This is a genomic window from Mycobacterium sp. E3247 (assembly GCF_001667785.1).
Lineage (GTDB): Bacteria > Actinomycetota > Actinomycetes > Mycobacteriales > Mycobacteriaceae > Mycobacterium.
On the sequence record NZ_LZJG01000115.1, the window covers coordinates 1 to 46775 of the forward strand.

The 46775-nt window shown below is 69.1% G+C and carries 45 protein-coding genes and 2 pseudogenes; 15 read left to right on the plus strand and 32 right to left on the minus strand.

Annotation, left to right across the window (positions count from 1 at the left end; genetic code table 11):
• The 3 genes and pseudogenes from A9X04_RS05770 to A9X04_RS05780 form a co-directional block, all read left to right on the plus strand.
• A pseudogene (locus A9X04_RS05770) lies at positions 1–730 on the plus strand (spermidine synthase); the annotation flags it as partial.
• A 170-nt stretch (positions 731–900) separates the two neighbouring features.
• Positions 901–1299, plus strand: a complete 399-nt coding sequence (locus A9X04_RS05775) for a hypothetical protein (RefSeq protein ID WP_067918587.1) — start codon at positions 901–903, stop codon at positions 1297–1299.
• Between the two features lie 28 nt (positions 1300–1327).
• On the plus strand, positions 1328–2362 hold the full coding sequence (locus tag A9X04_RS05780; RefSeq protein WP_067918589.1) for a hypothetical protein: 1035 nt from the start codon (positions 1328–1330) through the stop codon (positions 2360–2362).
• Positions 2363–2382: 20 nt separating this feature from the next.
• On the opposite strand, the gene A9X04_RS05785 is transcribed toward A9X04_RS05780, so the two are convergent.
• The 4 genes from A9X04_RS05785 to pdxS all read right to left on the minus strand — a co-directional run bounded on the left by A9X04_RS05785 (position 2383) and on the right by pdxS (position 5588).
• Positions 2383–3138 carry a YebC/PmpR family DNA-binding transcriptional regulator gene (locus A9X04_RS05785; RefSeq protein WP_067751758.1) on the minus strand — a complete coding sequence of 252 codons (756 nt, stop codon included), beginning with the start codon at positions 3136–3138 and terminating at the stop codon, positions 2383–2385.
• A gap of 162 nt (positions 3139–3300) precedes the next feature.
• Positions 3301–3897: a pyridoxal 5'-phosphate synthase glutaminase subunit PdxT gene (gene pdxT, locus A9X04_RS05790; protein ID WP_067918591.1), complete on the minus strand. Its 597-nt coding sequence runs from the start codon at positions 3895–3897 to the stop codon at positions 3301–3303.
• Entirely contained in the window at positions 3894–4730 is an 837-nt protein-coding gene (tesB, locus tag A9X04_RS05795; protein ID WP_067918593.1) for an acyl-CoA thioesterase II, read from the minus strand. Before tesB ends, pdxT begins: the two co-directional genes overlap by 4 nt.
• Positions 4731–4739: 9 nt before the next feature.
• Positions 4740–5588: a pyridoxal 5'-phosphate synthase lyase subunit PdxS gene (gene pdxS / locus A9X04_RS05800; RefSeq protein ID WP_231980461.1), complete on the minus strand. Its 849-nt coding sequence runs from the start codon at positions 5586–5588 to the stop codon at positions 4740–4742.
• A gap of 285 nt (positions 5589–5873) precedes the next feature.
• Here pdxS and A9X04_RS05805 point away from each other — a divergent pair, with 285 nt between their 5' ends.
• On the plus strand, positions 5874–7013 hold the full coding sequence (locus A9X04_RS05805) for a PPE family protein (protein ID WP_067918597.1): 1140 nt from the start codon (positions 5874–5876) through the stop codon (positions 7011–7013).
• A 15-nt stretch (positions 7014–7028) separates the two neighbouring features.
• A complete protein-coding gene (locus A9X04_RS05810; RefSeq protein WP_067918599.1) occupies positions 7029–8348 on the plus strand; it encodes a PE-PPE domain-containing protein in 1320 nt (439 codons plus the stop codon).
• 3 nt (positions 8349–8351) lie between these two features.
• Here A9X04_RS05810 and A9X04_RS05815 read toward each other — a convergent pair whose 3' ends face one another.
• The 6 genes from A9X04_RS05815 to thrS are packed head-to-tail and all read right to left on the minus strand — an operon-like array spanning position 8352 to position 14753.
• A complete protein-coding gene (locus tag A9X04_RS05815; protein WP_067918601.1) occupies positions 8352–9386 on the minus strand; it encodes an NUDIX domain-containing protein in 1035 nt (344 codons plus the stop codon).
• Complete coding sequence (locus A9X04_RS05820) at positions 9386–10510, minus strand: glycosyltransferase family 4 protein (protein WP_067918602.1); 1125 nt, start codon at positions 10508–10510, stop codon at positions 9386–9388. Before A9X04_RS05820 ends, A9X04_RS05815 begins: the two co-directional genes overlap by 1 nt.
• Positions 10510–11424, minus strand: coding sequence for a phosphatidylinositol mannoside acyltransferase (locus A9X04_RS05825; protein WP_067918668.1), 915 nt, complete (start codon positions 11422–11424; stop codon positions 10510–10512). The genes A9X04_RS05820 and A9X04_RS05825 overlap by 1 nt, the downstream gene beginning before the upstream one ends.
• Positions 11421–12068, minus strand: a complete 648-nt coding sequence (gene pgsA / locus A9X04_RS05830; RefSeq protein ID WP_067918604.1) for a phosphatidylinositol phosphate synthase — start codon at positions 12066–12068, stop codon at positions 11421–11423. Before pgsA ends, A9X04_RS05825 begins: the two co-directional genes overlap by 4 nt.
• A complete protein-coding gene (locus A9X04_RS05835; RefSeq protein ID WP_067918606.1) occupies positions 12065–12631 on the minus strand; it encodes an HIT domain-containing protein in 567 nt (188 codons plus the stop codon). Before A9X04_RS05835 ends, pgsA begins: the two co-directional genes overlap by 4 nt.
• Positions 12624–14753, minus strand: coding sequence for a threonine--tRNA ligase (gene thrS / locus A9X04_RS05840; RefSeq protein WP_067918608.1), 2130 nt, complete (start codon positions 14751–14753; stop codon positions 12624–12626). The genes A9X04_RS05835 and thrS overlap by 8 nt, the downstream gene beginning before the upstream one ends.
• 130 nt (positions 14754–14883) lie before the next feature.
• On the opposite strand from thrS, the gene A9X04_RS05845 reads away from it, so the two are divergent.
• The gene (locus tag A9X04_RS05845; protein WP_067918610.1) at positions 14884–16464 is read left to right on the plus strand and encodes an MmgE/PrpD family protein; all 1581 of its coding nucleotides are present in this window, start codon (positions 14884–14886) and stop codon (positions 16462–16464) included.
• Here A9X04_RS05845 and A9X04_RS05850 read toward each other — a convergent pair.
• Together A9X04_RS05850 and A9X04_RS05855 are read right to left on the minus strand one after the other, a co-directional pair.
• Positions 16455–17078, minus strand: coding sequence for a PaaI family thioesterase (locus tag A9X04_RS05850; RefSeq protein WP_067918612.1), 624 nt, complete (start codon positions 17076–17078; stop codon positions 16455–16457). The two genes, A9X04_RS05845 and A9X04_RS05850, sit on opposite strands and share 10 nt — an antisense overlap.
• Positions 17079–17172: 94 nt before the next feature.
• Positions 17173–18057, minus strand: a complete 885-nt coding sequence (locus A9X04_RS05855) for an aldo/keto reductase (protein WP_067918614.1) — start codon at positions 18055–18057, stop codon at positions 17173–17175.
• Positions 18058–18114: 57 nt separating this feature from the next.
• On the opposite strand from A9X04_RS05855, the gene A9X04_RS05860 reads away from it, so the two are divergent.
• Together A9X04_RS05860 and A9X04_RS30260 are read left to right on the plus strand one after the other, a co-directional pair.
• Positions 18115–18615, plus strand: a complete 501-nt coding sequence (locus tag A9X04_RS05860; RefSeq protein ID WP_067918616.1) for a DUF1990 family protein — start codon at positions 18115–18117, stop codon at positions 18613–18615.
• A gap of 4 nt (positions 18616–18619) precedes the next feature.
• A pseudogene (locus A9X04_RS30260) lies at positions 18620–18721 on the plus strand (transcriptional regulator); the annotation flags it as partial.
• Positions 18722–18728: 7 nt separating this feature from the next.
• On the opposite strand, the gene A9X04_RS05865 reads toward A9X04_RS30260, so the two are convergent.
• From A9X04_RS05865 to A9X04_RS05895, 7 genes are all read right to left on the minus strand, one after another.
• Positions 18729–19670: a nitronate monooxygenase family protein gene (locus A9X04_RS05865; protein ID WP_067918618.1), complete on the minus strand. Its 942-nt coding sequence runs from the start codon at positions 19668–19670 to the stop codon at positions 18729–18731.
• Positions 19671–19673: 3 nt separating this feature from the next.
• Positions 19674–20018: a cupin domain-containing protein gene (locus A9X04_RS05870; protein WP_067918620.1), complete on the minus strand. Its 345-nt coding sequence runs from the start codon at positions 20016–20018 to the stop codon at positions 19674–19676.
• 31 nt (positions 20019–20049) lie between these two features.
• Positions 20050–20475, minus strand: coding sequence for a hypothetical protein (locus tag A9X04_RS05875; RefSeq protein ID WP_067918621.1), 426 nt, complete (start codon positions 20473–20475; stop codon positions 20050–20052).
• A complete protein-coding gene (locus A9X04_RS05880) occupies positions 20472–21152 on the minus strand; it encodes a metalloregulator ArsR/SmtB family transcription factor (protein ID WP_067918623.1) in 681 nt (226 codons plus the stop codon). The genes A9X04_RS05875 and A9X04_RS05880 overlap by 4 nt, the downstream gene beginning before the upstream one ends.
• A gap of 7 nt (positions 21153–21159) precedes the next feature.
• Positions 21160–21516, minus strand: coding sequence for a ferredoxin (gene fdxA, locus A9X04_RS05885; RefSeq protein ID WP_067918625.1), 357 nt, complete (start codon positions 21514–21516; stop codon positions 21160–21162).
• 76 nt (positions 21517–21592) lie between these two features.
• Positions 21593–22753, minus strand: a complete 1161-nt coding sequence (locus A9X04_RS05890) for a site-2 protease family protein (protein WP_067918627.1) — start codon at positions 22751–22753, stop codon at positions 21593–21595.
• Between the two features lie 132 nt (positions 22754–22885).
• Positions 22886–24991, minus strand: a complete 2106-nt coding sequence (locus tag A9X04_RS05895; protein WP_067918670.1) for an adenosylcobalamin-dependent ribonucleoside-diphosphate reductase — start codon at positions 24989–24991, stop codon at positions 22886–22888.
• Positions 24992–25141: 150 nt separating this feature from the next.
• On the opposite strand from A9X04_RS05895, the gene A9X04_RS05900 reads away from it, so the two are divergent.
• Positions 25142–25564, plus strand: a complete 423-nt coding sequence (locus A9X04_RS05900; protein ID WP_067918629.1) for an Hsp20/alpha crystallin family protein — start codon at positions 25142–25144, stop codon at positions 25562–25564.
• 198 nt (positions 25565–25762) lie between these two features.
• Positions 25763–25978 (plus strand): hypothetical protein, encoded by a 216-nt coding sequence (locus A9X04_RS05905; protein ID WP_197509063.1) that lies wholly within the window; start codon positions 25763–25765, stop codon positions 25976–25978.
• Positions 25979–26018: 40 nt separating this feature from the next.
• On the opposite strand, the gene A9X04_RS05910 is transcribed toward A9X04_RS05905, so the two are convergent.
• From A9X04_RS05910 to A9X04_RS05930, 5 genes are all read right to left on the minus strand, one after another.
• Positions 26019–27689, minus strand: a complete 1671-nt coding sequence (locus A9X04_RS05910; protein ID WP_231985666.1) for an HAD family hydrolase — start codon at positions 27687–27689, stop codon at positions 26019–26021.
• Between the two features lie 154 nt (positions 27690–27843).
• Positions 27844–29244, minus strand: a complete 1401-nt coding sequence (locus tag A9X04_RS05915) for a wax ester/triacylglycerol synthase family O-acyltransferase (RefSeq protein ID WP_067918634.1) — start codon at positions 29242–29244, stop codon at positions 27844–27846.
• Between the two features lie 16 nt (positions 29245–29260).
• On the minus strand, positions 29261–30514 hold the full coding sequence (locus A9X04_RS05920) for a S9 family peptidase (RefSeq protein ID WP_067918636.1): 1254 nt from the start codon (positions 30512–30514) through the stop codon (positions 29261–29263).
• A gap of 276 nt (positions 30515–30790) precedes the next feature.
• Positions 30791–33592, minus strand: coding sequence for an AMP-binding protein (locus tag A9X04_RS05925; RefSeq protein ID WP_067918638.1), 2802 nt, complete (start codon positions 33590–33592; stop codon positions 30791–30793).
• 172 nt (positions 33593–33764) lie between these two features.
• Positions 33765–34745 carry a GNAT family N-acetyltransferase gene (locus tag A9X04_RS05930; protein WP_067918640.1) on the minus strand — a complete coding sequence of 327 codons (981 nt, stop codon included), beginning with the start codon at positions 34743–34745 and terminating at the stop codon, positions 33765–33767.
• Positions 34746–35076: 331 nt separating this feature from the next.
• Here A9X04_RS05930 and A9X04_RS05935 point away from each other — a divergent pair, with 331 nt between their 5' ends.
• Positions 35077–35340: a hypothetical protein gene (locus tag A9X04_RS05935; protein ID WP_067918642.1), complete on the plus strand. Its 264-nt coding sequence runs from the start codon at positions 35077–35079 to the stop codon at positions 35338–35340.
• Between the two features lie 154 nt (positions 35341–35494).
• Positions 35495–37333 (plus strand): long-chain fatty acid--CoA ligase, encoded by a 1839-nt coding sequence (locus A9X04_RS05940; RefSeq protein WP_067918644.1) that lies wholly within the window; start codon positions 35495–35497, stop codon positions 37331–37333.
• Positions 37334–37361: 28 nt separating this feature from the next.
• Here the strand turns inward: A9X04_RS05940 and A9X04_RS30265 are convergent, their stop codons facing one another.
• Positions 37362–38390, minus strand: a complete 1029-nt coding sequence (locus A9X04_RS30265) for a YncE family protein (RefSeq protein WP_156764235.1) — start codon at positions 38388–38390, stop codon at positions 37362–37364.
• Positions 38391–38604: 214 nt separating this feature from the next.
• On the opposite strand from A9X04_RS30265, the gene A9X04_RS05950 reads away from it, so the two are divergent.
• Together A9X04_RS05950 and A9X04_RS05955 are read left to right on the plus strand one after the other, a co-directional pair.
• The gene (locus A9X04_RS05950; protein ID WP_067918648.1) at positions 38605–39729 is read left to right on the plus strand and encodes a hypothetical protein; all 1125 of its coding nucleotides are present in this window, start codon (positions 38605–38607) and stop codon (positions 39727–39729) included.
• A gap of 10 nt (positions 39730–39739) precedes the next feature.
• The gene (locus tag A9X04_RS05955; protein WP_067918650.1) at positions 39740–41059 is read left to right on the plus strand and encodes a phosphoribosyltransferase; all 1320 of its coding nucleotides are present in this window, start codon (positions 39740–39742) and stop codon (positions 41057–41059) included.
• A 130-nt stretch (positions 41060–41189) separates the two neighbouring features.
• Here A9X04_RS05955 and A9X04_RS05960 read toward each other — a convergent pair whose 3' ends face one another.
• Together A9X04_RS05960 and A9X04_RS05965 are read right to left on the minus strand one after the other, a co-directional pair.
• The gene (locus A9X04_RS05960; protein ID WP_067918652.1) at positions 41190–41990 is read right to left on the minus strand and encodes an HPF/RaiA family ribosome-associated protein; all 801 of its coding nucleotides are present in this window, start codon (positions 41988–41990) and stop codon (positions 41190–41192) included.
• 27 nt (positions 41991–42017) lie between these two features.
• Positions 42018–42299, minus strand: coding sequence for a DUF1876 domain-containing protein (locus A9X04_RS05965; RefSeq protein ID WP_067918654.1), 282 nt, complete (start codon positions 42297–42299; stop codon positions 42018–42020).
• Positions 42300–42554: 255 nt separating this feature from the next.
• On the opposite strand from A9X04_RS05965, the gene A9X04_RS05970 reads away from it, so the two are divergent.
• Positions 42555–43202, plus strand: a complete 648-nt coding sequence (locus A9X04_RS05970; RefSeq protein ID WP_067918657.1) for a TetR/AcrR family transcriptional regulator — start codon at positions 42555–42557, stop codon at positions 43200–43202.
• Here A9X04_RS05970 and A9X04_RS05975 read toward each other — a convergent pair.
• The 5 genes from A9X04_RS05975 to A9X04_RS05995 all read right to left on the minus strand — a co-directional run.
• On the minus strand, positions 43190–44419 hold the full coding sequence (locus A9X04_RS05975; protein WP_067918660.1) for a lyase family protein: 1230 nt from the start codon (positions 44417–44419) through the stop codon (positions 43190–43192). The two genes, A9X04_RS05970 and A9X04_RS05975, sit on opposite strands and share 13 nt — an antisense overlap.
• A complete protein-coding gene (gene pcaG, locus A9X04_RS05980; protein WP_067918662.1) occupies positions 44416–44979 on the minus strand; it encodes a protocatechuate 3,4-dioxygenase subunit alpha in 564 nt (187 codons plus the stop codon). The genes A9X04_RS05975 and pcaG overlap by 4 nt, the downstream gene beginning before the upstream one ends.
• A complete protein-coding gene (pcaH, locus tag A9X04_RS05985; protein WP_067918664.1) occupies positions 44972–45727 on the minus strand; it encodes a protocatechuate 3,4-dioxygenase subunit beta in 756 nt (251 codons plus the stop codon). The genes pcaG and pcaH overlap by 8 nt, the downstream gene beginning before the upstream one ends.
• A 60-nt stretch (positions 45728–45787) precedes the next feature.
• Positions 45788–46273, minus strand: a complete 486-nt coding sequence (locus tag A9X04_RS05990) for a hemerythrin domain-containing protein (RefSeq protein WP_067918666.1) — start codon at positions 46271–46273, stop codon at positions 45788–45790.
• A partial coding sequence (locus A9X04_RS05995) for a Rieske (2Fe-2S) protein (RefSeq protein WP_156764236.1) occupies positions 46270–46775 on the minus strand: 506 nt, incomplete at its 5' end. The genes A9X04_RS05995 and A9X04_RS05990, both read right to left, overlap by 4 nt.

Genomic DNA, 46775 nt, shown 5'->3' on the forward strand with positions numbered 1-46775 from the left:
CCGCGACGAGTACCGCTACACCGAAAGCCTGGTCTACCCCGCGCTCGGGGCCGGCGCCCGATCCGTCCTCGTGCTGGGTGGCGGCGACGGCCTGGTGGCCCGCGAACTGCTGCGGCAGCCGGGCATCACCGACATCGTGCAGGTGGAGCTCGACCCCGCGGTGATCCAGCTGGCGCGCACCACCATGCGCGCGGCCAACGGCGGTTCGCTGGACAGCCCGCGGGTCAAGGTGGTGATCGACGACGCGATGCGCTGGCTGCGCGCACCGCACCCGGACGTCATCCCGGCCGGGGGCTTCGACGCCGTCATCGTCGACCTTCCCGACCCCGACACCCCGGTCCTGGGCCGGCTCTATTCGACCGAGTTCTACGCGCTCATCGGGCACGCGCTGGCCGCCGACGGCCTCATGGTGGTGCAGTCGGGCAGCCCGTTCTCGACGCAGACGGCGTTCTGGCGCACCGCCTCCTCGATCCGGGCGGCCGGCTACACGGTGACGCCGTACCACGTGTACGTGCCGACGTTCGGCGACTGGGGTTTCGTCCTGGCGCGCCGCGGGGGCAGCGCCCCCACGCCCGTCGTGCCGCCCAACGCGCCGCCGCTGCGCTTCCTCAACCAGCACGTGCTCGACGCCGCCACAGTGTTTCCCGACGACACCCGGCCCCGCGCTTTGGACCCGTCGACGCTGGACAATCCGCGCATCGTCGACGACATGCGGCACGGGTACGACTAGGGCGTTTCGAACTTCGCCGGCGCTTTTTCGCGTCCCGCGGCGCACACTGAGCAGCGAGCGCCGGACATCTCGCGGTTTCTGGTGTTGGGATCGGTAGCCCACCGCTACCGGTGTACTTGCAAAGCGACGCCACCTAGGCGACCCGCCGGACGCAAGCCGAAGGAACGCACATGGACATCGCCAGAAAAATGTTGCGGGCCGCGGCCGGCCTGCTTCTCTCAGCCGGCCTTGCAATCGCAGGCATCGGACTGACCCAGGGCATCGCGTATGCCAATAAGGGCCCGTTCACGTGGTGTCCAGGGCAGTCCATGGAGTGGCCGAGCGGGCCGAATTCGTCCCGCGGTGTCGCACAGAACTACGTCTGGGATATGTCTGTGTGCCACACGTGGTACATCGTCGCCGACGGGTGGGGCAACGTTCCGCGGATCGCGCTCAACGGACAGCCGACGCTGCAAAGTTCACACACCTGGGACGGCGACAATCCGCCGCCCGACAATCCCTCGGGCGTGAATTGCGGCCCGGGTTGGTGCCCCGTGCCGCCGCACTATGACCCGGGGTTCCACGGATAAGCCGGTGACGGGAGAGCAAGGAGTCGACATGAGCATCAACGAACAGTCTCCCGCGTCGCGCCCGTTCGTGGCGTCCTGCTCGATCTACTCGCCCAATTGGGCCAAACTGACCGGCAAGCGCGCGACGATCTACATCCAGATCGGCTTTTGGGCGATCGTTTTGAGTGTGGTGCTGATGATGGTTGGACGCACCTTTGGCAACTCACGCGGCTCCCACCGGTCCTTCCCGAACGTTCCCGGCCCGGTGATCGCCTACGGCTGGCTGGCGTTGTTGGCCGTTTTGGGGTTCGCCCTCGGCGCCCTGTTCCTTTGGCGATGGCGCCGCAAGTACCACCTGGACGTCACACCCGAGGGGCTCACGATCGACGGGGGTCGGGGCGATTTCTACTCATTCGCTGACGCCCAGCTAGGCCTGTGGGCGAGTACGGGGCTGGCGCTTCATCTGCGACGGGGCCGCCACCGATTCATTCTCGGCGGACGCGACTGTCGCGTTGGCCCGACGACACCGCTCAGTGCCCCGCCGGCGCCGCTCGTCGACGCCTGGTTGTCCCAGCCGGAGTTCGTCGCGATGTTGTCCCTGAGCGGCCGCTGGCGCGGCTTGGCTGTGGGCGAACCCGCACCGGGGGATCCGGTTCGCTGTGTGCTGTTTCCGAACCCTTTGTTGATCCAGCAGATGGGGCCGTTCGCGCTGATGAAGAAACAGCGATTGACGCAATCCCTGTCACAGCCGCAGCTGTTCATCGACGTCGATGACGACACGATCCGGGTGATCGACGCGGACAGCAACGCGCTTACCGCCTCGGCATCGCTCTCGCAGGTGACCGCGACCAGGGCCACCTACCGGCTCGACGATGTTGCCGGCCAGTACTTTTCCACGATGCCCGCTGTGACCCTTGGCGTTCCCGGTTCCCAACCACTGACCATCGGATGCCGGGACTTCAGCGGGCTGAAGCAGCGATTCCTATGGGGCGAAAACGTGGCCATGATCAACGACCCTCCGGCTTATGCCGTCTCGGGCGCCGACTGGATGACGCTGACAGCAAAGCTCCACTTGGCCTCGTAATGCCGACGACCGGCCGACCCTCAGTCCTCGTCGAGGGCGGCCAGAACCTCGTCGGACAGGTCGACGTTGGTCCAGACGTTCTGCACGTCGTCGCTGTCTTCCAGGGCGTCGACGAGCTTGAACACCTTCCGGGCGCCGTCGACGTCCACCGGCACGCTGACCGAGGGCTGGAAGCTGGCCTCCGCGGACTCGTAGTCGATGCCGGCGTCCTGCAGGGCGGTCCGCACGGCGACCAAGTCCGTTGGCTCCGAGATGATCTCGAAGCTTTCGCCCAGGTCGTTGACGTCCTCGGCGCCCGCGTCCAGCACGGCGGCCAGCAGGTCGTCCTCCGTCAGCCCGTTCTTCTCCAGGGTCACCACGCCCTTGCGGGTGAACAGATACGACACCGAGCCCGGATCGGCCATGGTTCCGCCGTTGCGGGTCACCGCCACCCGAACCTCACCGGCCGCGCGGTTGCGGTTGTCGGTCAGGCACTCGATCAGCACCGCCACGCCGTTGGGCCCGTAACCCTCGTACATGATCGTCTGGTAGTCGGCGCCGCCGGCTTCCTCGCCGGCACCGCGCTTGCGGGCGCGCTCGATGTTGTCGTTGGGCACCGAGGTCTTCTTCGCCTTCTGGATGGCGTCGTAGAGGGTCGGGTTGCCCGCCGGGTCCCCGCCCCCGGTACGGGCGGCGACCTCGATGTTCTTGATCAGCCGGGCAAACTCCTTGCCCCGGCGCGCGTCCTTGACGGCCTTCTGGTGCTTGGTGGTGGCCCACTTGGAATGGCCGCTCATCGGTGTCTCTTACCTCTTCTGTCTTCGAATTCTGTCTTCGAAAGTTCTGTCTTCGAAAGTTCGCCAGACGAGTCTACGTGCACGTCGAGCGTGGGCTTTATGTACGTGATCGGCCCCGAATTCGTCCATAGGCCCCACACTCGATGCAGCGGGCGTCAGCGTTCAGGCGACGCCGTTGACGATGTCCACGAAGAGCTGGTGGACGCGGCGATCGCCCGTCATCTCGGGGTGAAACGCCGTCGCCAACTTGGCGCCCTGCCGCACCGCGACCGTGTGCCCCGACGCCTCGGCCAGCACCTGCACCTCGGCACCGGCGCGCTCGACCCACGGGGCGCGGATGAACACCGCGCGCACCGGGCCGTCCAGACCGGCGAACGGTATGTCGCCCTCGAACGAATCGACCTGACGCCCAAAGGCGTTGCGGCGCACCGTCATATCGATCGCACGCAGCGGCAGCGCCTCCCGGCCGCCCGCGCCAGCGTCGAGGATCTCGCTGGCCAGCAGGATCATGCCCGCGCACGCACCGTAGGCGGGCAGCCCGTCGGCGAGCAGCCCGCGCAGCGGCTCCAGCAGGTCGAGGTCGAGCAGCAGGTGGCTCATGGTGGTGGACTCGCCACCGGGAATGACCAGCCCGTCGACCTTCTCCAGCTCGTCGCGGCGCCGCACCGGCATCGCCTCGGCCCCGGCTTCGTCCAGCGCGGCCAGGTGTTCGCGGGTATCCCCCTGCAGCGCCAGCACCCCGATTCGGGGACCGCTCACGGCTGGAATCCGAGCTGGAAGCGGGTCAGCCCCTCCTGCATGACCGCCGCCACCATCTCGCCGGACTGGGTGAAGATCTTGCCCTGGCACAGCGAGCGGCCGCCGCTGGCCGACGGCGACGACTGGTCGTAGAGCAGCCACTCGTCGGCCCGGAACGCGCGCATGAACCACATCGCGTGGTCCAGCGACGCCACCTGCAGGTGCTCGCGCACGTCGAGGTGGTTGACCTGCGCCGATCCCAGCAGCGTGAGGTCGCTCATGTAGGCCAGGGCGCAGATGTGCAACACCGGATCGTCCGGCAGCGGGTCACGGTGGCGAAACCACACCTGCTGCTGGGAGGCCTTGCCGGGCGACAGCTGCAGCTGGTCGCGCGGCACGATGCAGACGTCCCACTCCTCGAACTGCTTGAATCCGGCGTCGTCGAACACCTTGATCGAGTCCAGGCCGGGCAGCCCCTCGGGCGGGGGCGCGGCCGGCATCACGTCCTGGTGGTGGATGCCCTCCTGGTCGGTCTGGAAGGACGCCCCCATGCTGAAGATGATTTCCCCGTGCTGGATCGCGTTGACGCGCCGGGTGGCGAACGACCCGCCGTCGCGGGTGCGCTCGACGATGAAGACCGTGGGCTCGCTGGCGTCCCCGGGCCGCAGGAAGTAGCCGTGCAGCGAGTGCACCTGGTAGCGCGGGTCGACGGTGCGCACCGCCGAGACGAGCGACTGGCCGGCGACGTGGCCGCCGAACGTGCGCTGGAAATATCCCGACTCCGGGCTGAACACCCGACCGCGATAGATGTTGACCTCAAGTTGCTCGAGATCAAGGATCTCTTCGATCGCCACTGACTGTTCTTACCAGCCGCGTTCGGCCAGCCGATGGGGCTGCGCGATCTGCTCGACATTGATGCCCACCATCGGCTCGCCCAGGCCGCGCGACACCTTGGCCAGCACGTCCGGGTCGTCGTAGAACGTGGTGGCCTTGACGATGGCGGCGGCGCGCTGCGCGGGATCCCCCGACTTGAAGATGCCGGAGCCGACGAAGACGCCCTCGGCGCCCAGTTGCATCATCATGGCCGCGTCGGCCGGGGTGGCGATGCCGCCGGCGGTGAACAGCGTGACGGGCAGCTTGCCGGCGCGGGCCACCTCGACGACGAGCTCGTACGGCGCGCGCAATTCCTTTGCGGCGACGTATAATTCGTCCTCCGACATCGAGGTCAGCCGCCGGATTTCACCGCTGATCGCCCGCATGTGCGTGGTCGCGTTGGAGACGTCTCCGGTGCCGGCCTCGCCCTTGGACCGGATCATCGCCGCGCCCTCGCTGATGCGGCGCAGTGCCTCGCCCAGGTTGGTCGCCCCGCACACGAACGGCACGGTGAACTTCCACTTGTCGATGTGATGGGTGTAGTCGGCCGGGGTCAGCACCTCGGACTCGTCGACGTAGTCGACGCCGAGGCTCTGCAGGATCTGCGCCTCGACGAAATGCCCGATGCGCGCCTTGGCCATCACCGGGATGGTGACCGCGGCGATGATGCCCTCGATCATGTCCGGGTCGCTCATCCGCGACACGCCGCCCTGGGCGCGGATGTCGGCGGGCACCCGTTCCAGCGCCATCACCGCGACGGCGCCGGCGCCCTCGGCGATGCGGGCCTGCTCGGGGGTGACGACGTCCATGATGACGCCGCCCTTGAGCATCTCGGCCATGCCGCGCTTGACCCGCGCGGTTCCGGTGCGTCCGCTGCCGTTCGGTGACGCGGCGGTATCCACTGCTGATCTCCTTCAACCGTTGTCGCCCCAGTCTAGTGGGGGGCGCGACACGGATTTGCCAACCGCCGAGCGACAAAGGGCCGATTGGCCCTAGGCCCCGAAATCGAGCCCTTGCTACACACGTCTTCGTTAGCTTGCTCACACCGTTGCTGCGAGGCGACGGATAGCGGGGCCACGTAGTTGCGGGACGGCGGCCGTCGACCGGGCTGAGGAGGGGTCGGGATGGTGCCGGATTTTGGGCTGCTGCCGCCCGAGATCAATTCCGGTCTGATCTATGCCGGTCCGGGCTCGGGGTCCGTGCTGGCCGCCGCGTCCGCGTGGGCGGGGTTGGCCGCCGAACTGGGCTGGGCGGCGTCGTCGTATGCGACGGTGGTCGCGGCGTTGACGGGCGGCCCGTGGCTGGGTCCGTCGGCCGTCGCGATGGCGGCCGCGGCCAGCCCCTTCGTCACCTGGTTGGCGGCCACCGCGATCGAGGCCGAGCAGGTGTCGACCCAGGCGATGGCGGCGGCGGCCGCGTACGAGGCGGCGTTCGCGATGACCGTGCCGCCGCCCGTGATCGCCGCCAACCGCGCCCAGTTGATGACGTTGGTCGCGACGAACTTCTTCGGTCAGAACACCCCCGCGATCATGGCCACCGAGGCGCAATACACGGAGATGTGGGCCCAGGACGCCGCCGCGATGTCCGCCTACGACGCCGCCACGCTGGCGGCGGCCGCCCAGTTGACGGCCTTCACCGAACCGCCCGACGGCCTGGGCGCCGCCCCTCAGGCCGTCGACAGCCTCGCGACCGCCGCGGATTCGGCGGCGACCCAGACGCAATCGGTCACATCGGACGCCCAGCTGATGTCGTCGCTGTTCGACTCGTTCGGGCTCTCGCCGTCGTCGGCCTCGGGGCTGTCGCCGCTGGAGATGCTCTCGATGAGCGGCGAATTCGCGCTGCAACCCATGAGCGTGCTGATGAGCCAGCTCGTCGGCCAGTTCATGGGTGGCGCCGACCCGTTGATGAGCGGCGCCGTCGGCGGCATGCCGTCGATGGGTTCGGTATTGGCGTCCGCCGGTTCGGCCATGGGGACCACGAGCCCGTCCCAACTCGGCGCCCCCGCGGTGCTGGCGGACGTCGGACGGGCGGGTTCCGTTGGGGCGCTGTCGGTTCCGCCGAGCTGGACCACCGAGGTGCAGGCGACGTCGCCGGCTGGGCCGGTTGCCGGGTTACCGGCCACCGGTGTTAGCCAGGTGACGCCCAACCTGCCGAGGGTGCCGTTCAAGCCCGCGGTCAGCACGGGTGGGCGCGGGGTGGCCGGGGTTGCCCCGGCGGCCGAGGCGTCGCGCTCCGGCGTGGTGGCGCGCCCGGTGGTCGGCTAGGCGGGCGGCGATGCGATGTCGTATGTGATCACGGCCCCGGAGACGTTGACGGCGGCCGCCGGCGATTTGCAGGGAATCGGTTCGGCGATCGCCGCCGCCGACGGCGCGGCGGCCACCCCGACGACCATGGTGTTCCCCCCGGCCGCGGACGCGGTGTCCCTGCGCACCGCGGCTCTGTTCGCCACGTACGGCCAGCGCTACCAGGAGCTAGCGACGCGCGCGGAAGCCTTCCATCAGCGGCTCGTGCAGACACTGCTCGGCAGCAGCGATTCGTATGCCCAGGCCGAAGCCTCCAACGCGGCCGCCACGCAACTGACGCCGGCGCTGCCCTCGCAACAGACGGTGAGTGGAGGCTTGAGCTTGGCCAGCCAAGCGCCAAGCACCCCGACGACGACGTCGTCGACCAACGTGGCGTTGATCATGGGCGGCACCGGGAACCCGCAACCCACCCCCTCCTACGTGACCTCGGTCTACAACACCTACATCGCGCCGCATTACCCCGGCTATACGCCGGAGGGCCTGACCACGCCGGAGGACTTCTGGCCCGTCACCGGCCTCACGAGCGAAACGTTCGGCCAGTCGGTCCGACAGGGCGTGACGATTCTGAACAACGCGATCCTGACCGAAACCGGCGCAGGCAATCATGTTGTCGTCCTGGGCTATTCGCAAAGCGCCACCATCGCCACCCTGGAAATGCGCTATCTGGACGCCCTGCCCGCAGCCATCCGGCCGAGTTCGGACCTGCTGTCGTTCGTGTTGCTCTCCGACCCAAACGTTCCGGGCACCGGCATCCTGACGCACTTCATCCCCGGCTTCGGGGCGTTTCACGTGGTGACCCCGGTGGACACCCTCTACCAGACCGCCATCTACACGCTGCAATACGACCCCGTCGCCTACTTCCCGCGGTCGATCTTCAACATTGCGGCCGACCTCAACGCCCTGTTGGGCTTCCCCTACCTGCACGGGACCTACCCGACTCTGAGCGCGGCGCAGGTCGCCACGGCCATCCAGACGCACATCGGGATGACCACCTACTACCTGATTCCCACACAAAACCTGCCCCTCCTGGACCCGCTGCGCCTGATCCCCGTCTTCGGCAACCCGCTGGCCGACCTGCTCCAGCCCTTCCTGCGCCCGTTCGTCGACTTCGGTTACGCCACCGGCCTTCCCGGACCGTTCCAGACCCTCTCGGTCACCGTTGCCGGTGGCCTGAGCCCGGTTGGCGCGCAGGCGATTCCGGAATCACTGTCCGCGGGGTTGAGCCTGCCACCGGAGTCGCTCGCCGCGGGGTTGAGCCTGCCGCCCGACCTCCATGTCGCGATCGACGGGTTCTAGCGGTCAGCGGATGGATTGCAGCGGGCCCGGGACCCGGCCGCCGGCCAGCGCGGCCGCGTCGTTGAGCAGTTCAACGAGCTGCATCGGGTACACCGTCTCGCCGGCCGCCGCCAGCCGGAGGATGTCCGCGGCATCGCACCAGCGGTGACCGTGGATGTAGCTGTGTTCCAAATTCGTTCGGCCCGCATCGGAGGGCTCGAACCGGCGGGTGCGGTAGACGAAATAGAACTCTTCACTGTCGATCAGGGAGCCGTTGAACTCGAACACCTCGTCGCGCCGCCAGACGGGGCCGACCATCTCGCCGGGTGCGACCCGCAGCCCGGTCTCTTCGGCCAGTTCCCGGGCGGCGGCCTCGGCCAGCCGCTCCCCCTTGTGCACCTCGCCGCCGACGGTGATCCACCATTTCGGCGCTTCGTTCTTGAGTGGGTCGCGGCCGATCGCCGGATCCGATCCGCGCAGCAGCAGCACCGCGCCCGTCTCGTCGAGCAGGACGACGCGCGCCGACGTGCGGTGGTTGAGCACCCCGTGGTCGCCGTGGGCCAACGCGTGCGGCCGCTCGACGATTTCGAAATAGCTGGGTAGCGCGGCGGTCCCGCCGAGGCGAAGGGTTCGGACCAGGAACCGCTCGCGCAGTGCAAGGGTGTCGCGGACCGCGTCGTTGTGGAAGCGGCGGGCCAGCAGCACCCGGGCCTCGGCGTCGGCCAGCTCGGCGATCAGCCCGGCCGGCAGCGATGCCGGGTCGACGATCGCGAGCGCGGCCGACAGCTGGTTCTCGCAAGCCTCGCGGTCCTGCCGCGGCGCGGCCTCGGCGGCGTCGGCCAGCGCGGCCAGCCGCCTGCCCTCGGAGGCGCCGCCGTACGCGTCGATGGCGACCGCCCGGGCGACCACCGCGCGCCGCGCCAACGCTCCGTCGAGCGCCTGCCACGACAGGTCGTAGCGGACGTGCAGCCGGTCCAGCCGGTTCGCCGTCTGATAGGCCCAGGCGCCCAAGATGGCCAGCAGCCCGACCAGCACCGCGATGGCGACCATCCACGTCATCAGCCGGCCACCTCGACCTTGGCGCCGGACGCGGCGACCGTCTCGTAGACCCGCATGATCTGGCTGGCCACCACCGACCAGTCGTAGCGCTGGACGGCCGCCGAACCGGCGGCCACAAACCGTTCGCGCAGCACATCGTTTTCTAGCACCGAAACCAGGGCGTCCGCGAGCGCAGCGCCGTCACCGACGGGCACCAGGCACCCCACCTCGCCGTCGAGCAGCACCCGCCGAAAGGCGTCCAGGTCGCTGGCCACCACCGCGGTGTCGGCGGCCATGGCCTCGACCAGAACGATGCCGAAGCTCTCGCCACCGACGTGCGGAGCGCAGTACACGTCGGCGCTGCGCATCGCCGACGCCTTCCCGGCATCGTCGACCTGACCCAAGAAGCGCATGTGCTTCACCAGTTCGCCTGCCTGGCCACGCAATTCGTCCTCATCGCCGCGGCCGACGATGAGCAGTTGCACGTCCGGAAACCGCTGAACCACCCTGGGCAGCGCATCGAGCAGGACCGACATCCCCTTGCGCGGCTCGTCGTAGCGGCCCAAGAACAGCACCGTCTTGCCGGGCCGCGGGTAGCCGTCCAGCGGCGGCGCGGAGGCGAACGAGTCGACGTCCACCCCGTTGGGGATCTCGACCGCGTCGGTGCCCAGGGCCTCCATCTGCCAGCGGCGGGCCAGATCGGAGACCGCGATCCGCCCGACGATCTTTTCGTGCATCGGCCGCAGGATGCCCTGGAAGACGGTCAGCGTCAGCGACTTGGTGGTCGAGGTGTGAAACGTCGCGACGATGGGCCCCTCGGCGATGTTGAGCGCCAGCATCGACAGGCTGGGCGCGTTGGGCTCGTGCAGGTGCAGGACATCGAAATCACCCAGCATGAGCCACCTCTTCACCTTGCGGTGCGTCGCCGGGCCGAACCGCAGCCGGGCCACCGAGCCGTTGTACGGAATCGGAACGGCCTTGCCGGCCGAGACGACGTAGTCGGGTAAGACCGCTTGCGGCGACGCCGGCGCCAGCACGCTCACCTCGTGCCCGCGGCGGCGCATCACCTCGGCCAGCTGCAGGACGTGCGACTGCACCCCGCCCGGTACGTCGAACGAGTAGGGGCACACCATCCCGATTCGCATCAGGTCTCCCGGAGGCGCGCCCGTTTAGCGTCGGACAGGTCGGCCAGCCACTGGGGTTGCAGCATGTGCCAATCCTCGGGGTACGCGGCGATGTTCTTGGCGAACTGGTCCGCCAAGGCCTGGGTGATCGCGCCGACGTCGCCGCTGCTGCAATCCAGCGGCGGCTGCATCCACACCCTTGAGCGGTCGTCCTCGAACCAGCAGTGCGACGGCAGCAGCGCCGCCCCGGTCTCGATCGCGAGCTTCGCCGGGCCCGCAGGCATCCGGGTGGGTTCGCCGAAGAAGTCGACCTGAACCCCGGTGCGGGTGAGGTCTCGCTCGGCCATCAGGCACACCACCCGGTTGGCCCGCAGCCGCTCGCACAACACCTCGAAGGGGGGCCGTTCGCCCCCGGACAGCGGCAGCACCTCGAAGCCGAGGCGTTCGCGGAAGGCAATGAAACGCCGGTACAGCGACTCGGGTTTGAGCCGCTCGGCAACCGTGGTGAAAGTGCCGTGTGTCTGCGCGAGCCACACCCCGGCCATGTCCCAATTGCCACTGTGCGGCAACGCACATATCGCGCCGCGGCCCGTGGCCAGCGCCGCCGCCAGATTGTCTTGCCCGTCGACCGAATCGTGGAGCTGGCTCGCCAGCTTGCGGTGGTCCATCGTCGGCAGCCGGAACGCCTCCCGCCAGTAGCGGGCGTAGGAGGCCAGCGAGGCCCGCATCAGCTCGTCGGGCACCTCGGCGGGCGGCACGCCGATGACACGGGCCAGGTTCTTGCGCAACTGCTCGGGGCCGCCGCCGCGGGCGGCGTAGCGCGCTCCCGTGTCAAACGCGGTGCGCGCCGCGAATTCCGGCATCGCCCGCACAGCCATCCAGCCGGCCGCGTATGTCCAGTCGGTCGCGGTGCGAGTCACCAGGCCGCCGATCATGGCTGACCCGTTCTCGGCATGCGCTCCGTCGCGCCGGGCGAGGTCCACACCGTGCGCATCCGCTGCAGGCAGGTGACCACGCTGGCCGCCGCCAGCAGCCACATCGCCACCGGCAGCGCCGGCGGCCAGGCCACAAACGGGAAGTCCGACACCCCGGCGCCGACCAGCACGATGATCAAGCGTTCCGGGCGTTCGATGAGGCCGCCGTCGCCGCGCAGCCCGCTGGCCTCGGCCCGCGCCTTGATGTAGGAGATCACCTGCGACGTGACGAGGCAGATCAACGTCGCCACCGCCAGCAGCTTGTCGTGCAGCCCGAAGGCCGCCCACCACAGCAGCCCGCAGAACACCGCCCCGTCGCTGACCCGGTCGCACGTGGCGTCCAGCACGGCGCCGAACCGGGTGCCGCCCCCGCGCTCGCGGGCCATGGCGCCGTCGAGCATGTCGAACAGCACGAAGAACCAGACGACCAGCGTGCCGATGAACAGCTTGCCCATCGGGAACAGCGTCAGCGCCCCGGCCACCGCCACGATGGTGCCCAGAACGGTGACCGCGTCCGGTGTCAGCCCGATCCGCAGGCACGCCCGGGCGGTCGGTGTGGTGAGCCGCGCGAACGCCGCTCGCGACAGGAACGGCACCTTACTCATGACTGGTTAGCCCACTCCGTGGCCAGCAGCCGGCGGGTTTCGCGCAGCAACTGCGGGATCACCTTGGACCCGCCGATGATGGTGATGAAGTTGGCGTCGCCGCCCCAGCGCGGCACGACGTGCACGTGCAGGTGTTCAGCCAGCGACCCGCCCGCCGAGGTGCCCAGATTGAGGCCGACGTTGAAGCCGTGCGGCCGCGACACGTTCTTGATGACGCGAATAGCCTTCTGTATGAAGGCCATCAGCTCCGCGCTCTCCTCGACGGTGAGGTCCTCCAACTCGGACACCCGCCGATACGGCACCACCATCAGGTGCCCCGGGTTGTAGGGGTAGAGGTTGAGGACGGCGTAGACCAGTTCGCCGCGGGCGACCACCAGGCCTTCCTCGTCGGACAGTTGCGGGATGTCGGTGAACGGTTGCTCGGTCTTGCCGTTATCGCGCTTCATCGGCGCTTCGGCGAGATACGTCATCCGGTAGGGCGTCCACAACCGTTGCAGGTGGTCGCTCTGGCCGACACCGGTGTCCAGGATGGTGTCATCGACGCGGTCGTCGGGATCACTCACCGCCGGTTACCTTCACGAGTTCGGCTGTGGGGACGGCATTTTCGCGATCCGCGATCCAAGCCACGATGGCGTCGACGGCGCTGTCGCGGGGCACGCCGTTGATCTGGGTGCGGTCGCCGAAGCGGAAACTCACCGCCTCCGCCTGGACGTCGCGGTCACCGGCCAGCAGCATGAACGGCACCTTCTGGCCGGTGTGGTGGACGATCTTCTTGGCCATCCTATCGTCGCTGCCGTCCACCTCGACCCGCACTCCGTGCGATTTCAGCTGCGCGGCAACGCTGTTCAGGTAGGGCAGGTGTTCGTCGGCGACCGGGATGCCGACCACCTGCACGGGCGCCAGCCACGCCGGGAAGGCCCCCGCGTAGTGCTCGGTGAGGATGCCGAAGAACCGCTCGATCGACCCGAACAGCGCGCGATGGATCATCACGGGCCGCTGCCGGGTTCCGTCCGGGGCGGTGTACTCCAGCTCGAAGCGTTCCGGGAAGTTGAAGTCCACCTGGATGGTCGACATCTGCCAACTACGGCCCAGCGCATCGCGGGCCTGCACGGAAATCTTCGGGCCGTAGAACGCGGCGCCGCCGGGGTCGGGAACCAGTTCCAGGCCCGACTCGGCCGCCACCTCGGCAAGCGAGTTGGTGGCCTGCTCCCACATCTCGTCGGTGCCGACGAACTTCTCCGGGTCCTTGGTGGAGAGCTCCAGATAGAAGTCCTCCAGGCCGTAGTCGCCCAGCAGTTCGAGCACGAACCGCAGCAGCGACGCCAATTCGCCGTGCAGCTGCTCGCGGGTGCAGAAGATGTGCGAATCGTCCATCGTGAACCCGCGCGCCCGGGTGAGCCCGTGCACCACACCGGACTTCTCGTAACGGTAGACGGTCCCGAACTCGAAGAGCCGCAACGGAAGTTCGCGATAGGAACGCCCTCGCGACCGGAAGATCAGCGTGTGCATCGGGCAGTTCATCGGCTTGAGGTAGTAGTCCTGCCCCGGCTTGCGCACGGTGCCGTCCTCGCCCAGTTCGGCGTCCAGGTGCATCGGCGGGAACATCCCGTCGGCGTACCAGTCCAGGTGGCCCGAGGTGTGGAAGAGCTGCGCCTTGGTGATGTGCGGGGTGTTGACGAATTCGTAGCCGGCCTCGATGTGCTTGCGCCGCGAATACTCCTCGAGCTCCCTGCGCACCACGCCGCCCTTGGGGTGGAAAACGGCCAGCCCGGAACCGATCTCGTCGGGGAAGCTGAACAGGTCCAGCTCGGTGCCCAGCTTGCGGTGGTCGCGGCGCTGCGCTTCCGCGAGCATCTCGAGGTGGCGGTCCAGCGCCTCCTGCGACTCCCACGCCGTGCCGTAGATGCGTTGCAGGCTGGCGTTCTTCTGGTCGCCCCGCCAGTAGGCGGCGGAGCTTCGGGTCAGCTTGAACGCCGGGATGTGCTTGGTGGTCGGGATGTGCGGTCCGCGGCACAGGTCGCCCCAAACCCGTTCGCGGCTGCGGGGATTGAGGTTGTCGTAGGCGGTGAGCTCGTCGCCGCCCACCTCCATGATGTCTGGGTCACCGGACTTGTCGTCGACGAGTTCGAGCTTGTAGGGCTCGTTCGCCAACTCCGCGCGCGCCTGGTCCTTGGACTCGTAGACCCGGCGCTCGAACAGCTGTCCGTCTTTGACGATCTGGCGCATCCGCTTCTCCAGCGCCGCCAGATCCTCGGGGGTGAACGGCTCCGCCACGTCGAAGTCGTAGTAGAAGCCATCGGTGATGGGCGGCCCGATCCCCAACTTGGCGTGGGGGAACATTCCCTGGACGGCCTGGGCCAACACGTGCGCGGCCGAATGCCGGATGACGCTGCGGCCCTCGTCTGTGTTGGCGGCGACGGGGACGACCTCGACGTCGGCGTCGGGCACCCAGCTCAGGTCGCGCAGCTTGCCGTCGGCGTCGCGCACCACCACGATCGCGTCCGGCGCCCCCCGGCCCGGCAGCCCAGCCTCGCGGACCGCGGCGGCCGCCGTAGTGCCGGCGGGAACCCGGATGGGGGCCTGCGGGTCGCCGCCATCGGCCTGCGGCGATCGCAAGCCCGGCTCGGCCGGGCGCTGCGGGTCGCCGCCATCGGCCTGCGGGGTGGGCTGTGCGGCGGCACTCATCGGGTCAATTCTCCAGGCTTGGGCATGTCGGAACGATCGCGACCATGCTATCCGTGTGGCCGACCGCGGCCCCACACCGCCGGGCCGCCACTGATTGACCCCTCGATCGAAGTGCGCCTACCGTGCCAGCGTGGTTACCACCATCGAACGGTTGGCCGGGTGGGCCGCTGACCTTCGTCTCGACGATGTCCCCGACGCGGTGGTCGACCTCTGCCGTACCCAACGCCGATCCGTGTTCGCGGCCACGGCCGCATCGGCCGGCGACGTCGCGTCACGGCGCGTGCTCGCCGGCGTCGAAACTTGGGCCGGCGACGGGCCTGCGGTGGTGCCGGGATTGCACCGTTCCGTCGCCGTCGACGACGCCCTCTACGCCGCGGCCGCGTTGTCGATCGCGCTCGACTTCGACGACTACATGTGCTTCGCGCACGCCGGCCACTCCGCCGTCTGGGTACCGGTACTCCTGGCCGCCGAGACCGGCGCCTCGGCGGCCGAGCAACTCACCGCCCAGGTGGCGGCCAACGAGCTCGAGGCCCGCTTGGGGGGCGCCTGCCTGCTCGGGCCGCTCAATGGCCAGCTGTGGTCGTTCGTGCATGCCGCCGGAGCCGCCGTCGGCGCTGGGCTGCTGCTCGGACTCGATGCGGGACGGTTGGCCCATGCCCTGGCCCTTGCCCTCTACCAGGCTCCGCGCGCCACCGTGCCGGGCTTCATGGCTCCCGATTCGAAGCTGCTGACGGCCGCGGAACCGACTGTGGCCGGCGTCCGGGCCGCCCGACTCGCCGGCAGCGGCGTCACCGGTCCGCTGGACGCCCTCGACCACCCGCAGGGCTTCTTCGATGCGTTCTCCTACGCGCCGCTGCCCGCACTTCTGGGTGGTCTCGGCTCCGGTTGGGCGACACGGACTCTGAGCGTCAAGCGGTATCCGGGCTGCGCTTATGTCGACACGGCCGTCGACGCGCTGCACAAACTCGGGCCGCCGCCGCCCGACGAGGTCGCGTCCGTGGTCGTCGATGCGGGCGTGCTGACGTGCGGGATGGATGCCATGTCGCACGGGTACACGGCCGGCCGCGTGCCCACACCGGTGACCATCAACTTCTCGATCCCGTGGACCGTGGCCGCCACTCTTGTTGCCGGGCGGCTCACACCGGACGAAGTCAACGAGGAATGGCTGGCCGGCCACCACCGCGAGCTCGCCGAGGTCGCCGCCCGGGTGTCGTTGCGGCACGACTGGTCGCTCACCCTGCGAACGGCCGAAGCGATGGCACCGCTTCTTCCGGTTCGCGCCATGACGGCCGGCACGCCGACGCGCCGGCTGCTCGGCGCCGTCCGGCGAACTCGCCGGGAACACAAGGGCGTTCGCTTCGCCCTCGGCGACGGCATCGCTCTACTCCGCGCCCTGCGGGACGGCGGACTCGGCGCGGCCGGGCGAGCGGCGACAGGACAGTTGTGGGCGCCGGCAGCACTCGACGCATTCACCATGACGTTCCCGGCCCGGGTGCGGGTCAGGCTGCGCGGCGGCCGGGAGTTGGCGGCCGAATGCGATGTTCCCCACGGCGGAGCCGGCAACGTGAAGACCAGTCCCGACGCGGTCAGCCGCGAAAAGCTTTTGGGCAGTGGACCTGCGGTGTGGGGCCAAAAGCGGTCCGACGACATCTTCGCGGCGATCGATGCCGACGCCGACGACCTGTGGCGCCTGCTCGCTCGTCAGGGCTGACCGGGCTTGAGCCGGACGAACAGGGCCTCGGCTTCGGTCAGCAGCGTGTCGCCGTCGGTCAAACGGCCGGACACGAAGATCTTGCGACCGTCGACCCGGTCGACGCCGGCGTCGAAGTGCAATTCCTTCTCGATCGGCACGATGTGGCGGTAGTCGATCTTGAGGTAGGCGGTGCGCTGGTAGGGACCCCCGGTCAGCACCGAGGACGTCAACCCAAGCACGCTGTCGAACAACATTCCCAGGCATCCGCCGTGCACGGCGCCGTTGCGGCCGAGATGGAACCGGGCGAACCGGGCGGAGCCCTGGATGCGGCCGTCGTCGGTCTTGCGGGCCTTCATGGGCACGCTCAGGATGTTGCCGCGCATCGGCAGGTCCATCCGGCGCCCCGACGGAGAGTTCCATTCGTCGGCGTCGAACGGGCTCAGCAGCGCCGACAGCTTGTCCAGCAGGTCGGCGGCCTCGGTGATCACCGCGTCGGGGGCGTCCACGGCGCGGGCGTGGTCCTGCAGGGTGCGCACGGCGTCGATGAACCTGCCGTAGTCGGGGCCGCCCTTGGTCGTCGGCTCCGGCGGATTGAACCCACCGCCGGGATGCCCGGCCTGTCCGCTGGTCACCCGGACACCGTATCCGGGCCACGAGACTGCAACTACGGACGGGCCGACCCGCGAAACGCGTCGTGGAATACAGTTTCGCGGGCCAAACTGAGAGTCAGACCGTCTGTTGAGCCCCGGCCGCCGAGAGGGTGTCGAACTCCTCGTCGGACAGCGTGATCTCGGCGGCGGCGACGTTCTCCTCCAAATGCGCCACCTTCGACGTGCCCGGAATGGGCAGCATCACCGGCGACCGCTTCAGCAACCAGGCCAGCGCGAGTTGCGACGGGCTCGCGTGGTGCTCGGCGGCGATGCGCTGCAGCGGGCCGTCGGCGGCTGCCAGCGGCCCGGCCGCCAGCGGGAACCACGGGATGAACGCGATGCCCTGCTCGGTCGCGGCGTCCAGCAGCGGTTCGGCGCCCCGGGCGGACAGGTTGTACATGTTCTGCACCGAGACGATCTCGGTGATCTTCTCGGCCTCCGCCAGTTGGTCGACGTTGACCTCCGACAGGCCGATGTGGCGGATCTTGCCTTCGTTCTTCAGCGTCAGCAGCTCGCCCACCTGGTCGGCCAGCGGGAAGTCGCGGTCGATGCGGTGCAGCTGGAACAGGTCGATGGTGTCGACGCCGAGGCGGCGCAGGCTCATCTCGCATTCCTGGCGCAGATAGCTCGGGTTGCCCAGCGGGATCCAGACGTCCGGTCCGGTGCGCAGCAGGCCCGCCTTGGTCGCGATGACCAGCCCGTCGTACGGGTGCAGCGCCTCGCGAATGATCTCCTCGGCGATGTAGGGACCGTAGGAGTCGGCGGTGTCGATGAAGTTCACGCCGAGTTCGACGGCGCGCCGCAACACCCTGACGGCCTCGTCGCGGTCAGCCGGCGGCCCCCAGACGCCCTTCCCGGTCAGGCGCATGGCGCCGAAGCCGAGCCGGTTGACGGTCAGGTCGCCGCCGAGGGTGATCGTTCCGGATGCTTCTGCAACGGTTTTCGAGTTCTGTGCGGTCACTTTTACGACCGTACGCCGGAAATGTCGGCGCGCATCCCGGCGTGGCAAGCTGGGCGGGTGGACTTAGCAGCGCTCGAGGGGCTCCCGCTGACCTACACCGAGGTGGGCGCGACGGCCTCCGGCACGCTGCCCGCGGGTTACGGCCACCTGCACACCGAGACCCAGATCGGCACGGGCCGGCAGCGCTTCGAGCAAGCCGCCCACGCCGTCATGCGCTGGGGCATGCAGCACGGGGCCGGCCTGCGGGTGAAGGCCAGCTCCGAGGTCGCCGAGCTCGACACGGTGGTGGTGGTGCGCATGGGTTTCCTGCCCGCGCCGTGCCGGGTCGTCTATGTCGTCGACGAACCCGACATCCGCGGATTCGCCTACGGCACCCTGCCCGGACACCCGGAATCCGGCGAGGAACGCTTCGTGGTCCGGCATGACCCTGTCACCTCCGCGGTGTTCGCGGAGGTGACGGCGTTCTCGCGGCCGGCCACCTGGTGGAGCAAGGCGGCGAGGCCGGTCGTGTCGGTGGCCCAGCGCGTCATCGCCAAGCGCTATCTGCGCGGCGTCTGAGCCGATCACCGGCGTGGCCGACGCCCTGGCGCCGCACGGGCCCGACGCCCGGCTATGCCCCGGGCAGGACCGCTGTTGCGTCGTCCTGACCCCGGGCGACGGGTAGCCCGCCGCTACTTACCCCAGCCGGACAGCAAACGCTCTGCGCCCGAACACATTTCGTCGATCACCTCGGCGACCGGTGCGTCGTCGCGGATCATCCCGACGCCCTGACCGGCGTCCACCGGGGCGACCCGGCGGTCGTCGGCCGCGATGGACGCCGCGAGTTGGTCGCAGGCCTGCGGGTCGAGCGCGTCCTCCTTGCCGGTCCAGCGCTCGACGAAGTCGTTGGTCAACACCCGGGACGGGAATCGCGCGGGCCACGGCCGGGCCTGGGCGACGTCGAAGGCCCGGGTGACCGCGGTGTCGGTGGCCCGGGCCGCGATCAGTGCGCGGCGGCTGCCGTCGCCGGAGAGCGCCTCGGGACAGGCGGCCAGGCGGGTGCCCACCCACGCGCCGCTCGCCCCGGCGGCCAGCACGGCGGCCAGGCTGCGCGCCGACGCGACCCCGCCGCCGGCGAGCACCGGCACCGAGACGGCATCCAGCACACTGTCGAGCAACGGCAGGGTCGCGAGCTTCGTCTCCCCGTGCCCGCCGCCCTCCGAGCCCCGGGCCACCAGAATGTCGACGCCGGCATCGGCCGCCGCTCGCGCCCCGAGGCCGTCGTACACCTGGGTGGCGGTCGGGATCCCGGCGTCGTGGGCTTTGGCGACCCATGACCAGTCGGTGCCGAAACTGACCGACAGCAGCGCCGGCCGCGCGGCCAGGGCGTCGTCCAGCAGACCCGCCTCGGTGCGCATCACCCAATCGACCAGGCCGATGCCGAACCTGCCCCGCACGTGCTCCAGCTGGGTCCGGAGCAGTTCCCTCGTCGCGACGCTGCCCATGCCGACCATGCCCAGACCGCCCGCGGCCGTGACCGCCGCGGCCAGCCGGCCACCGGCGACCCCGCCCATCGGCGCGTTGACGATCGGTACCCGCAGCCCGAAGTCCCGTGACCAGGGCGTGGAAAGCATCGGCTAGTGAGCCGAGGGGATGGTCTTGAGGACGGTCAGCATGACCACCGAATCCTCGACCGCCTGCAGGGCGTGCCGTTCCCGCGGGATCGCGACATAGTCGCCGGCCTTGCCGTCCCACGCGTCGGCGCCGGTGGTCAGGCGGACGTGACCCTGCAGCACCTGCAGCGTCGACTCACCCGGGTTGTCGTGCTCGGAAAGTTCGTGGCCGCCAAGCAAAGCCAGCACCGTCTGCCGGAGCTCGTGGGTGTGGCCACCGTGGATGGTGTGGGCAGCCCGCCCGCTGTGCGATTCCTTGGCCTCGGCCAGCTTTTCGGATGCGAGGCCGGTCAACGAGATCGATTCCATAGCTGAGTCCTTTGCGGTTGAGCGGAGGCGATCAGGCCGTCAGTAGCAGTATCCCCGCCACGACGAGCGCGCCAACCTTGACCACCTCCAAGGCCACATACACGTAGTGGGCTCGGGAACGCGGCCCCTCCGACCCGGCGAGCACACTGTCGGATCGCCGCGTCAATCGCGGGCGCACCGCGATCAACTGCAGGGCCAGCGCGCCGACGGCGACGAAGATCGCCGCGGCGGTGCCCGCCCGCGTCGGGCCGGCGACCACGATCGCCAGGACGACAAGGGCGAAGCAGACCTCGACGGTGTTGAGAGCGCGAAACACCAGGCGCCCGATGCCGAGCCCGATCTGCAAGGTCACGTTGGGCGCGCGGAACTTCAGCGGCGCTTCCAGGAAGGAAATGGCCAGCACCATGCCGAGCCACACGAAGGTGACAGCGACGGCGATCGCCGGGCCGGTGCTCATGTGGCCGCGTTCTGCAACGCCAGGTGCGCCACACACAGATCCGGTTCGACGAACGCGTCGAGCCGCTCGACTGACACCGGCGCCCCCCAGGCCTCCATGGCGCCCTGCATGAGGCCCAGGTGCACGGGACAGACGACGGTGGTCCGGTTTTCGGCCAACTCCAGGAACGGGCAGTGCCGCAGGCCGACCTGTTGGTCCCCGTCGGCCGCCCGGCGCTCGGGCGCGAAGCCGAGTTCGTCGAGCATGTTGACCAGATGGTCGATGGCGTCGTCGGCGCTGGCGGGCCGCGTGGGCACCGCTTCCAGGCTGGATTCCAGTTTGTGCCCCCAGGCCCGGCCCGCGGCCTGGGCCTTGGCGCCCGCATCACGTTCTCCGGCGAACGCCGTGGCCAGGATCTCGGCGAGCAGGCGGTAGTGCCGCGTGCCGCCGCGGTCCATCTGCCGGACGGCGCGGAACATCAGCGGAGGGCGGCCCGGCCCCTTGCGGCCCGGTTCGACATGCTCCACTTGCCCGTCGCCGACCAGGCTGTCGAGGTGAAAGCGAACGGTGTTCGGGTGCACGCCCAGCATTTCGGCGATCGCGGCGATGCTCATGGGGTCGGGTGATCTGCGCAAGACCCGCAGCACCTCGCGGCGCCGGCTGGCGGATTCCCCGATCGACGGGGGCGGCAACTTCACGGGACCCTCACGCTCCTTCCGCTTGGTCGGCCCTCGGCTGAGCGGCCACCAAAGGCGTGTCTACACCGAGCGGCCCCAGCTTGGCCGCCCCACCTGGAGATCCCAAGGGGGCGTCGCGGCCCGGCAGCGTCTCGGCGAAGAACGCCTCATTGTCGGCCAGGTACGGTCTGAGCTCCTCGGGCAGGTCGTCTTCGTAGTAGATGGCGTCGACCGGGCACACCGGTTCGCACGCGCCGCAGTCCACGCATTCGTCGGGATGGATGTAGAGCGCCCGGCCGCCCTCGTAGATGCAGTCGACGGGGCACTCCTCCACACAGGCACGGTCCATCACGTCGATGCACGGCTTTCCGATCACGTACGTCATGCGGCTGAGTTTACACAATGACTCTTGTAAAAACGAGGGCCTAGGGAGAACATCCGCCGGCATCGCGGTCGACGGCCTAAACGCTTTGGGCCGATGCCGGTTTCGCGTCTTCGGGATGGGCGAGCCGGTATACCTCGATCAGCCGCGCCACATCGGTGGGGGTGACGATGCCGACCACCTGGTCGCCCTCGAACACCAGGGCGCGGCTGCGCGGACCGGCGGGCGCCATGCGCTCCAGCAGGGCGGTCAGCGGCTCCTGGGGAGCACCGGAAGGCACCTCGTGCAGCGGTTGCGCGACGTCGCCGACGGTGGTGGTGGTGCGCCGCCCGGGCGCGACGTCCCGCAACTGCCGCAGCGTGATCAGCCCCGAGACCGCGCCACTCTGGTCGACGACCGGGTACGCCGAGTGGCGGTCGCCGAGCACGTAGCGCTGGACGAAGTCGTCGACGGTGATCCACCCGGGAGCGGTATGGGGCCGGGCCGTCATGGCGTCGGCGACGCGCACCCCCAAAAACATCTGCTGGGTCGATATCCGCATCTCCTCTTCGCGACTGGCCGCGAAGATGAACCAGCCGATGAAGGCCAACCAGACGCCGCCGACGAGCCCGCCCAACAGAAATTCGGCCAAGCCCAACGCGATCAGGATGAACGCGACCACCCGGCCGGCGTGCGCGGCCCCGATGCTGGCGCGCACGCTGTCGCCGTGGCGGCGCCACAGGAAGGCGCGCAGCACCCGGCCACCGTCCAAGGGCGCGCCCGGAAGCAGGTTGAACAGGCCCAGCAGCAGGTTGATGCCCGCCAGCCAGGAGGCGACGCCGACCACGATGGGGGCGGCGTCGGCCATCGGCAGCACCACAACGAGGCCGCCGAAGAGGGCCGCCAGCGCAAGGCTGGTGGCCGGGCCGGCAATCGCGATCCGCAACGCCGCCCGGGGTGTCTTCGCCTCGCCGCCCAGGGTCGTCACACCGCCGAACAGCCAGAGCGTCACGCTCCCCACGGCCACCCCGGCGCGGCGGGCGACCACGGCGTGCGCCAGTTCGTGCGCCACCAGCGAGGCCAGCAGCACCAGCGCGCCACACGCTCCGGCCGCCCAGTAGGCGACCGGCGAATACCCCTTGACGCTGCCGGGAAGGGTGCTTGCCAGGCTCCAGGTGAACAACCACAGAATGACCAGCACGCTCCAGTGGACATTCACCGGAAAGCCGGCGATCCGCCCCAGCGGGATCGCATCGCGCACCTCAAACCTCCAAAGTCGTTGCGGCCGGGCGATTAGACCGCCGTCTCCTCTCCGAAAGTAGGGCGGCGCCGGGGTCGTCACTAGGGCCGTTGGACCTCGCTGGCGCCGCCGATCGGCCTACTTTGGACACGGTCAAAACTCGCACCTCCGTCCCAGGCAACCGCCGCTGAACGTGGCGTCGGCGGCGAGCAGCGCCTGGTCGGAACCGACGTAACTGAGCACCTGTCCTTCCCGGGTGCCGTAGCGGTAGACGGTGATGCCTTTCACTTTGGCCTTCCACGCGGCCAGGTAGATCGCGCGGACGTCCTCGACCGTCGACTCCGCCGGCAGATTGACGGTCTTGGAGACCGCGGCGTCGACGTGCCGCTGCACGGCGGCCTGCATCCGCAGGTGCCATTCCGGGGCGATTTCCGCCGCGGTGGGGAACGCCGCGCGCACCTCGGGGGGCACGTGCGGGTCTCCGCGCACGCCGCCGCACCGGGCGATCTCGGCGATGAGGTCGGGATGGTAGAAGCCTCGGTCGCGGGCGAGGCGGTCGAAGCACGGGTTCACTTCGAGCAGCCGTCGCCCGATGACGGCACGCACGTAGGCGATCGCGAACATCGGCTCGATCCCCGCGCTCGTGCCGGCGATCAGGGAAATCGTGCCGGTCGGTGCGATCGAGGTGAGCTGGGCGTTGCGCCGTGGCGCCGACCCCGCAAACCGGCTGTCGCCGAAGGCCGGAAACGGTCCGCGTTCCTCGGCCAGTCGCTCCGAGGCGGCGTGCGCAACCCGGCCGATGGTGCGGGCGATCCGCCCGGCCAGTCGAACGCCCCGTTCGCTGTCGTACGGAATGCCCAGGCCGGCCAGCATCTCGGCCAGGCCCATCACGCCCAGCCCGACCTTGCGTGTGGCCGTGGTGGCCGCCTCGATCTCGGGGAACGGGAAGCGGCTGACGTCGATGACGTCGTCCAGGAAGCGCACGGCGAGATCGGCCACCGCCGCGAGGCGGTCCCAGTCGACGCCACCGCCGCTGACCATCCGGGCCAGGTTGATGGACCCCAAGTTGCACGATTCGTAGGGCAACAGCGGGACTTCGCCGCACGGGTTGGTCGCCTCGATCCGGCCCAGCGCCGGCGTGGGATTGGCGCGGTTGATCGTGTCGAGGAACACCAGCCCCGGATCCCCACACCGGTGCGCCGCCTCGCAGATCGCGGTGAACAGGTCGGCAGCGGAGACGGTCGCGACCGTCGCGCCGGTCCTCGGGTTGACCAGGCGGTGGCTGCGGCCTGCCCCGACGGCGCGCAAGAACTCGTCCGTCACCCCGACCGAGAGGTTGAACTGGTTGAGCTCGCTCGGCGAGCCGGATTTGGCGGTGACGAAGTCGTAGATGTCGGGGTGCGACACGTCCAGCACGGCCATGGACGCGCCGCGCCGGCGACCACCCATCGAGATGACCGCGGCGGCGTAGTCGAAAAGCCGCAGAAACGACAGCGGCCCGCTGGCCGTGCCCCCGGTGCGGGCCACCAGGTCACCGGCGGGCCGCAGGTGGCTGAACGCGTAGCCGGTCCCTCCCCCGGCCTGGTGGATGTCCGCGCCTTGGGCGAGCGCGGAGAAGATCGAGTGCAGCGAATCCTGCACCGGGAGAACGAAACAGCCGGAGAGCATGCCCAGCTCGGTACCGGCGTTCATGAGCGTCGGCGAGTTGGGCAGGAACTCGAGGCCGCGTAGCATCGCCGAAAATCGTTGGGACCACATGGCCGAGGACCCGCGACGGTACCGCTCCTCGGCTGCCGCGACATGGTTCGCGACGCGGTCCATCATTTCGCCGGTCGACTCCACGGGCCTGCCACGGTCGTCTCGCCGCAGATAGCGTTCGCCCAGCACCGTCACGGCCGCCACACTCAATTTCAGTTCATCGCGCACGCCTATCAGCTCTTTGGTCGCGCGCAGCTCGGCATGCTGCTGGCGGTAGACGACGTAGGCGCGGGCCACGTCGTCCAAGGCGGCCGCCCCCAGCTGCGCCTCGACCAGATCCTGGATGTCCTCGACCGTGGGAATACCGCTGCGGGACCGACCCACCAGGGCGTCGGCTACCGACCTGGCGAGCGCACCGGCCAGGTCGGGGCCGCGATGCCCGGCCTCGCGCGCTGCCCGGGCGATCGCCGTTTCGATGCGGCCCAGGTCGAACGGCACCAGGCGCCCGTCCCGGCGCCGGACGCTCGACGGCCACCGTGCGGACCGCGCTGTCCCGACCATCATCCGAGTATCCCCGTCGCGCCAAAAGTCGTCGCCCGAAACGGGATAAGGACTTCCGTCCCTACCCTGGCGCCGGCTCGCGTGGTCGGATCGAAGGTGTCCGTTTCAGGCAAGTGACAACACAAGTGACAACATCTGTAGGAGAAGACAATGACCACCAGCCTGCCCGCGGCCCAAAAACCGCACCCGCTGTTCCCCGAGTTCTTTTCGGCGTTCCCGTCCTTTGCCGGACTCCGTTCGATGTTCGACACCCGGCTCATGCGGTTGGAAGACGAAATGGTCGACGGCCGCTACGAGGTGCGCGCCGAGATCCCCGGCATCGACCCGGCCAAGGACATCGATATCACGGTCCGCGACGGTCAGCTGACCATCAAGGCCGAGCGCAGCGAGAAGAAGGAATTCGACGGCCGATCGGAATTCTCCTACGGCTCGTTCGTCCGCACCGTGTCGCTGCCGTCCAACGCCAACGAGGACGACATCAAGGCCACCTACGACAAGGGCATTTTGACTGTTTCCGTGCCGGTTTCGCAGCCCGCACCCGAGGAGAAGCACGTCAAAGTCGCCGCCAAATAGCCGGCTGAAGTGCGGGCCCGGGCAGCGTCGCCCGGGCCCGACCTGCTGGTTACGCGGGCGGATTCCGGTGATGACTTTGGGCCCTATCCGCAATCTTCGCGTGACGCAATAATGGCGACGTCTGACGTAATTTTGCTGGTGCGATTTGCGGCCGAACAAAGGAGCATCACGGCTATGGGCAATAGCCCGACGATGTTGTTGACCGACTCTGACGTGGACGCCCTGGCTTCGGAATTCCTGCAGTCGCGGTATCTCGGCCCGATTTATGCCGACTGGTCCCCCGATCGACGCCTGGACACATTCCTGCGGCGCCGTGGCCTGTCTCGCGTTGCCGACGACGGCGACCTGGCCAACAGCGTCCTGGAACGAATCATGGTCCACGTGGGCCGTACCTCGCGGTTGGCGCGAGGCTGATCGTTTCCCGCGGGTCGCGCCACGCGAGGCCCTGCCGGGCTCAGTGGCGTTGTTCCGAAGGCAGGTAACGTTTCTCGACGGCGTCCACCAGTTGCTGGCGGATGCGTTCCAGATCGGCGGCGCGACGGGCTTCCAGGTCGTCCTCCCAGGCCGCCACCCGCGTCGCGAGCTCCTTGTCGGCGATGGTGCCTTCCAGCCAGTGGGAGAAGTCGCCCCGTTCGAGATGGTATTCGAGCGCTTGCTGGTCGAGATGCCGCAACGCGACCGTGAAGTCATGCATCGTCGCGGCCGGGGCGATGGGCAGGCCGTCAGGGTTGTGGAAGTAGAACCGCCGCTCCGGCGGAAGGTGGATGTCGGCGTATTTGTGGCGGTGCCGGACGTGCCTGGTGTGGCGTTCCCCGATGGTGAACTCGCGGGGCAGACCCGAACCGAACCGGATGGTGGCGCGGCGCCGGGAGGCGAGGTCCGTGTCCGTGTCGGACCGGGTGAGCGCCAGCACGACGTCGCTGCTGTCGGCCTCGTGGGCGGGCAACGATGCCGGGACAAACGAGCACAGGACGTAGCCGCCTCGGCGTGCCCAGTGAGCCTCCTCTCCCATGCCGAGGAGGTGGGCCTCGTCGTACACCACCCAGTGCGGGTAGCCGTATTGTTCGCGGTGCGCCTCGGCGGTCGATCGGAGCCGATGCACGTAGTCGGTCTTGCTCGGCTCGGCGAGTCCCGACAGATCGACCACCATGCCGGAGTTGGGACGCAACGCGTTGACCAGCTCGGCGGGTTCCGGGAGGTGGTGGCCGCCTTCGACGACCTGCACGTGGCCGAGCTGCTGCAGCTGCAGGTGATCACCCTCGGGGTCGATGACCAGAACGCAGTAGCCGGCCGAGACCCATCGCTCCGCCATCAGGCCGACGAGATAGCTCTTGCCCGACGCGGCCGGGCCGGTGACGAGGATCCGCGCCTGGCTCCCCGGCAACCTGGTGGGGGTCCCGTCCTCGAACGTTCCGATCTCGAGCCAGTGGCGCGACGGGCAGAATCGTTCCGCCCCAGAAAGATACGGGCTGTTCAGCAGTCCAGCGACACCGCCTCCATCCGGCTCGTCCAGGACCACGTCGGCGAATCGCCGCACCGACGAGACGGCGTTGGCCACCGCCGCACCGACCTCGGCGACGCCGAGCAACGACAGATCGTTCTCCGCGTCGCCCACGGCCACGGTGTTGTGGGGCGACAGGTTCATCGCCTCCAGGAGCGCGGTCAAGCCGGTGCCCTTGGTGATGCCCGCCGGCAGCACCATCAGGGCGGCCCGGTTACGGACCAGCTGGTAGTCCATTCCCAGCTCACCGATCACCTCGGCGACGTCCGCGACGTGCTCACCGTCGACGGCCACCAGCACCTCGCCACGCCGGAACGGGATCCCCCGATCGTTGAGCGCTTCGTCGAGCTCCGGACCCACCGCCGGCGTGAGCGACCGGGCCTCCCCGTCGAACCACACCACGGCACCGTTCTCCAGCACCAACGCATCGACGTGGCCGGCCAACTGAGGGAACTCGGCGTGCAATTCGGCCCCGATGCGGCCCGTGACCACCACGATCGTCAGGCCGCCGCCGCGTGCCCGGTCGATCGCCCGCAGGACCTCTGGATCCAGTTTGCCGCCCGACGTGAGGGTGCCGTCGAGGTCGACCGCGACCACCTTGAAAAACGCCAAAGCCTCGCCCACCTGTATTCGCCGAACGCAATCCGAATGCTGGCGCCGGGAGATCCGATCTCCCGATGCCCATGCTCAACGTATGGCCGGCCGCCCGTGGCCTTCTAGGGCCGTTCGTCCCGTTCCGCTTTGACGAGTGGCCCGGACGCGTCACGGCGCCGAGCCGTCAGGCGGCGCCCAGCGCATCCTCCAGCTCAGCCAGCGACTGCTCGGTCAGGGGTATCAGCGTCTCGATGTCGGGCACCACGTCGCGGCCCGCGGCGTAGCCGAATCCGACCCGGTCGGCGTAGGAGCACGTCGTGATGTTGAGCCCATGGCCGTCGTAGACCGTCGAAACCGGATACATTTCCTCGATACGCGCGCCGTTCCAATACATTTCGGCAGCCGGGCCGCGAACGTGCGAAATCGGCAGGTTGTATCCGGTGCGGATCTTCGGCGTGAACGGCAGCAGCGGGCCGATCGCCGTCGTCGCGATGCTTCCGGCGTTCGTCAGCAGTGACGCCGCCGCTCCCCGTTTAGCCACCCAGTGCTTTCCCTCCGACATCGATCGGTGAATGGCATCGAGTCGGGCCAGCGGGTCATCCAGATCGGTGGCCAGCGGGCACATCCAGAGCCCGAACCTGTTGCCATGTCGATCGTCTGGCGATTCGCCCTCCCGGTCGCGCACCGTGATGGGGCAGGCGGCCACCAGTGACCGCTTGGGCAGCTCCCCGATATCCAGCAACCAGCGGCGCACCACCCCGGCGGCCATCGCGGTGAGGACGTCGTTGACGGTCACGCCGGCCGCCTGCCGCACGGCGTTGATGCGATCGTTTGCCCAGCTGCCCGCGGCCACCGCGCGCTCGGGGCCCAGGCGGGCGTTGAACCGGGTGTAGGGCGCCCCGAGGGGCAGCGCGGTGGTGTGCCCGACCAGGGCGTCCAGCACGGTGGCGATCTCGCCGGTGGCCACCCGCCCGACCAGCCCCGCCCCCGACACGGCGGCGCCGGTGAGCGACCGTAGCGGCGACAACAACCGGGAGATCAGCCCGCCCGACTCCGGCGACGACCCCGCGGGCTCGCCACAGGAGTCGGCATAAAACGGTGCCATCGAGCGCCGGTCCGGGTCGTCGCTGAGCGCATCGGTGATCATCCGGAATCCGGCCACACCGTCGACGACGGTGTGGTGCACCTTGATGTAGAAGGCGAACCGGCCCCCGTCGAGGCCGTCGATCAGATACGACATCCACATCGGCCGTGACCGATCGAGGCCCAGTGCGTCCAGCTCGCCGATCAGCCGCCACAAACCGTCCCCGGAGACGGTGCGACGCTGGCAATGTCGGCTGATATCAACGAGATCCATGTGCCGCCAGACCCACATGCCACCGGTGTCCACACCGCGGTGCGGATACTTGCGCAACCGGGGATCGATCGAGCCGTTCCCGGCCAGCGTCATCCGATGCAACTCGTCGACGTAGTCGGGCCCGGCGTCGCCGGGCGGCGACAGGATTAGCACGGCACCGACGTGCATCGGGTTGGACACCCTCTCCGCGGTCATCATCGCCGCGTCGAGCGGATCTAGCGGGTTCATCGTCGAACCTCCGCGGCTAGGCGGGGCGGTCGTGCTCGTCTACGGTACCGGTCAGCAGGCCCGACTGCTGCAACGCCGCCTCGACGAACCGCTGCACCGGTCGCGCGCGGAAGAATCCGGTGTGCCCGCCGCGGTACCAGACGATTTCGGGTTTGCCCCAGTGCTCCCAGAGGCGGACGACCTGCTCGCGTGGGTGCACCACCTGATCGGCGACGCCCGCGTAGATGAACCGGCCCGGCATCGGCACGAGCGGGGCCAGTGACAGGGGTGACGTCATCCGTCCGATGGGCTCGGCGAGTTCGATCGTCTGGCGGCGGGGATCGCCGGCGGCAAGCCCGGAGTGCCGACTGAGCAGGCCGACCAGGTCCGCGACCGGGACACCGAGGATCGCGCACGTCAGCCCGGTTTCGAGGCTGGCGACCAACGCTGTGATGTAGCCGCCCAGCGACAAGCCGTTCAACCCGATCTGCGATTCGGGCTCTTGGCGGCGTATCCAGGACAGCAACCGCCGGATGTCCCACACCGCCTGCCCCGTCGCATGTACGTCGTCGAGGACGTCCTCTCCGGGGAAGACCGCGCCCTTCGGGAGGCCCCTGGCGCGGGGCCCGTGCATCGGGAGGACCGGCATGACGACGTTCAAACCGAGATCTTCGTGCAACCGCCAGGCCCGGAACAGGGCGAGATCCAAAGCGGCTCGGCCCATTTCGGTTCCGTGGATGCACACCAGCCATGGCCGCGGTTGCGGATGGCGAAGCAGCAGGGCGTATTCGCGGTTGTTCGCGGTGTAGCCCATCCACCGGTCCGCGCCCGGCTCGCCGGGCCGGGGCAGATACCCGCTGTCGAAGGACATGCGATAGAAGGTGCGCTTGCCCTTCTTGACCTTTCGCACGTCGACGTCCGAAAGCGGTGGCGGGGCACCGAAAAACCTCTTGGGGTTGTCGAGCCATCCGCGGTCGCCGTAGAACTTCAGCCCGGCGACCACCTCGCTCGTGATCCGCTCGAATTCTTCGGGGCGGCTGACCGGGCGTCGCGCCTTCAGGCCCAGCAGGACGACCTCGTCGCGAAACGCCTGCGCCGCCAGGGCGAGGGTGGGTCGCGCGATGGGAAGCTCGTCGGGCGCCTGGCTCAGGTAGTCGCGCCACGACTCGGCGACGTACCGACCGGTGCTGGTGAACGGTTTGACGGCGCTGCCCAGGCCGACGCCCCCGGGCGGGGTCAGAGGCAAAGGGCCCGGGCGCCGGGGAGCACCGTTGTTGGTCGATACCGCCATGGTGGCAAGTTAGCAGGCGCGCAAATCGGCGTGTTAGGGACTTACGGCCCGGTCACGGCCGCGAAAGTCCTTGGCCGTCAAGCCGAGGGCCGGCGCCCCGGCCCGGAGCCCCCTGACCGGGCGCGAAGGGCCTTCCGTCACTCGTGTCAAAACGACCGCAAGCAAGCATCGAGGCGGTCCGCAACGCGCATCAAGTTCTTCCGGAACGTGGTCCGAAGCGCCGGTCAGGCCGTCAGCAAGCGCGACGACTGAACCTCGCCCGCACGGGCTGCCCGCTCATTCGACGTCCGGCTCCCCGGACAGCAGCAGGATGGCTTCTCGCGCGGCACGCTGCAGTTCGACCGCGGCGGTCCAGCTGTTGCCCGAGGGCCTGATGGGCTCACCGACGGTGATGTCGATGGCCCCATGTCGCGGGAAGTGGTGTTCTGGACGCAGGATGGTCCGCGTCCCGCGAATCCCCACCGGGGTGACGGCCACCCCGGTCCGGGCGGCCACCACGAAGGCACCCATGTGAAACGGCCGCAGGCCGGGCGCGCGGGCCAGGCGGCCTTCGGGGAAGATGACGAGCGACTGGCCGGCACGCACCAGCCCGGCCAGCCGGTCGGCGTCCGCCACGCCGTGTTCGCGCTCGTGGCGCTCGACGAACTGGTGGCCCAGCCGCCTCAGTACGAATCCGTTGATCCCTTGATGCTCAAGGACTTCGGCGGCGACGAAGCGAAACGATTGCGGCATGACGCAGGCCAGCGCCAACGGATCGATCCAGCTGGGGTGGTTGGCCACCGCGATTGACGCGTCCGGGGGAAGGTGGTCAAGGCCGTGCACGGTGATCGCGGTTCCCGTGAGGCGGGCCAGCAGCCGGACCGCCGCCCGCGCCACCTGCCACCGCCACCCCGCGCGTGGGAGCAGCAGCACCAAGACGGCGACCGACAACCCCAGCATGGTGTACACCGCCCACGCGTAGCCGGCGAAGGCCAGATCCGCCCCGGCGCGCCGGGCGCGGCGCAGCGACGGTGCCGCGCCGCGCAGGCGGAGCCGGGCCAGTTCCCACCACAGCGCGCGCGGTCGCGCGCCGATCTTGCCGGCCTGGTAGATGGCCCGGCTGGCGGACCGGCGGATCTTGCCGCTGGATGTCTTCAATACCGTGCGCGGCGGCGCCAGCACCACATCGTCGGGCGCTACCCCGAGCAGATCGACTGTGGTGGCTGCGATTTCGGAGCGTAGTGCCGCGCGTGCGTCGTCCCGCAGCGCTCGCGTCTCGGCCATGACGACGAGCCGCTCGGGGCCGCCGGAGGGATCGGGAGAGGCGAACACCGCGACACAGCCCTTGCGGACACCTTTGATGCCGCCCACCGCTTCTTCCAGTTCCGCGGGGTGCAGGTTGCGCCCGGCCCGGATGATCATGTCCTTGATCCGGCCGGTCACGTAGACGTCGGCCTCGACGGTGTACCCCAGATCGCCGGTGTCGAGCCAGCCGTCGTGGAACAGTGCGCGCGTCGCCGCCGGGTTGTTGAAGTAGCCTGCTGTCGCCGACGGCCCGCGAAACTCGATGCGGCCTTCGCGGCGGTCGCTCAACTCGTTGCCGGCGGCGTCGACGATGCGGATTTCATGTCCCGGCAGCGGCCGGCCGCAGGCGACGAATCGCCGGTCCCGCTCCCCGGGCCTGGCGGGCTCGGCCCGCCCGGACCTTGCAAAGGTGTCTCGGCGGATGCGGTCGATCACCGGACCGCGGCCGGGCGGCGGGAACGCCAGTCCCACCGACGACTCCGCCAGCCCGTACACCGGTGTCATCGCTTCCCGGCGAAATCCGTACGGGGCGAAGCGATCACCGAAGCGCTCGATGGTGTCGGCGCTCACCGGTTCGGCACCGTTATAGGCCAACCGCCAGCTGCTGAGGTCCAGTCCCTCGATCTCGTCGTCGCGGATCTTCGACAGACACAGTTCGTAGGCGAAATTGGGTCCGGCCGACATGGTGGCGCGGTTGGCATGAATCGCCCACAGCCATCGCGACGGGCGGATCAGGAACGCCTGCGGGCTCATCACCACCAGCGGCACACCGAAGTACATGCAACCGAGCCACGCACCGATCAGGCCCATGTCGTGGTAGAGCGGCAGCCAGCTGACGAACGTGTCCGACCCGGTCACCCCGGCGGCCTGACCCATCACCCGGATGTTGGCGAGCAGGTTGCGGTGTGTGAGTGCGACCCCTTTGGGCTGCCCGGTGCTGCCGGAGGTGTACTGCAACAGTGCGAGGTCGTCCGCCCGCGGCCGGGCAAGCGGTGGTGTGGCGCCTTCGCCTGCGCGCGTGAGGGATTCGGGTACGACGACGTGACGCAGGCTTTCGACATTCGAGCGCAGCAGGTGGCCGAGGGTGACGGCCTCGTCAACCGTGACGAGCAGCGTGGCACGGGCGTTGCTGAGGATGCCTGCGGTGCGGCGCAGGTGATCCGGCAGCTGGGACGGGCGCGCCGGCGGGTAGACCGGGACGGGCACGGCGCCGGCGAGGACCACGCCGGCGAAGGTCACGAAATACGCCCTCGAGGTGGGCAACATGATCGCGACCGCCTCGCCCGGCGCCACGTCGTGTGCGATCAGCCCGGCCGCCACGGCCGCCGCCTCCCGGTGCAGGGCGCCATAGGTCATGTCGGAGCCGTTCGGGGGGTCGCCCGTGTCGTCGAGGATGCGCAGATGGGTCCGGTCGGGCGTGGCATCGGCGTGCCAACCGAGCATGTCGTTGAGGCTCTGCGCGGACTCCGGCGTCGAAGCGGGCGGCGCGGTAGCCGGCAACGAAACGACACCACGGCCCACCCGCACCGCAGGACGGCCGCGCGCCAGGGCCGGATTGAGGGCCGTCACGAGGTCGCGCGGCGTCTCGGCACTGGACAGGATGTGCGGCGGCAACGCCACCCCGAATTTGTCCTGGACCCGCAGCAACAATTCCGCCAGCTCCAGGCTGCCGATGCCGAGTGTGTCGAAGGGGCTATCGAGCGTCACCGATGGCGACGCGGCCTGTGGGTGAACCTCTTCGACGAGGCCTCGCACCAGGGCCAGGACCGGAGGAGCGCAGTCTTGGGTCGCCATTGGTCACGAAGCGGCCGGGGATCCGAAAGCGCACCCGATGAGCGACTCCATGGCACGACTCCTCGAACTGCAATCCTCGAACTGGCGAATCAGTCCTCATGGTGCGGGCGTGCCCGGCTTTCCGGTAAGGGCGCAAAGCCATCAAACCGCGGGGCGTTTGTCACTCGGGGCGCTAGTCGAATGCATGGATCACCTGGCGGGCCACCTGCCCGATCTGCTGGTACATGGCGCGATCGAGGGGCAGATCGCGGAAACGGGGGATCTCCCCCGTCGTGGTGACCACGCCCGGTTCCTCGTGCGCCCAGTGGGCGTCCACTTTGTCGCCCAACGCGCGCGCGGGCGGATTGTCGGACAGCACGCGGGCGTGGAACCGCTTGATGCCGTCGACGCGGGCCGCGACCGCCAGTGCGCCCAGCAACAGCGTGCCGATTCCACGGCCCTGGTAGCCGTCCGCCACGGTGAGCGCGACCTCCGCCGAGGCCGGATCGTCTTGATCCCGGACGAAACGGGCGTCAGCGACGACCGGGCCCGTCACGCCGTCGGTGACGACCCAGACGAAGTGGTCGACATAGTCGACCTCGAACAGATAGGTCAGCCGCGCGTCGGTCGGGGCGCCGCCCTGGTACCGCCGGTACAGGGTCTCGCGCGAGAAGGAACCGCTGCTCTTGAACCGCTCGGCGTCACCGGGCAGGACGGGGCGCAACGAGAGCGCGGCGCCGTCTTTGGTCGATACCGGGATGGGGGCGACGTAAGCGGCCAGCCGCTGCCGCGCGGTACGCAGCAACCTCTCGGCGATGACCGGCATGGCCAGCATGAGGTCGAAGGCGGCGCTGTATCCGGTGTAGCCCGACACGTCCTCCCGCGCGGTCACCGTTGCCGTCCGGCTCGCGTGGCGCAGCAAAGCGATCTCGCCGACGACGGTCGCGCACGACAGCTCGGTGGTGATCACCCGCCCCTTCGGGCCGACATGCCTGATGGCGACCGAGCCGGACGCGATGATCGCGAATGATTCCGCTGGCTCCCCCTGCCGCATCAGGACCTCGCCGGCGGCGGCATGCAAGGGCTCGAGGAGGGTAGCCAACCCCGCGAGGTCCTTCGCCTCGATATCGGCGAACACCGGCAGCGCCGCCAGTTCCTCGGCGCTGACAGACATCACAGCGGGCCACCCGTCAGCCTCAGACTCCGTCCCGAGTCACACCCCGATTGCGAATCCATTGCTAATGCGGTCATCTCGCCGAATTCGGAATCCAGGACCCTTGAAACGAGTAACGTGGCCATGCACCATCCGCGATGTACGGTACGCGACCGGCACCGCCATCGCCGGAGAAGTAAGTAGGTGACCGCAGTGACAAAAGACCCTGCCGGACTGGGACTTCGGCAGGCCGGAAGTAAGACCAAAGCCTTTCGGTACTCGTGCTCTTGGCCTCTACGGCCGGACCTTCGGGACTGGTCGAATGGATCGTTACGGCTAATGGGGAGGGGACATGAATACAGCGAAGTGGCGGCAGCATTGGCCTCAGCGTAAGCCCACGGCCGCGATCTATCAGCTGACCGATCGCCTCCACGAGGGACATGTCGCCCGCGTGCCCGCCAATCAGATTCCCGAAACCGTGTCCGCCTGGCTGGCCGAACTCGGTGCCCACAGCCCGTTGGTCGACGACCTCGAGCGCGCCGTTCGAGGCGGCGACTGGTCCGCGGCGCACGCCCTGGGCGAGTGCCTGTCCATCGAAATAGCCCCGACGGACTGAGAACCGCCGCCGGTCGGACGCGGTCCCCGGGGACGTTTGCCGACCTTCCACGTGACTTTCGTCTCTATCGCCGGACCGCCACCCTTCGCAGGATCGAATCATATGCCGGTGCAGCACGCCACCGGTTCCCGTTTGGCAGCAATGGATTCGAGCTATGAAAGCATCACTCGCCTCAACGGAGAGGCCCGATTTCCGCAAGATCGAGAACCGCGCGCCGTCGGTGGCACAGATGTTCGTCAACCGCGTCGCCGCCACCCCGCACGCGGAGGCCTTTCGCTACCCACAGGACCACACCTGGGCAAGCGTGACCTGGCAGCAGGTCGGCGAGCGTGTCAATAATCTCGCCGCGGGCCTGATCTCGCTGGGAATCGAGCACGAGGATCGGGTCGCGCTCGCGTGCGCGACCCGTTACGAGTGGGTGCTCGTCGACTTCGCGATCATGTGCGCGGGCGCCGCGACCACCACGGTGTACCCGACGACCAACGCCGGCGATGTCGCCTACATCGTCGCCAACTCCGGCAGCCGGGTGGTGGTCGCCGAGAACCAAACTCAGCTGGACAAGCTGCTCGAGCACCGCGCCGAACTGCCCGATGTGCGCAAGGTCGTCATGATCGACGGCAACGGCGACGGCGACTGGGTGATCTCCCTTTCCGACCTGGATCTGTTGGGCAAGCAACTGCTTGCCGACTCACCCGAGGCCGTCAACCAGCGGATCGCCGCCGTCGGCCCCCAACAGCTGGCCAGCCTCATCTACACCTCCGGCACCACCGGGCGGCCCAAGGGTGTGCGGTTGACGCACGGGGCGTGGACGTACACCGCGGCGGCCATCGATTCGCTGGACATCCTGGGCCCCGACGACCTGAATTTCCTCTGGCTGCCGCTGGCGCACGCGTTCGGCAAGGTGATGCTGGCGTTGCCCCTGCAGATCGGTTTCCCCACGGCCATCGACGGCCGGGTCGAGAGGATCATCGATAACCTCGCGGCCCTGCGCCCGACCATCATGGGCGCGGCGCCGCGCATCTTCGAGAAGGCGCACGCCCGCATCCAGGACATGGCCGCCGAGCAGGGCAGGCTCAAGAAGATGGTCTTCGATTGGGCGATCGGGGTCGGCCTGAAGGTGTCGAAAGCCCGGCAGGCCGGCAAGGCTCCCTCGCTGGCGTCGTCGCTGTCCTACAAGGTCGCCGACCGGCTGGTGCTCTCCACGATCCGGGAACGGTTCGGCGGGCGCCTGCGGTTCTTCGTCTCCGCGGCCGCGGCCCTCGACCGCGACGTCGCGCAATGGTTCGACGCGGTGGGCATCATCGTGCTCGAAGGCTACGGGCTGACCGAGACGGCGGCCGCATCGTTCATCAACCGCCCCAACGCATACCGGTTCGGGACCGTCGGCCGGCCCTTCCCGGCCACCGACGTCAAGATCGCCGACGACGGCGAGATCTTGCTCAAGGGGCCCGGTCTGATGACCGCCTACCACGGCCTGCCGGACGCCACGGCCGAGGCGCTCGACGGGGACGGCTGGTTCCACACCGGCGACATCGGGCAGATCGACGCCGACGGGTTCCTGCGGATCACCGACCGCAAGAAGGACATGTTCAAGACCTCGCAAGGCAAGTACGTGGCGCCGTCGGCGATCGATGCGCGGTTCAAAGGCTCTTGCCCGTACGTGAGCGAGATCGTCGTCTACGGCGAGGGCAAGCCATACTGTGTCGCTCTGGTCAGCCTCGACACCGAGGCCATCACCGACTGGGCCGACAAGAACGGTCTGGCGGGTAAGTCGTTCGCCGAGATCGCGCATGACGACAAGACCCAGGAGCTGATCGCCGGCTACATCGACGCCTTGAACGCCGAGCTGAATCGCTGGGAGCAGATCAAGAAGTTCACCATCGCCGACCGCGAATTCACCGTGGAGTCGGGCGATCTGACGCCCAGCATGAAGCTCAAGCGCAAGGTGGTCATCGAAAAGTTCGCCGACCCCCTGGACGCCCTGTACGGGTGAACGGCGCCTCTACCCGTTCTTGGTGAAGCTACGGCTGGACCGAGACGACGGTGACGGTTCCCGACCAGTAGTCGCCGACGTAGAGCCGTTCGCCGTCGGCGCTGACTGCCAGCGCTTCGGGATGACCGTCGAAATCGATGGTGTCCGTTACGCATTGGGCGATGGTGTCGACGATCGACACGCTGCGCCCGCCGAAGTTGCTCACATAGGCGTATTTGCCGCTCGGGCTGATCCGCACACAGCGCGGCAGGTCCCCGGCCGGCATTCGCTCCGCTTCGCCGGCGACCGTGTCGATCACCGACAACGAACCGCTGTTCACCACAAACGCCCGCAAGCCATCCGGCGTGATTTGCGCCTCGATCGGCTTGTCTCCCAGGTTGATTGACCTGACGTCGAAGGACACGAGATCGATTGCCGAGACACGGCAATGGTCATAATGTGTCGCGCACAGCAGCGACCCGCCGATGGTGATCATGTCGGGCGCGCCGATCAGGTCAACCGTGTGGATCACCGCATCCGTTGCGGTGTCGATGACCGCGAGCGAACCGGCGTCGTATTGGCGGTGGTGATCGCTGGGTCGGCACAGCCCCACGTACAGGCGTTGGCGTTCGGCGTCGGCCACCAGGCCGGTGACGACGCGGCCGTCGAACGCGGCCACGGCGCCGCCGATGGCGGCGCCTTCGCCGAGCGCCCACACCAGCCCTCGATTCGCGGCATTGCCGGCCGCGTAGACCACCGCCCCATCCGGTGTGTCGACCTGCTGCACGCAGCACGCGCCGGGAATGACACCGACGCGGTGGTCGGATATGTCGATCACCGAGATCGAGCCACCGTGGTTGACGGTGTACAGCCGGCTGCCGTCGGCGCCCATCGTCAGCGCCCTGGGATGCGCCCCGACCGGGATCGCGCACGAGACCTCGTGCTGGCTGCTGATGAATGCCACCGAGTCGCTCAGCGCCGCGTAAGCAACCGAGTTGCCGGGATTGGCGGTGAGGTCGTGCAGCCGGTCGTCGAATGTCACCTGTGCGATGACGGATCCCCCGGTTCGTCGTTCCACCCGTCCCATCGTTGGCAAGCCGGCGGCGAGGAAGTAGGGAAGAAAGTCATCGAAACGACCGCTTCGGTCCGGGAAGCGGCGCCGGGCGTCGCGGCCGCGCAAGGTCTGGGACCTTAGACCCGCAGCCAGGGGCCAACGGCCCTCGTGTCGTCACTGTCGTGCTCCATACGGTCGGGTGAACAGCAAAAGACGACGCAAGCAGTGGAGGGATGGCATGCACGCAGATCGCCTTAAGGGGCTGGCGAAGGCGCAGGGCCCGTTCGTGTCGGTGTACTTCGACGACTCGCACGACACCTTGGACGCCGCCGAGCAGCTCGAAGTGAAGTGGGGCGACATCCGCAGGCAACTCGAGGACATGGGCGCGGGCACGAACGTCCTGGGCCTGCTCGAGCAGGCCGTGCTGCATCATCGGCCCGCCGTCGGTCGGCGGGGCCGCGCCGTGATCGCGACGGGCGATCAGGTGCTGGTCGACGAGCCGCTGATCGCCCCACCGGCGGCCACGGTGGTGCGCCTCTCCGATTACCCGTATGTCGTGCCGTTGATTGGTATGCAGGTGCAGCACCCGACGTACGTGTTCGCCGCGGTCGATCACACCGGGGCGGACATCAGCCTCTTTCAGGGCGGTGCCGTCACCTCGAAGACTGTCGACGGTGGCGGCTACCCGGTGCATAAGCCGGTCACGGCCGGCTGGAACGGGTATGGCGACCTCCAGCACACCACCGAGGAGGCGATCCGGATGAACTGCCGTGCGGTCGCCGACGAGCTCACCCGGCTGGTGGACGAGGCGGACCCCGAGGTGGTGTTCCTCAGCGGGCAGGTGCGTTCGCTCGCGGACGTGACGGTCGAGCTGCCGGAGCGGGTGGCCGTCCGGGTCGTGCAGCTGCACGCCGCCGCCCGCAAGACCGGTATCGACCAGAACGAAATCCGCGAACTGACCGCCGCCGAGTTCGAACGCCGTCGAAGCGCCGAAATGGCCGGCGCCGCCGAACGATTCGAAGCCGAACAGGGACGCCACTCCGGGCTGTCGGCCGACGGCCTGGCCGCCGTGTGCGCGGCGCTGCGCGACGGGAACGTCGACACGCTGCTCGTCGGCGACCTGGGCGACGCCACGGTGGTTACCGGCCAGGCGCTGACCACGATCGCTCCCGATGCCGATGCGCTGTCCGAGCTGGGTGAACCGGTGGAACGGGTGGCCAGGGCCGACGAGGCGTTGCCGTTCTGCGCGATCGCGGTCGGCGCCTCCCTGGTGCTGGCCGGCAACCGGATCGCGCCCGAGGCCGGCGCCGGCGCGTTGCTGCGGTATGCCGCGACCGACAGAGTCGCGGGTCGCCGAACTTAGGGAGCTCACCATGAGGCGTTTCATCGATCGGGCCGACGCGGGACGCCAATTGGCCTCGCGGATGGGATATCTGCGCGGGCAGGACGTTGTGGTACTCGGCCTGCCGCGCGGCGGGGTTCCGGTGGCTTTCGAGGTCGCCAAGGCGCTGCACGCCCCCCTCGACGTGCTGTTGGTGCGCAAGCTCGGAGTGCCCTACCACCGCGAACTCGCGTTCGGCGCGGTCGGCGACGGCGGGGTGCGGGTATTCAGCGACGCCGTGGTTCGCGAGGCCCGGCTCACCCACCAGGAGATGGCTGCGGTCGAGGCCCAGGAGCTGGCCGAGCTGCAACGCCGGTCGGAACGCTTCCGCGGTGCGCACCAACCGGTTCCGCTGGTCGGCCGGATCGCGCTGATCGTCGACGACGGCATCGCGACCGGCGCCACCGCACAGGCCGCCTGCCAGGTGGCCCGGGCCGAGGGGGCCAGCAGGGTGGTGTTGGCCGTTCCCATCGCGGCGGCGGAGACCGCCCGGCAGTTCGCTCAATACGCCGACGAGGTGGTGTGCCTGGAGACGCCGGTGCCGTATCTGGCCGTCGGCCAGGGATACCGGCACTTCCCTCAGACCTCGGATGACGAGGTGGTCGCCCTGCTCGAAAGCGCGCGAGACGATTTCGGGGTGGTCGCCGCCGACACCGATGATCCGCCGCTGCGCGACGAGGAGATCTGGGTGCCGACGGGACCCGTTGCGGTGGCCGGGCACCTGACCATTCCCGAGCGCCCCAAGGGTGTCGTGGTATTCGCCCACGGCAGCGGCAGCAGCAGGCACAGTCCGCGCAATCGCTTTGTCGCCGAGGTGCTCAACAATGCCGGCTTCGCCACCGTGCTCTTCGACCTGCTCACCCCGGCGGAAGAACGCAACCGCGCCAATGTATTCGACATCGCGCTGCTCGCGGGTCGCCTGGTGGACGTGACGGGCTGGCTTGCGGGGCAGCCCGACACCGCCGCATTGCCGGTCGGCTACTTCGGCGCCAGCACCGGGGCGGGCGCGGCGCTGAGCGCCGCTGCCCATCCCGGGGTCAAGGTCGCCGCGGTTGTGTCGCGCGGCGGCCGGCCGGATCTGGCCGGCGACGCGCTGAGCCACGTTGACGCCCCGACGTTGTTGATCGTGGGCGGACGCGACGAGATGGTGCTGGCGCTCAACCGGCAGGCCCAATCGAAGATCCCGGTCGAGTGTGAGGTCGCTGTGGTGCCGGGCGCCACCCACCTCTTCGAGGAAACGGGCGCCCTGGCGCAAGTGGCTGTGCTCGCGCGCGACTGGTTCACCGAGCACCTCGCGCAGCTGGAACACTGAATCCGTTTGCACCCCTGAGGATTTCCGTTTGCACGGAGCATTTCCGTTTGCACGCCTGTGAGGGTTTGGGGCGGCGGTCCCGGACGGGGGGATGCCGGGACCGCCGCGGATTCAGTTGGTCTATCGGTGTTCAGCCTGCCGGTGTGATCAGGCCGTAGTGCCCGTCGTAGCGGTGATACAGCACGCTGCCACGGTCGCGGGCGGTGTCGACGAAGAACAGGAAGGGCAGGCCGAGCAACCCGATCCGCTCGATGGCCTGCTCGACGTCGAGCCGCGGGGCGGGCTGCGGGCTGACGGTCAGCGGCAGACGGGACGGCGCCAGCTCGCCGGCGGCCGGATTGACCTGTGCCAGGCGGTATTCCGTCGGCCTGCCGCGATACAGGACGCTGTCTTGGCGGGTGCCCTGCTCGGTGAAGAGGTGGAAGTCGTAGTCGAGCTGTTCCATCTCGTGCGCAGCCTCTTCCACCGTGCAGGTCGGCAGGCTGTATGACTTGTGCCGCATGATTCGGCGTTCGTCTTCCGGCCGCGGGAAGTACTCCGGCCGGTGCGTCGGCTCGCTCTCGTGCCGCCATTCATGCGGACCGCGGCGGGGCACACCGCCCCGTTTGGCCTCCCAGTGCTCGGCGGCGCGCTCCAGCTGGCGGCGTAGCCGCGCCTCGAGCCGATCGATCGCCTCCCGCTCGGTGGTGCCTTCGACCTGCGCACGCACCGGCCGGCCGTTGACGTCGAGGTTCGCCTGAGCGATGACGCGGCGAGCCACGGCGGGGTCACCGTGCTCGCTCAGCCTGACGTGGGCGTCCAGCACCGGTTCGTGGGTGAGGTGGCTGAGCTCGCCGATCTTCGTGCGTGCGTAGTCCTCGGCATCGGGCAGCTGACCGTGCGTCGTCACCCGCACTTCGAATGCGGCCGGCAGATCGGGGCGTTGTCTCATGATGGCTTTCGTTCTCCGTCGTGTCGCTCAGTGATGCAGGCCCGTGACGGGCTCGTGCGTACTGGCCTGGATGTCGGTGGATGTCGCGGCGAACAGCTGGTTCGCCAGATCGGACAGCGCGCGGGCGATGGCCAGCTCGTCGCCGATGGCGGCCACCGGCGGGTCGGCCGGATCGAGTCGCGCCAGGCCGGTGCCCACGAGCGTCTTGCCCGCCCACGACAGTCGTGCCTTGGCCCGCGTCCGTTCGTCGCGCTCTTCGACCAGCACGTCGATGTGGCATTGCTTGGTGCCGTCGTCGGTGTTCGTCATCGCCAGATCTCCTCGGGTTGCCGAGCGTTTCCTCGGCGCTATTGATGCGACCACTTCGTGCCTGTGCCCGAGTAGGGGCGGAAGTCCCGAATCGCCGGGCCGTTCGTCGGCCACGCCACGCCCGGCCGGGCCCGTTGAAGGCAGATCAGCAAATGCGCGGACGCGCACGAAGAATGCGCCGACTTAATCGACATTATTGCTGGGCTTAATCGACAGTTTCGTTCGTGTATATCGACGTGCCCAACAGTAACGGGCGTGTCCGACGTCCCGACACAGACCAAGTACCTGCATGCCTCGCGGGGCCGCCGGTCGTCGCCCCATTCGGGCGACGACCGCGAACAGGCGATCCTGGCCACGGCCGAGCGCCTGCTGCAGGAGCGACCGCTGGCCGACTTTTCCGTGGACGACCTAGCAAAAGGCGCCGGGATTTCGCGCCCCACCTTCTACTTCTATTTCCGATCGAAGAACGCGGTGCTGCTGTCGCTGCTCGACCAGATGAACGGCAAGGCGCATGCGGCACTGAGGAATCTCGGCGGGATATCGTCCGGCGACCCCGCGGAGCTGTGGCGGGCGCGCATCGAGGCGTTCTTCGAGGTGTCGGGCTCTCACCCGGCGGTCGCCGTGGCGGGCGCCGCGGCGAAGGCGACCAACCCCGAGGTGCGGCAGTTGTGGTCGGCGCTCATGCAGCGGTGGATCTCGCTGACCACGGCGGCCATCAAGGCCGAGCGCGGTCGGGGCGCAGCGCCCGACACCATCCCGGCCGAGCAGCTGTCGGTCGCACTGAACATGTTGAGCGAGAGGGTGATGGCCGCGACGTTCACCGCCGAGGACGAGGCGATGCCGGAGGACAGGGCGGTCGAAACCTTGCTGCACATCTGGCTGGCCAGCATCTACCAGCGCTGAGCGAGGGCCCCCCGGGCGCGGTCGAGGCTCTGGTCGATCAGTCGGTCGACCGCGCCGAAGTAGGTTGGTGACGGCGGCTTCCCCGCCAGCTCGGCGATCGCGTTCTGTTCCCCCGAAACGTCTGCCGCGTCGAGGTTGTCGGACATCCGGTCGGCGTGCACCGTCAGCCCCGCCAGCAGTTCGCCGCATTGGGATCCGGCGACGAGGCTGCGCCGGGCCAGAGTGCGCAGGGCGTCCCATTCGGCGTGCCAGGCGCCGTCGGGCCGCTCGTCGTTGGTCAGCGCCGCGGCGGTGTGCAGGGTGGCCGCCAGCTGGGGTGCGGACAGGGCGGCCCGGCGGATGAGGATGGACAGCACCGGGTTCCGCTTGTGCGGCATGGACGACGACCCCCCACGGTTTGCGGCGCCCGACTCGCTCAGCTCGCCGATCTCGGGACGGGTCAGGGTGACGACGTCCGAGGCGATCCGGCCCCAGGAGTCGGTGCAGCCGACGAACGCGTCGGCCGCCGCGGTGACCGGTGTGCGCGTCGTGTGCCACGGCGGCCGGGAAACCAAACCCAAATCCGTTGCGACGCTGTGCACCAGGCCGGTGGAGGCCGCGGCTGCGTCGGCGGCGCCGGTGAGCAGCGCCGCCAGCTCGGTGCCGGCGGCCAAGGTGCCGGCCGCCCCGCCGATCTGTACGGGGCAGACCACCGCGGCCAACCCCTCGAAGGCATCGACGGCACCGTTCAGCCAGCCGGCCACCTTCGCCCCGAACGTGGTGGGCGCCGCGTGCTGGGTGAGGGTGCGTGCCACCATGGGCGTCACCCGGTGCAGGGTGGCCAGCTCGGTCAGCGTCGAGATCTGACCCTTCAGTTGTGCGGCCAGCTCCCCCACGACCTCGCGCACGCCGAGCATCAGGCCGGTGTCCAGCACGTCCTGACTGGTGAGCCCGCGATGGATCCACGGCGCCACGGCCGGCGCGGCGCGCTCCCGCAGCAGGCCGACGAGGCCGATCACCGGGTTGCCGCCACCCTCGGCGCCAACCGCCAGGGCCTCACAATCGTTGGGCGTCAACAGCATTGGCAGGTCGGCGCCGGCGCACTCGGGTGGGGCCAGGCCCGCGGCGGACAGGGCGTCCAGCCAGGCGGATTCCACCGTGACCATGGATTCCAGCAGGGCCCGATCCGTCATGTGCTCTCCGGCCCGATGGTCTCCGGGCCACAGCAGGTTGGTCATCGCCGACCGCCTCGGTAGGCCAGGAACACGGTCTCGCCCGGCCCCTGCAGGCGAATGTCGAAACGGTAGCCGGGGCACTCGTTTTCGGCGACACACAGCAGGGTGGCGCGGCGCTCGGCGTCCAGGCCCGCCAGCAGCGGGTCGGCGCCCAGGCCACCGTCGGGCAGGTATGCGCGGGTGTACAGGCAGTCCAACAGGCCCCGCGCGAACACGGTGAGGGCGAAGAACGGCGGCCGGGCGGCGTCGGTCGAGCCGGGCGTCACGGTGGTGAAGCGGTAAGCACCGGCGGCGTCGGTCGCGCACCGACCCCATCCCGTGAACGTCGCGGTATCGCGGCGCAGTGAACCGGGCTGCTGGATGACGCGCCCCGCGCCGTCGGGCTGCCACAGCTCGACCAGCGCGTCCGGTACACCCTCGCCCGCGCCGTCGTAGACGGTGCCCCGCAGCCGGATGGCGCGCGGATGGCCCTCGCCCACCAGCGCGCGATCGCCGGGATAGGGCAAGCCGAGGTCGAGGAACGGTCCGACCGTTTGTCCTGGGGTGCAGCAGGATTCAGCCATCGTCGTCCTCGACGGGCGTTCTCCGCGCGCCGGCCAGCACGATGTCCCAGCGATACCCGGTCGCATACTCGGGCTCGGTGAGGTCGTGGTCGTAGCGGGCGATCAGCCGTCGACGCGCGGCGGGGTCGAGCACCGATTGAAAGATGGGGTCCAGGTCGAACATCGGGTCGCCCGGGAAGTACATCTGGGTGACCAGGCGCTGGGTGAACGCGGTCCCGAAGACGGAGAAGTGGACGTGCGCGGGACGCCACGCGTTGCGGTGGTTGCGCCACGGGTACGGCCCGGGCTTGATGGTGACGAAGCGGTACGAGCCGTCCGGCCCCGTCAGGCACCGGCCCGCCCCGGTGAAGTTGGGGTCGAGCGGGGCGGGGTGCTGGTCGCGCTGGTGGCGATAGCGGCCGCCCGCGTTGGCTTGCCAGACCTCGAGAAGCTGTCCGGCGACCGGTTTGCCCGATCCGTCGAGCACCCGCCCGGCGACGATGATCCGTTCGCCCAGAGGTTGGCCCGGATGGCCGGCCGTCAGGTCGGCCTCGAGCGGGTCGACGTCGCGGTGGCCGAAGCACGGTGCCCAGCGTTCGATCTCTTCGGGATCGACCGCCACCAACGCGCGGCTGGGATGGCGCAGCACGGTGCCGCGGTAGGGCGGGTAATCGAGCCGGGGCTGCGCTTCGGCCCCCCGGTATTGGGCTGCGATGGCGGCGATCTCGGCCGTGATGTCAGCCTGAGACGCGACGCACTCGGCGGTCATGAGCCGTGACGCTACTCTCGATGGCCGCGCACGCCGCGCATATCAGCGGCGCGATCGCCGTCAGAGGGAGCGCACCAGCGCCGCCCGCCCCTTGGTGCGCATCTTGTACAGGGCGGACCCGCGGTACTGCTCCATCTTGGCGGCCATCTTGTTGCCGAGCTCTTCGAGTTCGGCGTCGGTGATCTTCACCTCGGGGGGCGCCGGAATCATGTCGCGCTCCTCTTCGTCGGCGTGGGCCTCCAGCACCGTCTTGAAGGAGTTCCATTCGTCCTCATAACCCGGCGCGCTCTGCGGCGTCTTGAGCAGCACGGAAAGCTGGTCGATCACCTGGCGGTGCTCGGCGTGGGCCACCGCGATCAGTTTGGTGGCGTCCTTGAGGGCCGGGTAGTACAGGTCGTCCTCGATGCGGAAGTGGATGTCGAGTTCGATCAGCATGTCGTCGAAGAGGGCATGCCGCTCCTCGCTGTTCACCGGCGCCTCGCTGACCTTGCGGCCCAGGCCCTTGATCACGATGTGGTGTTCTTTGAGCACGTCGTAGGCGTTCATTTGCCTTCCCCTTCTCCGATTCCCACCGCTGCGCCGAGCCCGGGCTCGGGTTCCGACCGGACCTCGACCATTCCGTTGACCAACCTCGCCTGATAGCACGGCAGCGGCGCCGCCGCCGGGCCACGCAGCACTTCGCCCGACTCGGCCGCGAACCATGAACCGTGCCAAGGGCATACGAGCCGGTCCCGCTCGATCCAGCCGTCGGCCATGGGGGCCGCCAGGTGCGGACACAGCTCCCCGAACGCCGCGACCTCCCCCGGCCTGGTCTGGCAGACCACCAGCCCCACCCCGTCGACCTCGACACGCACCGGCTTGCCGTTCAGCGAGCTCGCGGGCAGCACGGGCTTCCATTCCGTGGTGCGCAGCCGCGCGCCGGACTGGTCGATGCCGATGCCGGATTCGAACACCAACGCGCCGCCCAGGTAGCTGCCCGCGACGGTGATGCCGTAACCCAGTGCGGTGAGGGCGATTCCGCGGCCGTGGCGGCCGCGGCGGCGATCCC

What these genes read in the sequence shown, in the direction of transcription:
- A9X04_RS05775 (WP_067918587.1), top strand. Translation starts at nt 901, where the DNA reads ATGGACATCGCCAGAAAAATGTTGCGGGCCGCGGCCGGCCTGCTTCTC.
- A9X04_RS05780 (WP_067918589.1), top strand. Translation starts at nt 1,328, where the DNA reads ATGAGCATCAACGAACAGTCTCCCGCGTCGCGCCCGTTCGTGGCGTCC.
- A9X04_RS05870 (WP_067918620.1), bottom strand. Translation starts at nt 20,018, where the DNA reads ATGGAATCGATCTCGTTGACCGGCCTCGCATCCGAAAAGCTGGCCGAG.
- A9X04_RS05965 (WP_067918654.1), bottom strand. Translation starts at nt 42,299, where the DNA reads ATGACGAACACCGACGACGGCACCAAGCAATGCCACATCGACGTGCTG.
- pcaH (WP_067918664.1), bottom strand. Translation starts at nt 45,727, where the DNA reads ATGACCGCCGAGTGCGTCGCGTCTCAGGCTGACATCACGGCCGAGATC.
- A9X04_RS05810 (WP_067918599.1), top strand. Translation starts at nt 7,029, where the DNA reads ATGTCGTATGTGATCACGGCCCCGGAGACGTTGACGGCGGCCGCCGGC.
- A9X04_RS05865 (WP_067918618.1), bottom strand. Translation starts at nt 19,670, where the DNA reads ATGCTTTCCACGCCCTGGTCACGGGACTTCGGGCTGCGGGTACCGATC.
- A9X04_RS05825 (WP_067918668.1), bottom strand. Translation starts at nt 11,424, where the DNA reads ATGATCGGCGGCCTGGTGACTCGCACCGCGACCGACTGGACATACGCG.
- A9X04_RS05955 (WP_067918650.1), top strand. Translation starts at nt 39,740, where the DNA reads ATGAGGCGTTTCATCGATCGGGCCGACGCGGGACGCCAATTGGCCTCG.
- A9X04_RS05975 (WP_067918660.1), bottom strand. Translation starts at nt 44,419, where the DNA reads ATGACCAACCTGCTGTGGCCCGGAGACCATCGGGCCGGAGAGCACATG.
- A9X04_RS05915 (WP_067918634.1), bottom strand. Translation starts at nt 29,244, where the DNA reads ATGAACCCGCTAGATCCGCTCGACGCGGCGATGATGACCGCGGAGAGG.
- pcaG (WP_067918662.1), bottom strand. Translation starts at nt 44,979, where the DNA reads ATGGCTGAATCCTGCTGCACCCCAGGACAAACGGTCGGACCGTTCCTC.
- A9X04_RS05930 (WP_067918640.1), bottom strand. Translation starts at nt 34,745, where the DNA reads ATGTCTGTCAGCGCCGAGGAACTGGCGGCGCTGCCGGTGTTCGCCGAT.
- thrS (WP_067918608.1), bottom strand. Translation starts at nt 14,753, where the DNA reads ATGAGTGCCGCCGCACAGCCCACCCCGCAGGCCGATGGCGGCGACCCG.
- pgsA (WP_067918604.1), bottom strand. Translation starts at nt 12,068, where the DNA reads ATGAGTAAGGTGCCGTTCCTGTCGCGAGCGGCGTTCGCGCGGCTCACC.
- A9X04_RS05935 (WP_067918642.1), top strand. Translation starts at nt 35,077, where the DNA reads ATGAATACAGCGAAGTGGCGGCAGCATTGGCCTCAGCGTAAGCCCACG.
- A9X04_RS05925 (WP_067918638.1), bottom strand. Translation starts at nt 33,592, where the DNA reads ATGGCGACCCAAGACTGCGCTCCTCCGGTCCTGGCCCTGGTGCGAGGC.
- A9X04_RS05895 (WP_067918670.1), bottom strand. Translation starts at nt 24,991, where the DNA reads ATGGTCGGGACAGCGCGGTCCGCACGGTGGCCGTCGAGCGTCCGGCGC.
- A9X04_RS05785 (WP_067751758.1), bottom strand. Translation starts at nt 3,138, where the DNA reads ATGAGCGGCCATTCCAAGTGGGCCACCACCAAGCACCAGAAGGCCGTC.
- A9X04_RS05815 (WP_067918601.1), bottom strand. Translation starts at nt 9,386, where the DNA reads ATGACGTGGATGGTCGCCATCGCGGTGCTGGTCGGGCTGCTGGCCATC.
- A9X04_RS05820 (WP_067918602.1), bottom strand. Translation starts at nt 10,510, where the DNA reads ATGCGAATCGGGATGGTGTGCCCCTACTCGTTCGACGTACCGGGCGGG.
- A9X04_RS05940 (WP_067918644.1), top strand. Translation starts at nt 35,495, where the DNA reads ATGAAAGCATCACTCGCCTCAACGGAGAGGCCCGATTTCCGCAAGATC.
- pdxS (WP_231980461.1), bottom strand. Translation starts at nt 5,588, where the DNA reads ATGGCCGAGATGCTCAAGGGCGGCGTCATCATGGACGTCGTCACCCCC.
- A9X04_RS05920 (WP_067918636.1), bottom strand. Translation starts at nt 30,514, where the DNA reads ATGGCGGTATCGACCAACAACGGTGCTCCCCGGCGCCCGGGCCCTTTG.
- A9X04_RS05990 (WP_067918666.1), bottom strand. Translation starts at nt 46,273, where the DNA reads ATGAACGCCTACGACGTGCTCAAAGAACACCACATCGTGATCAAGGGC.
- A9X04_RS05805 (WP_067918597.1), top strand. Translation starts at nt 5,874, where the DNA reads ATGGTGCCGGATTTTGGGCTGCTGCCGCCCGAGATCAATTCCGGTCTG.
- A9X04_RS05950 (WP_067918648.1), top strand. Translation starts at nt 38,605, where the DNA reads ATGCACGCAGATCGCCTTAAGGGGCTGGCGAAGGCGCAGGGCCCGTTC.
- A9X04_RS05960 (WP_067918652.1), bottom strand. Translation starts at nt 41,990, where the DNA reads ATGAGACAACGCCCCGATCTGCCGGCCGCATTCGAAGTGCGGGTGACG.
- A9X04_RS05900 (WP_067918629.1), top strand. Translation starts at nt 25,142, where the DNA reads ATGACCACCAGCCTGCCCGCGGCCCAAAAACCGCACCCGCTGTTCCCC.
- A9X04_RS05875 (WP_067918621.1), bottom strand. Translation starts at nt 20,475, where the DNA reads ATGAGCACCGGCCCGGCGATCGCCGTCGCTGTCACCTTCGTGTGGCTC.
- fdxA (WP_067918625.1), bottom strand. Translation starts at nt 21,516, where the DNA reads ATGACGTACGTGATCGGAAAGCCGTGCATCGACGTGATGGACCGTGCC.